This is a genomic window from Streptomyces sp. NPDC093149 (assembly GCF_044754145.1).
Lineage (GTDB): Bacteria > Actinomycetota > Actinomycetes > Streptomycetales > Streptomycetaceae > Streptomyces.
In genome coordinates this window covers 57,206-112,049 of sequence record NZ_JBIVON010000010.1, presented here as the reverse complement: position 1 = coordinate 112,049, position 54,844 = coordinate 57,206, and the positions used below count along the sequence as shown (strand labels likewise).

The window sequence follows — 54,844 nt, the reverse complement described above, 5'->3', positions numbered from 1 at the left end:
GCCCGGCTCCGTCAGGGCCAGCAGTTGCTCGGGCGTGACACCCGAAGGGATCGGCACCGGGGCCGGGGTACGCAGCGGGGGCTGCCAGCCCTTCTCGGAATCCCAGCTGCGCACCACACGGGCAGGAGCACCGGCCACCACCGCCCGGTCGGGCACCTCCCCCCGCACCACCGCCCCCGCCGCGACCACCACATTGCGCCCGAGCGCGGCCCCCGGGAGGATCACCGCTCCGGTGCCGATCCAGCAGCCCGGCCCGATGGAGACGGGCTCCATGCGGGGCCACTGCTTGCCGACGGGCTCGTGCGGATCGTCGTAACTGTGGTTCGTGGACGTGATGTAGACATACGGTCCGCAGTAGGTGTCCGAGCCTATGGTCACCCGGGTGTCGGCGACGACATGGCTGCCCCGGCCGAGCACCACCCCGTCCCCCAGGGTCAGGATCGGCTCCGGGCCGAGGTCCAGATCGGGCATGAGTCCGGCGGTCAGCGTGACCTGTTCACCGATCACGCAGTGCGCGCCGAGCTCGATCCACGGCTCCCCGAAGACGGTGCCCTGCGGGAAGGCCAGCCGGGTACCCGCGCCGATCCGGCCGAACCGCAGCGGACCGGGGTGTTCCGCGGTGACCGCGCCCGACTCCTGCACCCAGCGCCAGCCGCGGTGGACGGCCCTGGACAGGGCGCGCCGCCGCCAGGCGGCAAGGGAAGAGAACGTGTTCCTGTTCTTCGGCACTCGCACACGGTAGTCGGCGGCACCCGGCACGATCACCGTGGCCTCCTGTGATGTTCACCCCACTCGGCGGCGGTCCCCCGGCCGTCGCATACCGTTTTCCTGACGCGATCGGACGACCGCGACCGCACCACACCTGAGCACGGAGGAACGGGCGATGTCAGAGCAGGCGTTGATCACGGCCATGGGCGGCAAGGAGCCGGTCGTCGATGCGGAGGCCTTCACCGCACCGACGTCGGTCGTGATCGGTGAGGTCACGATGGCCGCGGGCTCCAGCGTCTGGTACCACGCAGTACTGCGCGCCGACTGCGGTCCCATCTCCATCGGTGCCGACAGCAACATCCAGGACAACTGCAGTGTCCACGTGGACCCCGGGTTCCCCGTCACGGTCGGCGAGCGCGTCTCCGTCGGGCACAACGCCGTGCTCCACGGCTGCACCATCGAGGACGACGTCCTGGTCGGCATGGGGTCCACCGTCCTCAACGGTGCCCGCATCGGGGCCGGTTCACTGATCGCGGCGCAGGCGCTGGTCCCGCAGGGGATGCAGGTGCCGCCGGGGTCGCTCGTCGCGGGAGTCCCCGCCAAGGTCAAGCGACAGCTGACCGAGGAGGAACTCGAAGGCATCAGGTTCAACGCGGTCGGCTACATGGAACTCGCCAAGGCGCACCGGCAGGCACACGAGAGCTGAACGGAGCGGGCTCGGCGAACGGTTCCGCCGAGCCGCCTCGTCACCGGCCGGGACAGCCGCCTCCGGCCGGGCGCCGCCGGTCAGTCCGCGGCCGGTACGGCCCCCGCGTCGGGCACGGTCGCGGTCGACGACTGCGCCGCCGCCTTCTTGGCCCGGTTCTTCAGGATCAGCATCGAGGTCACACCGATCAGCACCGCGACCGCCAGGCCGAGATAGGAGAACCGCTTGAGCCAGGCCTCGGCGACGACACCCACCGAGTAGACGACGGCCGTGGTGCCGCCGGCCCAGACGATGCCGCCGAGCACGTTGGCGATCAGGAACCTCCAGTACGGCATGTGCAGCACGCCGGCCAGCGGCCCCGCGAAGATCCGCAGCAGCGCGACGAAGCGGCCGAAGAACACCGCCCACATGCCCCACTTCTGGAACGACCGCTCCGCCATGGCGATCTGGTTCACACCGAAGTGCTTGGGGAACTTCCCGCCGAGCCGGGCCAGGAGCGGTCGTCCGCCCTTGCGGCCGATGGCGTATCCGATCGAGTCTCCGATGACCGCGCCGGCCGAGGCGCAGGCCCCGAGGACCCATGGATTGATCCCGTCGTGACCGGCCGACAGAAGTGCGGCGCTGACCAGGACGATCTCACCCGGCAGCGGAATGCCGAGGCTCTCGAGTCCGATGACGACGCCCACCAGGACGTACACGCTGACCGCGGGAACGGTCTCCAGCCACTCCTGGATGTGCAACGCCGGTTCCTCCCGTGATGATGTCTCGTGGCTCGCCGGTCAACTCCTCGGCGCACGGCGGGAATGCTACCTGTCCCGCCCTCGGCCCGGACAGCACGAAAGGCCGCCGCGCTCGCCCGGCGGCGGTGCGCGGTCGGCCCTTCGGGGGAGCCGCCCGGGATCAGGTGTTGGGGCGCAGCGTCCAGACGACCGTCATCTCACCGGTCACCGCGCCGTCCGCGCGCCGGATCTCGATGAGCACGGGGAACTCGGGCCGCCGGCCCTCGTCCAGTTCGGCGACGACGTCGGCCACCGGGCGGCCGAGGGTGGCCGTCGCCGTGACGGCGCCCTTGGCGAGCTTCTTGTAGGCGATCTCCGCCTTCACCGCCAGCGGCACGGCGCGTGACAGCTGGTCGCCGAAGGCGGCGATGACGATCGCGCCGCTCGCCGACTCCGCGAGCGTGAACATCGCGCCGGCGTGCGGCCCGGCGAGGTGGTTGTGGTAGTCGGCCTGGTCCGGCAGGCGGACCACCGCGCGCTCGGCGGTCGTCTCCAGGAATTCGAGGTTGAGGGTCCGGGCCATCGGAACCGTCGCGGCGAGCATCTCGCCGACGGTCATCTGTTCAGCACTCATGACCAGATGTTACTCATCAGTAAATACGTTTGGCCATCCCCGGGATCCCCACACCCCCTCACCCGGCCGCCGCCTTCACCATCCGCTCACGGGGGCGGACGTAGCCGAGCGGTCGGCGCCCCTCTATCGTTACTCGCCATGTGGCCAGGACAGCAGCCGCCCGGGGGCGAGCAAAACCCGCAGGACCAGAACCAGAACCCGTATCAGCAGCCGGGGTACCAGCAGCCGAATCCCTACCAGCAACCGGGATATCAGCAGCAGGGGCACCCCGGACAGCAAGCGGGGTATCCGCAAGCGGGTCAGCAGCCGGGATACCCGCAGCAGGGCCAGCAGCCCGGCTACCCGCAGCCGAACCCGTACCAGCAGCCGACCATGCCGCAGTACGCGGTCCCCGGCCCTCCCGGTGGTCCGCAGCCGGGCGGTGGAAAGAAGAAGACCACCGCCATCGCGATCGTCGCGGCCACCGCTGTCGTCGTGGCTGCCGCGGTCACCGGTGTCGTCGTCATGAACAAGGACGACAACAAGGGCAAGGACGTCGCGGACGACAAGAACTCCTCGGCGCCCGCCAAGCCGTCCGAATCCGAGTCCGAGACGAATCCGCGCGGCACGGACGGGGACGCCAAGCCCCTGATCGCCGGCTGGAAGGTCGTCACCAACCCCAAGTGGGGAACACAGTTCGACGTACCCGGGGACTGGGAGGTCCGCTCTCCCGGCACGTTCTCGTACTTCGAGGACGACAAGAAGGGTGACGGCTCGCCCCTCATCGGTTTCTCCGCACCGTCGTACTACCAGCGCAAGTGGTGCGTGGACGATTCCGACAAGAACGGCACCAAGGAGGACGTGAGCCTGGCCAGCGCCGGCACCAGGGGCGCCCAGGGCGCCACCGACGCGGCCAAGAACGCCCACAGCGAGGCCGGCACCTGGGCGTGGGCCGCCTACGCGCAGCACATGCCTCAGAGCACCATCAAGTTCACCGAGGCCAAGCAGTACACCACCAAGTCGGGTCTCACCGGCCAGGTCGTCACGGCCACGGCCCCGAATGTCACGAAGCGGAAGAAGTGTGACACCGACGGCAAGACGATCGCCTTCACCTTCAAGAACAAGAAGGGCGAGTTCGCTTCCTGGATCCTCTACGGGGCCCACAACGTCAAGGACGAACTCCCGGACACGACGATCCAGCAGATCCTGAGCACCGTACGGCTGGTGGACGTCGCCCCGTCCTCCTGATCCTCACCACCACCACCGGGAAAGCAGTTGGCACGGCGGGGGCGCGGCGGCGATAGTCCCTTGGTGACTGCAGCCTCCGCCCCCGCTCCCCCTGTGCGCCATTCCGGCCGCAACTACCGTCTCCTGACCACCGCCGCGATCATCACGGGCCTGGGCACCCATGGCGCGCTGATCGCGGCGGCGTTCGCCGTTCTGGAGTCGGGCGGCGACGGCGGCGACGTCGGTCTGGTCGCCGCCGCCAGGGCCGCACCGCTGGTGCTCTTCCTGTTGATCGGCGGGGCGGTCGCGGACCGCCTGCCCCGCCACCGTGTGATGGTCGCGGCGAACGCCCTCAACTGCGTCTCGCAGGCCGCCTTCGCCTGGCTCGTGCTGGCCGGCGATCCGAAGCTGTGGCAGATGATGCTGCTCACCGCGCTGTGCGGGACCGGGCAGGCGTTCTTCAACCCGGCGGCCGAGGGCATGTTGATGTCCAGCGTCAGCCGTGAGCAGGCGAGCCGCGCCTTCGCCCTGTTCCGGATGGCCATGCAGGGCGCGACGATCGGCGGAGCGGCGCTCGGCGGCGCCATGATCGCCGCGATGGATCCTGGCTGGGTGCTGGCCATCGATGCCGCGTCCTTCGCATTGGCGGGTGCGCTCCGGGCCTTCCTCGACGTCAGCCACGTTCCTCCGCGCGCGCCGGGCGGCGGGCTGCTCGCCGATCTGCGCGACGGCTGGCAGGAGTTCATCGGCCGCCCCTGGCTGTGGAGCATCGTGGCCCAGTTCTCGGTGGTGGTCGCGGCTGTGGGGGCCGCCGAGTCGGTGTACGGACCGCTGGTCGCCCGGGACGAGCTCGGTGGCGCCCGTCCCTGGGGCTTCGCGCTCGCCGCGTTCGGGGTCGGCACGCTGGGCGGCGCGTTCTTGATGACGCGCTGGAAGCCCCGACGGCTGCTGCTGGCCGGAACCCTCTGCGTCTTCCCGCTGGCCCTGCCGTCGGCCGGGCTCGCGGTCCCGCTGCCGGTGGCCGGGCTCTGCGTGGTGATGTTCGTCAGCGGCGTCGCCATCGAGGTGTTCGGGGTCGCGTGGATGACGACCATGCACCAGGAGATCCCGGAGGAGAAACTGTCGCGCGTCTCGGCGTACGACTGGTTCGGCTCGGTTGCCATGATGCCGGTCGCCACCGCGCTCGCCGGTCCGGTCGAGGCCCTGGTCGGGCGCAGCCAGGCCCTGTGGGGCTGCGCGGCCTTGATCGTGCTGGTCACCGGCGCCGTGCTGTTCGTGCCCGAGGTACGCAATCTGACCCGTGCCACCACCGAGGTGGTGGCGGCCAAGGCCCCGCGGCCGACCTCAGCCGATGCCGAAGGCTCCGTCGGGCGGCTCGGGTGAGGCGACCGCCTCGCCGTCCCCGACCGGCCGGGCGGCTCCGGTGAGCCGGTCCAGCGCGGGGCCGTGCTCGACCCTGGCGGGGAAGGCGTCGGCGGCGCAGCGGCGGGTCAGCGCCGCGGTGTCGATGGGGCTTCGGGAGGCGACGAGGACGACGTTGCCGAAGCGCCGGCCGCGCAGCACCGCCGGCTCGGCGATCAGCGCGAGCTCTTCGAAGACGGCCGCGAAGGTGGCCAGTTGGGAGCGGAGGAAGCCGAACGGCGCGCCGTCCGCGAGATTGGCGGCGTACGTCCCGCCGTCGCGCAGCGCCCGGCGGGCGGCCCCGGCGTACTCGACGGTGGTGAGGTGGGCGGGTACCCGGGAGCCTCCGAAGACATCCGCGACCAGGACGTCGAGGGATCCGGGCGGCGTCCGTTCCAGCCGGCTGCGGGCGTCCTCGCCGTGCACGGCGATCCCGCTGCCGTCGGGGAGCGGCAGTTGCTCGGCGACCAGGGCGAGGAGCCCGAGGTCGGCCTCGGCAACGTCCTGGCGGGATCCCTGCCTGGTCGCGGCCACGTAGCGGGGCAGGGTGAGCGCACCGCCGCCGAGGTGGAGGACGTCCAGCGGCGCACCCGGTGCCGCGGCGCAGTCCACGACGTGCGCGAGGCGTCGCACGTACTCGAATTCGAGATGGTGCGGCGCGTCGAGGTCGACGTACGACTGGGGTGCGCCGTCGACGGTGAGCAGCCAGGCCCTGTCCCGGTCGACGTCCGGGAGGAGCCTGGCGGTGCCCTGGTCCACGTCCCTGATGACGGGTATCGACTCGTTCACTCCCCCATTGTGCGGTGAACGTTCAGCCGCTCATGACCATGGTGACGGCTTCGGTGTGCGCGGCCGACTGCGCGAGCCCGGCGCGGGCCGCCGCGGCCCGGCACGCAGGGTCGAGGGGGTTGCGCCCGAAGGCCTTCTTCGCCGCCGCGTCCGGGGTGATGACCTCCACGCGGGCCCCCTTCGCGGCGAGCTCGGCCGCCTGCGAGCGCGGCGAGACGATGACCTTGTTGCCACTGGCCGCCGGAGCGATGACGACGACGCGTCCGTAGCCCTCGGCGAGATGGGCGTTGGCCGTGGAGTGGACTCCTCCGTCGATCCAGGAACGTCCGTCGACGGTGGCGACGGGCCAGACGGCCGGGACGGCGGAACTCGCGGTGACGGCGTCCACGAGCGGGACTCCGCTCTCCTTGTCGAACGTGTGGAGTTCGCCGGTGGCCGCGTCGACGGCGGTGACGCGCAGGGCCCGCTCGGGCCAGTCGGACGACGGAAGGCGATCGGCGATGGCCGCGCGCCGTTGCTCCGCCGTGATGCCGAGGCGGGCGCCTCGCGCGATCCGGGCCAGCTTCCGGCCGTACGCCTCGGGAGTACGCGAGGACAGCACGGCTCCCGTGTAGCGCAGGAGGGTCGCCACGCCGAGCCTGCCGCCGGTCATGCCCTGCGGATCGGTGAGCTGGAGTTCGTAGAGTTCGGGAAGACCGACCAGCCCGGAGGCCAGCTGCGCGCCGACCACCGCGCCCGCCGAGCTGCCGATGATCACGTCGACGCCGCCGAGGTCCACGCCCGCCTTCGCGAGCCCGTACAGAATTCCGGTCTCCCAGGCGCCGCCGGTGACACCGCCGGCACCGAGCACCAGTGCAGTTTCTGTCATACCGTCAGTCTTACGCACGGCATCGGGCCCGCCTCCCGCGGGGTACGGGAGGCGGGCCCCTGGTGCGGGACGTCTCAGAGCAGTCCGGTGACGGTGCCCGCGCCGACGGTGCGGCCGCCCTCGCGGATCGCGAATCCGAGTCCGGTCTCCAGCGGGACGTCACGGCCCAGCTCGACGGTCAGGTCGACCGTGTCACCGGGTCGCGCCACCGCCACCGCGCCGAGGTCGACGTCTCCGACGACGTCCGCGGTGCGGATGTAGAACTGCGGGCGGTAGCCGGTCGTGACCGGGGTGGTCCGACCGCCCTCCCTCGCCGACAGGACGTACACCTGCGCGGTGAAGCGCCGGCTCGGCGTCACGCTGCCGGGGGCCGCCACCACATGGCCGCGGCGGACCCGGTCGCGCTCCACACCGCGCAGCAGCAGGGCCACGTTGTCGCCGGCCTCGGCGGACTCCATCGGCTTCCCGAAGGTCTCCAGACCGGTGACGACCGTCTCGATGTCCGGGCCCAGCACCGACACCCGGTCGCCGACCCGCACGGTGCCGCGCTCGACCGCCCCGGTGACGACGGTGCCCCGGCCGGTGATGGTCAGGACGTTCTCCACCGACAGCAGGAACGGCGCGTCCGTGTAGCGGACCGGCATCGGCACATACGTGTCGACGGCGTCCAGCAGCGCCTCGACGGCCGAGGTCCAGCGCGGGTCGCCCTCCAGGGCCTTGAGGCCCGACACCCGGACGACGGGGGCGGAGTCACCGCCGTAGCCGTGCGCGGAGAGCAGCTCGCGGACCTCCAGCTCGACGAGGTCGGTCAGCACCGTGTCCTCGCCGTCGTCGACGGCGTCGGCCTTGTTGAGGGCGACGACGATGTGGTCGACGCCCACTTGGCGGGCGAGCAGTACGTGCTCGGCGGTCTGCGGCATGATGCCGTCGAGCGCGGAGACGACCAGGATCGCCCCGTCGAGCTGGGCGGCTCCGGTGACCATGTTCTTGATGTAGTCGGCGTGCCCCGGCATGTCGACATGCGCGTAGTGACGGGTGTCGGTCTCGTACTCGACGTGCGCGATGTTGATGGTGATGCCGCGCTGCGTCTCCTCCGGCGCCCGGTCGATCCGGTCGAACGGGACGTACGTCCCGGTTCCCCGGTCGCTGAGGACCTTGGTGATGGCCGCGGTCAGGGTGGTCTTGCCATGGTCGACGTGGCCCATGGTGCCGATGTTGAGGTGGGGCTTGGTGCGCACGTATGCCGTCTTGGGCATGGCTCATTCCTTGGAATTCGAAGCTGAGTGAGAAGACCCCAGGGCCCCGCCGACCCTCCCCTTGCGGGGTCCGCCGGACTGTCGGGGGAGGGTCAGCTTCGGGCGCCGCCGATGGACGCTGCGGCAGCGGCGAACGCTGCTGCGACGACTGCCGCTGCGGTGACGGGGCTCACGGCAGCCTTCGGCGCGTCCGCGACTGCGGACGACGCTGCGAGGAAGGCGTACCGGAACATGGCTCCGATGATGGCCGAGGAACGTGGTGACGTCGAATGGTTTTCCCATGCGGACGGCGCGGGCGGACAAGGGAGTTCGGCCTCCACCCCGGCGCCCCGGCCGCGTCGCCCCCGGGACGTCGGCGTCGGCGCGGGTGGCCGCCCGGTACGTACCGTTCGCGTTACGGCGATCACACACGGGCGTCGGTTAGTCTCCCCGCATGCTCGACCCCGTCCCCGCCGCCCGGCCCGCCACCGGCCTCGCCGTGCGCTGTACGAGGGCTCTGCTCTCGCCCTGGTCCCGGTTCTCACTGCTCGTGGTAGTGCTGCTGGGCGCCGCGGCGACGACGCTGCTCCTCGACCCCCAACGGCTGCTCGCCACCGGCTGGCCCACCCGGCTGAGCGGGGGCGCCACCGCGATCGTGCTGTTCGCCGTCGCGTACGGCGTGTGCACCGTGGCCTTCGTGCCGCGGCCGCTGCTCAACCTCGCCGCCGGTGCGCTGTTCGGTTCGCAGGCGGGCCTGGCCGCCTCGCTGGCGGGCACGGTGCTCGGCGCGGGCATCTCGTTCGCGCTGGGCCGGGTACTGGGGCAGGACGCACTCCGTACGCTGCTGCGCGGGCGCTGGCTCAAGGCGGCGGACGGCCAGTTGAGCCGGCACGGATTCCGCTCGATGCTGGCCCTGCGGCTGTTTCCCGGTGTGCCCTTCGCGGCGGCCAACTACTGCGCGGCGGTCTCACGCATGAGGTATCCGCCTTTCCTGATGGCCACGGGGCTCGGTTCGGTCCCGAACACCGCCGCGTATGTCGTCGCGGGCAGCGAGGCCTCGTCACCGACGTCGCCCGCATTCCTGGCCGCGACCGGGTTCATCGTGCTGACGGGGGTCGGCGCGGCCGTCGTCGCCTGGCGCAAGCGCCACCGCCTCGCCGCCGAGTGATCCGGTACGCGCGGGGGCGTGCAGCCGCGCGGGGGTACGCGTAATGCTGTTCATCTGAGGGCGATACCCTGCCCGCGACCGACCGAAATATCCGGGCGAGGCACGGCCCTGCCCTCATTCGACACCTCATCCGCACGCTGCCGACGGCTCTCACGGCCGTCGGCCGATGCACGATCACCTCCGGGATGGCCAAAGCCCCATGAGCTGGTTCGAATCGTTCGTCCTGGGCCTCGTTCAGGGACTGACCGAGTTCCTGCCGATCTCCTCCAGCGCGCATCTGCGACTCACCGCGGCGTTCGCCGGCTGGCACGACCCGGGTGCGGCCTTCACCGCCATCACCCAGATCGGCACGGAGGCGGCCGTCCTCATCTACTTCCGCAAGGACATCGTCCGGATCGTCTCGGCCTGGTTCCGTTCGCTGGTCAACCGGTCGATGCGGAGCGACCACGACGCACAGATGGGCTGGCTGGTCATCGTCGGCTCGATCCCCATCGGAGTGCTCGGCGTGACGCTCAAGGACCAGATCGAGGGCCCCTTCCGGGATCTCCGGCTCATCGCCACCACGCTGGTCGTGATGGGCATCGTCCTGGGCATCGCGGACCGCCTCGCCGCCCGCGACGAGGCGGGCGGCAGGCACCGGGCCAGCAAGGAGCGCAAGACGCTCAGGGAGCTCGGGGTGAAGGACGGTCTCATCTTCGGTTTCTGCCAGGCGATGGCGCTGATTCCGGGTGTCTCCCGCTCCGGCGCCACCATCAGCGGTGGTCTGCTGATGGGCTACACCCGCGAGGCGGCGGCCCGCTACTCCTTCCTGCTGGCCATCCCGGCGGTGCTGGCCTCGGGGGTCTTCGAGCTGAAGGACGCGGGCGAGGGACATGTGTCCTGGGGGCCGACCATCTTCGCCACACTGATCGCGTTCGGTGTCGGCTACGCCGTCATCGCTTGGTTCATGAAGTTCATCACGACCAAGAGCTTCATGCCGTTCGTCATCTACCGGATCATTCTGGGCATTCTGCTCTTCATCCTGGTCGGCGCCGGGGTTCTGAGCCCGCACGCGGGCGAGTCCGCGGGCTGACCAGGTACCCACTTCCATTCCTATCTAGCGTTTAACCGGAAGGTGACGGGGCGGCCGACGCCGATCTGCAGGTCGCGCGGCGGCTGGTGGTAACCAGCCCGTACGCTAAAAGCGAATCCATACGGCCTAGCCCTCAGCCACGCTGGGGGCTTGACCGTTTCTGCACGGCGGATGCGGGCCTTTCAGATGTTCCCGTTCGTGTCGTGGCCGCAGTGGGCAGCTGCGCTGGGGGCGGGCCCAGGTCCGGCGCGGCCGGGTGATGAAGAGGCACCAGCCGGCGGCTGGTGGTAGCCAGCCCGTGCGCCAGAACCCATCCATACGGCCAAGCCCTCACCCACGCTGGACCGTTCACCCCGATACGGCCATTACGGACAGTGAAGCCCCGTGGTGCCGGTCGAGTTTCTGACGGATGCGCAAGCCGCCGCTTGCTTGGCGTTCGACGGGGCGCCGTCCCGTACGGAGTTGGAGCGGTTCTTCTTCCTGATGGATACCGCGGTGGACCAGCTGCGGGCGGACGGGTTCGACGTCCGCGACGAGGACGTCGCCCAACTGTCGCCGTTCGTGCGGCAGCGCATCAACATGCTCGCTACTCCTTCCAGCTCCCCGACCTGCCTGGCGGCCTGAGGCCCCTGCGCGGCAAGCACGCCACCGACGAATGACCCGGGCCCACAGAGCGGGCCGGGCGTCGTCACCCCTGCGACATCAGTTCCGCTACAGAATCACATTCAGTAACTAATCCAATACTCCCTGCGTTCAGTCGTGAAATGCACGACGCCTGGAACCGAGGAGAGAACCCCATGCGACGCGTGTTCACCAAGGCGGCCGGCCTGGCCGCCGTCGGCCTGCTGGCCTTCGCCACGGCACAGGCCGCTCAGGCCGACACCCTCAGCAACCAGCCCGGCCACGCCGCCGCGAGCGCCGCGTACTTCGTGATGACCGACATCACGCGGGAGGAGTTCGTCGTCAAGCTGACCAAGCCCGGGAACATCGAGCACGCCCGGGAACTCGTCAGCGGGGAGACCACCGACCGTCCCCACCTGCTTACGCGGATTCTCAAGCGGCAGGCCCCCTACAACCCACGCTGGAGCTACCACAACAACCCCGACAGCACGGAATTCTTCGACCAGGCCTTCGAAGTCTGTGACGCGACCATCCCGTACGTCGAAGACAACCTCGACGAAGCCGGCGGCGCCTTCCTGCCCGGCCTGGTCTGGTGCGACTGGACCTCGCGTCTCATCAGGGAAATCCCCGCCCCGTAGGTGACCAACCAGGCCGGCCGGCGCCGTATCTTCACGACGCCCCGACCCACGCAGGGCTGCTCGGGCCGACCGTTCGCGGTCGGCCCGAGCGCGGGAAGCCCGAGCACCACAAGCAGGGCCAAGCCCTGCCTGGAGCCTGCCGAGCGCTGAGTCCGTGTCCGTGGTCCGGCGCGTGACCCGTTAGCGGCTGGTGGTAGCCAGCCCGTGCGCCAAAGCACATCTATACGGCCAAGCCCTCACTCACGCTGGACCGTTCGCCCCGATACGGCCGCTGGGTGGGGCACCCCGCCTCTGGTCTCAGCCGAGCGGGGTGCTGCCCCGCGGTGCGGATCTCTGCAGGTCAGCCGACGTCGGGCTGTACCGTGGGCTCAGGCGATGGGAAGTCGCTGGCCTTGATCTTGACCATCTCGGTGTTGGGGTGGCCGGGGTACCGATGCCAGACGATGCCCTCGTATGGTCGGGCGTGCAGCCACTCACGGAGGCCGTCGTAGTCGCGGGGGGCAGTGGCGAAATCCTGCTGGATGGTCGGGATTGACCAGCCGTGGGGCATCAGGACGTGGTCGGCGTAGCCGTCCGGGTTCCTGTTGATCTTCGGGCCTAGGAGTTCGTAGGTTCCGGCCTTCCCGATGGCCGTGTTCTTGACGGCTTCGGCGTGGATCTTCGCGAAGGCGGACTGTGCGACAGGTTCCCAGCCGACTGTTTTTCCCGTTTGCTCGTCGGTGCTGATCGTCACGTAGTTGGGTGGCGGGGTCTTGCCGGGTTTGACCTCTCGGCGTGCCCACCACTGCCCGGCCGGGTCGAGCATGACGCATGTCCCGTCGTACTTCCGTGTGGCTTCGCCCTCGCCGTTGATCACCCATTCGCACCCCTGGGAGACCTCCGGCAGTACGACTGCGGGACGGGCGCTGAAGTCTCGGACGAATAGTGTCGGGATCTTCTCCATGTGCCGACCGTACTGGTCTTGGTCCGGCGGGGGTCGAGGTATTTCGGCGTCCGGGGTCTCCGCGCAGGTGCTGTTCTATTCGATCGCGTTCGCCAGCCGGTCACGGTTTCGGCCGGTGAGTTGGTTCTGGAGGTCGACAGCGCGCGACCGGACCAGGCCGGTGCGGTAGCTGTCCGGTAGCCACGCGAGGACGTCGGCTGCCGCGCGCGGGTGAGAGTACAGGCAACAGCCCCTTACCTTGTCGTTTTAATGTCCGGCGTCGAACACGGCTCGAAATTGATCAGTGTTTTCGCAGTTCGGCGGACGCTTAGGCGGCCTTCATCCGATTCTGTGCTCCGTCACGGAGTGGATCAGCACGAAGGCCGGCCAACGTTGAGACGGAGTAGCACTGATTCGGACTGGCGACTAATTCGAGCTCTACTCACCTGCCCTCCCCTCGGGCAGAGTAGGGTCACTGACCGAATCGCCACAAAGAGTGGAAACGGCCACTCAGATTGAGGGGAACGATGCTTCTGTTATCCAGAAGATCGAAAATTGCGCTGCCCGCAGCCACGGCCGCTTTGGTACTCGCGGCCCCATCATCTGTAGCCACTGCAGGGCCGACGGCCACGTCAGGCACGGCAGCCGCTCTGTCCTGCATGACCTGGTCTCCGAACCCCGACTGGTACAACAACCCATCCGAGGGCAGCGTCATAAAAGCGACTGCCCCCTTGCGGCCAGGCCCCTATGCAGACTGCGGTACCAGGGAAACCCTCCGGAATGGCTACGGGCTGGTCGTCTACTGCTACTACTCAAACACACTCAACAACAAGTGGTTCTACGTCACCTCCTACCCGAACTGGACCCGTGGGTGGATCTACGAGGGCAACGTGTCGGTCTACGACCCAGTAGTCGCCTGCTAATGCTCCAGCCGTAGATCGTGATCTCGGTGGTGAGGGACGCCGAGGCGGCAGGTGGCCAGCGTCGATCATCTTGCCCGAGATCGCCCACGCCGTCGCGGGCGTCGGCTCCTTCTCCGTCTACCCGAGTTCACCGAGACGGAGGGCATCCCTTATCTCGCTGGGCTTCGCGGTCGTGGCCGGGGTCCGCTCCTGCGCTTGTTCAGCGAGTCGGAGGGCGTCGTCAATCTCGCTGAGCTTCACGGAGGACAGGACGGCCGCCCGCTCTATCAGGTCGTCCCGGGACACAGTGGTCAGCCACGTGCACGGGGTGAAGCCTGGACGCGGGAACGCGAGCCGCAGCACGCCTTCGAACGGCAGTCCTTCACCGGCGCCGACCGTCACTTCGATGCCCAGACCGCTGATGTCGACGCCCGCCGGAGCGACGACGTGAAGAAGGGCACCGACACCGTCGGTGTCCAGCGCCAGTACACCGGCACCGCGGGCAGGATCGAGAACGCGCAGGTCGCCGTCTATCTCGTCTACGCCGGCCGCCGCGGACACGCCGCGGTAGACCGGGAACTGTACGTTCCGCGTTCCTGGACCTCGGACCCCGACCGCTGCCGGGCCGCCGGACTCGGTGACACGACCGAATTCGCGACCAAACCGCAGCTTGCCGCCCGCATGGTCACCCGATTCCTGGACGCCGGCCACCGGGCCGCCTGGCTCGCGGGAGACGAGGTCTACGGCGGCAATTCGACTTCATCGCCCGTGATCAGACGTGCTGGTACGGGCTCACTGCCCGCCCCCTGGTCACGCATTCTCTCTGTCCCAGGCCGGGCGCGCTGGCGACCGCGTAGCCCCCACGAGCCCCGTCCAGTCACCTGTGTGACGGCTGGCAAGCCCGGCGGTCTCCCCCGCACCAACCCAGAAGAGCAAGGGAGTACCACGCACGTGAACGAGGTACTGACGGCGGTGGTGCCGTCTACGCCATGCCAAGGTGCTGCCCGCCACCAAGTCGGAGCCGTGGCGGGCAGCATTCGGTGTTGGCTACGACCGAGCCGCGCCCGTGATCCTCGGGGCGGCTGGGTAGTCAGCAGGTAGCTGCGCTGGAAATGCGCACCGCATCGAGCTGGCCGCCCGTGACACCGAAGGACTGCTGCGGAGGGATACACGTTGTCCCGCCACCAACCCAGCGAATGTATGCGACATCATCGTGGCGGGTGTTCACCACGGTGAGCGGTGCCGTCGGCTTGGAAGGCAGCGCCTGCCAGGTCGATGTCACATCCTGGAACTGGCCGATGATGCTGCCGTTCTTGATGAAGCAGACGTAGGGGTACGCACACGTCGCCGTGGTCCCCTGTTCGGTAGCGCTGGCCAGCGTGGCCGTGCTCATGAGTGCCGCCCCGGTCATGGCGAGCGTGGCTATCCCTGCTCTGAGCTTCTTGGTCGACCGCATGATTCCTCCCCTGTCGGATTGCAACCACACACGTATATGTCATATACGCGACAAGCCGTCAGTGGGAATCAAGTCATCTCCGGCAAAGCGGTCCGGCGGTGGCCAGAAAAGTGATGACCGGCTGGCCCGGCGTCGCCCCGGTCCCCTGTCACACGGGGCGGGGCGGCGCCGGGCTGGTGGACTTCTCGCGGAACCGGATGACGGGGGTGTCGCTCCTGCCGGACCGTTCGCCGAGCCACGTGACCTCCCAAGCGACGTGCGCGCACCTGGGGGTGAGGGCGGCGAGCACGGCGCGCTGCCCCTGCAAACACATCTCGGCCAGGCGCATGCTCCTGTCGCAGGTGTCGCACTGCTCGGCGTGCTCCTGCGCGGCCTGGGTGCTGGCGGCCACCGCGTCCAGGAGCGACATCGGCTGGTGGACCGGTTCCGGTTCCTCGGCGTGGATCCATGCGGCGAGCACGTCGGCGTACACGCGGTGCGCTTCCTTCGCGCGCTGCGCGGCACGCTTGGACTGCTCGTCGAGGGCCTGGGCATGGCGCCGCAGCCCGCCCAGGTGCGGGGCGAACTCGGCGGCCTTCCGGGCCAGCGGCTCAGCACCTCAGCCAACCGAACCGGGGTCCGCTTGATGGCGTGGCCAGGGTCGAGGCAGAGCTTCAGGAAGCCTCGGAGCGCTTCGGGGGTGTCGTACTGCTGCAAGGGGGTCTCCAGTGCGATTCGGTGAGTCGGGGATTAGAAAGCGGGTCAGGTGCCGAACTGGTTGAGGCGGGCGGCTTCGGTGTGCTCGGCGTAGAGGCAGTAAGCGCAGCGAGCAGCCGGATCGCGGTCACGGAACTCGCGACCACAACCGCACACGCGCAGCGGGGCAAACGGGTCGGGCATCATCAGCGGCGCCTGTACGGCCCTGCTGCGCCCTTCACGGGGCCTGCGACGGCCCGTGTTCCCCCGATGGGCGGAGCAGCGCTTCACCCCGGGGCGAAGCAGCGGCTGCCCGCACTCCTCGCACCGGCCGAACGGTTGGCCGTCCTGGTTCTCGTTTTGGCTCGGGGATTGATCGTTCCGTGCCGACGAGTCCCCAACTACCTGAGGTTGAGTGCCTACATCAGCCCCGTCATGGGAAACCCCATGGGAACTACCTGGGTTGTTCGGGCCTCTGTGGCCCGAACCGTTTCCTCGTCCGTAGCCCCAAGTTCTGGCCTCTGTGGCCCGAACTGGCATCATCGGAGTTCGTGCCACTGTGGCCCGAACTTTCCGCCGGTTCCTCGTTCTGGCTGCGTCGGGGAGCGGTGTCCTTCAGGTAGTCCTCGGCTGCCTTCCCGTCCGGCCACGGCACATCGCCGGTGATGGCGTACCTGGTGGGCTTTCCCCGACGCCGCTCACCGTCGACCAGCACCACGCCCGCGCGTATGCCCGCGTCCAGGTACCGGCGCGCGTCATGCTCGCGGCACCCCGCCGCCTTGGCCAGATCCTGAATCCTGATGGGCTTGCCGTCCCTCAAGCGAAGCTCACCCGAAGGCGCGGCCATGGCGCGCAGGGCGTAGAGCATGGTCAGGAAGCCGCCCTTGAGGCCACGGAGCATCTGCCACGTCCACTTCCAGGCGAGCGCGTTGCCGAAGGAGTTCGGCACGGCGCCGTCCTTGCGACTGTCCTGCTCGTCATTGCTCACTGGGGTGTCTCTCTGCTCGTGCTGGTCAGGTGGTGTCGGGCGGGAGCGGCGGCGATGGCGGGATGGGCTGGGGAATCACAGCGAGGCGAGGAGGAGCAGGGCGGGGGCCGAACAAGAGGTGACCGCGGCGGCATCACAGGTCACCTCGGAGCCACGACAGAAGGTCGTCGTCCGGGCCATGGGTGAGCGCCTGGTCGAAGTCGACAGCGCCGCCGCGTTCCTCGGTGGCCGTCGCGGCCCCGTGGCAGGAGCCGCACAGGTTCCGTACGAGCCTGTCCCCCGACTTGTGCCGGAACAAGTGCCGACGGGTGCGGCACAGTTGGCAGTCGCCGAGCGGCGGCTGGGCGGCCGGTGTCATCGGCCACCCCTGAGGGCCCGCAGGGCGGATGCCATGTCGGCACGCCCCCACCGGTTGGCCAGGGTCTGCCGCTGCCCCGGGGTGAGGCGGACGGCGCGGCTGTAGACCGACAGCACCCGGGCGAACTCGCACGTCCACGTCGGGAAGGGGTCCTCGGCGGACTCCTGGATCTCCCCGGCCGGTTCGACGACGTACAGGTCCCCGAGCCACACCTTCGACGCGTAGAAGCAGGCGTATTCGCGGTCGGTGGTGATGTAGACGCGGTCCGGGCGGCCGGTCGGCGGGTCGATGACCCGGCCGTGCTCGTCGGCGTACGTCTGGCCGTTCGCCCGTGCCGTGCAGATCGGGCAGTTGTCGACGACGGCCGGCGGGTGGGGCTCGACCAGGTCGCCGGGCGCGAGGCCAGGAACTCCACCGTGCCAGTAGCGGGTCACAGGCCGGCTGCCTTCCGGGGCCGTCCCTGCTGGTCGCGGAGTTCGCCGACGCGCAACCGTATGAACCCGTACGCGTAGCCCGTCAGCGCCATGATGGCCCGCAGGCTCAGGCCGCGCCGGTGCAGGCCAGCCAGGTAGTCGGCGACCGGATCGCCTTCCAGGTCCAACGGGCGGCCTCCGCTGGGGCGGAGCTTCACCCCGGTCTGGAGAAGTTGGCGGCGCACGCGCGAGTACGGCTGGCCGATGTGCTCGGCCACAGCGCGGATGCTCTGACGCTCCTCATAGAGGGCGGCGATGTCCACGGACGAGAACCTTTCTGCAGGGGGGTTCGGGGGCTTTCAGATCCACAGGACGAGAGCGACGGACAGGCCAAGAACGGGCGCCCAGGGGCCGATGACTGGGACGAACGTGATACCGGCCCAGACGATGACGCCGCTGGACAGGCCGACCATGAACGGAACTTCACGGGACCGCCTTTCGAATGCGTGGAGGTGCCGCGGGGCCGGGGTGCCGTGCGCGGCCCGGAGGTTTCTCAGGGGGCTGGTCAGTCGTCCGCGCGGCGTAGGGGGAGTTGGGCCCGATCGGCGTACACCTGTACGGCGTGCGCCTGCTGTTGGGCCCGGCGCGTCTCCGCGCAGACCTTGTGGGACGGGCGTCCTTCCTCGTCGCGGAGGTTCGTCGGCCCCTTGCAGTACCGGCACGGCCGCCATCTGGGCCCCCAACGCCGTTTCGAGTCGGACCAGTCGAGGACTCCGCTCGGCGGCAGATCAGGCAGCGTCCAGCGCTTCGACCTCCGCTTCACCGGCCGTGCCTGCTTCGGCAACTTCGGCTGCTGCGGGAGCATCTGCGTTCTCCTTCCGAAGGCGGGCGGCACGCTTCCGGGCGCGCCGCTGCTCCCGCCGTCTGAGGGTCTTCCGCTCGTTCTTGTCCAGGCCGCCGAACACCCCGTGGCGCTCCGGCAGGCCCAGCGCCCAGTCAAGGCACGGTTCGATCACCGGGCAGCGCCAACAGACCTCCTAGGCTGCTCCGACCTGGCAGGAGGTGTGTGGCCGCTCGGCCATGTCGAGCTGGATAAACTCCACTTCGATGGGTGGAGCGTTCAGCTCGGGCTTCTCGACCAAGTACCGGATGCTGGACAAGGACCCGTACTGGGTGGACTTCCCCGAGTTCGCGCACTGCGACGCATCCAAAGCGACCGTGACCTGCACGATTCCGAAGCCGTAAGTTGCTGATCTCCGGGTGGGGCACAGCTCCAGGTTTTCGCTGGGCCCCGCCCGGCCCCATGTTGCGTACGGAAGGAGAGCAAAAATGTCCGATGGTCTTGCTTGGATCGCGGATGCCTGGCGGAGCGCGACGCTGAACGCCGGTGACCTGTACATCACCTGCGCCCGCGGCCTGACCCCTGAGCAGCTGGCCGAACGCATGGCTGACCACGAACCTGTCGAGATCGGGCCTGCCCTCACCATGCACGAAGCGTCCCGCATGGTCGACCTCACGCAGATCTACTGCGTCGGCCGCGTCGGGCGAAGCGATGACTGGTCGTTCATCGTGGAATGCGGAGGCAGCGATGGCTGGGCCCTGGACCCGGCAGTCTCCCGCGGCGCCGAAGTCCTGATCCTCGACCCCTGGCCGGACGATCCGCCCTCCTTCTTCACGTATCTCGCCGACGGGGCGGTACAACTGCACTTCGAATTGGGGTTCGGCTACGACCCCGCCGGCGCCCAGCCCGACCTACTGCGCCCGGCGCTGGAAGCCGCCGGACTCATCCCACCGGAAGACTCCCTCGACGACCTACTCGGCGACGATGAGGAACTGTCGCCCCGCGAACAGCAACGCCGGGTACTGACAGTCGCCGGTGAACATTTCGGGCTGGCCCTCCCCAGGCAGCTCATCGAGAGCGGACAGCTTCCCACCGTAGTCACCCGCATCTCACCTCCCTCGTCCTGGTAACCGCCCAGGAAGACCTCCTCCACCAACGCAGCTCAAACACCCCACTGAGGAGCCGATCTGCGTCGATACGGTCGATCGGGAACAGAATGCCGTCAAGCAACGCGTACGCCTTCATCGCACGTGCCGCCAGCCTCCCAGCGCTGCGGCCGGTTTGCCACAACGCCCTGAGACGCGGGACTCCGGGAGTTCCGTGATCTCGGAAGCCGTGCCTGTCGCGTTCCGGGATCCTCGAGCCGGCAGATCGTCAATCGCCGGATGCGATGCGGTGACGGAGGCATCCGGGGCCTGCGGGCACTTTCGCCGGGACATCGGTCTCGGCTGCCCCGGGCCGGTGGTCCCGCCTCTCTGGACCCGGGCCGGTGGTCCCGCCTCCCTGGGGCGGGAGGCGGGACGTACACCTGGCACCTGCCACCGGCCGATCGAAGCCCGAGGCAGAGATGGTCCTAGGACGGGGGCATGAGCACCTCGTCGACGAGGTAGACGGTCGCGTTGGCCGTCTTGATGTCCCCGCAGACGATCTTGGCGGTGTCGTTGACCTTGAACGACGTGCCCGACCCGGAGGTCTTGAGCTTGGAGCCCTCCAGCGTCTTGAAGCTGCCGTTGGGAAGCTCGCTGGGGGTGATGGTCTTGTCCACGACGTGGTAGGTCAGGATCTTCTTGAGTTTCGGCTTGTCCTTGAGCAGGCTCGCAAGCTGCTTCTTGGAAACCTTGTCGAAGGCCGCGTTCGTGGGAGCGAAGACCGTGATGTGCTTCGCATCGTTGAGCTTGGTGGTGAGCCCGGCGTCCTTCAACGCGAGTGCCAGCTTGGTCAGTTTCGGGTTGTTGGCCGCCGCCGTGGCCACGCGTTCCTTGGACATGCCGGTGGCACTGCCCTTGCCGCTGTGCGGCAGCTTGGAGCATCCCGGGCCGAACGGGCTCGGTGTGCTGGATGCTGCGTTGCTGGCGAACGCCTGCGGGGCGAACGCGCCGAGCGAGAGCGGGAGGGCCACCACAGCGGTGATCGCTGCGGCGCTCGTGCGGATGCGATGTGACCTCATACCGATTCCTCTTCCCTCTAGGCGAAGGTCCGTGAGGTGTCGATGGCGCCCCTCGAAGGACGGGGACTGTGGCCGTCCCGGCCGGGGTGTCGTCCGCACCGCTCCGGCATGCCTCGTGGATTGCCGAAACAAGCCTAGACACCATTCGGTGTGGAGCGCACCCCGAGAACGATCGACCGGTCGCACCACGCGCCCGCCACCCCCTGAGCCGGTTCGTTCACGGCGGGCACGAGCTGTCGAGCGGACGTACTCCGGAGGAATGAGTGCCCCGCCGGTCGATCACGGTCCGTCTCGCTCCGGAGTGCGGAGGCGCGCCGTCGACGCGGAGGGTCGCCGTCAACGGGGAGGCCGCCGGACCGCACCCGACGATCCCGCAACCTGCCCGACTGGTCGGACTCGTGAGGCGCGCCGGACTCCACGACACGGACCGCCTCGCTCACTGCCCGGCTCAGGATCGTCGTGATGTCGGATTCTCGCCAGAAGATGGGTGGCAGTCGATGTTCGACTGCGCCCATGACCATGACGCAGCCGGACCGTGCCCACCTTTTCCGTTCCCTTCACACCCCGTCCGCACCCCTCGCGCTCGCCAACGCCTGGGATGTCGCGAGCGCGCGTGTCATCGAGGCCGCGGGCGCCCCCGCGATCGCCACGACCAGTGCCGGTGTCGCCTGGTCGCTGGGTTCTCCGGACGGCGACCTCCTCGACCGCGACCGAGCGCTGAAGGTGATCGGCCGGATTGTCGCCGCCGTCGCGGTTCCGGTCACCGCCGACATCGAGGGCGGGTACGGGAAGGACGCAGCCGACGTTGTCGAGACCGTCTCCGGAGTGCTCGCGGCGGGCGTCGTCGGCGTCAACATCGAGGACGGCACCCGTCCTCCGGTCGAGCTCGCGACACGGCTGGCCGCGGCGCGGGAGACCGCCGACCGGGCAGGCGCGGACCTGTTCCTCAACGCCCGTATCGACACCTTCCTGTTCGGGCTCGGCGACCCGGACACCCGACTGGAGGTAACCCTGACCCGGGCCCACATGTACGTCGATGCGGGCGCCGACGGCATCTTCGTCCCCGGTGTCACCGACGCCGCCACCATCTCGGCGTTGGCCAGGGACATCTCCGTGCCTCTGAACGTCATGGCGGGCGCCGGCGCCCCGACCGTTGGCGACCTCGGCGCGCTCGGTGTGGCCCGCGTCAGTCTGGGGTCGGGCGTGGCGCAGGTCGCCTACGCTGCCGCCCGTCGCGCCGCGCAAGAGCTCTTCGCCACCGGCGACTACGCCTCCCTCGCCGACAGCATGGCCTTCCCGGAACTCGACGCGCTCTTCTCCGAGCCCCGCTGACCGGCCCCCGGCCGGTCCGTCACCCCTGGAGGAGCGGCCGTGAACCCGGACAACACCTGGTTCGACCGCGTGCCGGTCCCTCGCCCCTGGAGGAGCGGCCAACTTCCCACCGCGGAAAGACCCGTCGACGCGCCCGGCCACAACCGCCGTGCCGGTGCGGACTCTGACCGGTCTCCGGCCGCCGGGTCCGGCCGGCGCGTCGACGCCCATCGGGACGGATCGCCCGTTCGGGGGCTCAACGCTTCGCACGGCGGTGGGCCAGGACCCCGCCCATGATCAGCCCGACCAGCAGGGTGACCGTCAGGACCGCCCAGAGCGGCAGGGTGAGCGTGGTGACCCACAACCGGATGCCGACGGATTCGGTGTTCACGGCGATGAACCAGATCGCGAGCCCCGCCAGCACCACGAGCCCGATGGTGCGTATCCGTACGTCGCGGCCCTTGACGGAGAGGGTCGGCGGGGCGTGCGGCCGAGAGGTTTTCTGTGCCATGGTCCCAGTATCGAGCGGTCCGGATGATTAGTCCTGACAAGTCGAATCCATCCGGCATCGTCGGTGGACGGACAGTACTGTCACGGACAGTAGGTGCGGTTTTCGGCAGGCGGCCCTGGCGACGAAGGATTCGGGGCCCATCGCCCCCTCGCCGGCCGGGTGATGTCACCGGAAGGAGCGGTTGCCATGGAGCGGACCACCTGTTGTGTGGTGGGCGGTGGCCCCGCCGGTATGGTCCTCGCGCTGTTGCTGGCACGGGCGGGAGTGGCCGTCACGGTCCTGGAGAAGCACGGCGACTTCCTGCGTGACTTCCGCGGCGACACCGTGCACCCCTCCACCCTGGCGCTGCTGGAGGACCTGGGACTGGCCGAGCGGTTCGGCCGGCTGCCGCAGCGGCGTGTGCAGACGGTACAGCTGCCGCTCGGCCCGGACCGTTCGCTGGTCACCGTCGGAAACATCGGCGCGCTGCGGGGCACATACAACTACATTGCGATGGTGCCCCAGTGGGACCTGCTCGACCTCCTCGTGGACGAGGCCGGGCGGGAGCCGTCGTTCTCCCTGCGGATGAACACCGAGGCGACCGCCTTCCTGGTGGAGCGTGGCGAGGTTCCTCCCGGCCGGGCGGAGCCGAGAGCTCGGGGGCGGGTCACGGGGGTCCGGTACCGCACCGCCGACGGCCGTACGGGCGAGCTGCGCGCCACCCTCACCGTGGCCTGCGACGGGCGGGACTCGCTGGCCAGGTCGTTGCCCGAGCTGGGGCTGCGGGAGTTCACCTGCCCGATGGACGCATGGTGGTTCCGGCTGCCGCGGCGGGAGAACGATCCGCACGGGCTCGTGGGAGGGGTGGGCGACCGGTTCGTCAGCGCCATGATCGACCGTGGGGACTACTGGCAGTGCGCCGCGCTGATCCCCAAGGGAACCGACGGGCGGCGCCGCGCCGCCGGTCTCGGCCGGTTCATGGACGAGTTCACGGCCGCCGTCCCGTGGCTCGCGGACCGGGTGCACACACTGGGGTCGTGGGACGACGTGAAGCTGCTCGACGTACGGCTCGACCGCCTCCGGCGCTGGCACCGCCCGGGGCTGCTGTGCATCGGCGACGCGGCACACGCGATGTCACCGGTCTTCGGCATCGGTATCAACCTGGCCGTCGAGGACGCCGTGGCCGCCGCCCGCCATCTCGTCGAACCGTTGCGCGGGGGTTCGGTCGGCCTGCGGACCGTACGCCGCATCCAGCGCCGCCGTCTGCCGACCACCGTCGCGACGCAGGCCTTGCAGGGTTTCGCCCACCGGAACGTCATCGCGCCGGTCCTCTCGGGCCGTCCGGCGTTCGGCGACGCGAAGCGCGCCCGGCGGCTGAGCGAGCTCGTCACGCGCTCGCGGTGGCTGAACCGCGTGCCGGCGTACTTCCTCGCCTACGGCGCGCTGCGTGAAAGGCCACCGGCCGCGTCGGTGCGCTGAGCCGAGGCCCCGTCCGGCTGCCGCCCGGGGCCCGTCCGTGTGCCGCCCGAGGTACGGACGGCACACGGACGGGCGCGTGGGCACGGACCCGCCGGATGCGCGTACGGGTCCGCCCGGAGAGGCGGTGCCGGTGCCGGGCATCACGCCGGCCCGGCGGGGACGACGCTGCGGGTGACCGCGGACCCGTCGGCTACGCGCTGCCGTCGGCGGTGCGGCTTGCCAGATACTCGGTGAGGCCCGCCCCGGTGAGCGGGTAGTAATCGGACAGCCGCCCGCCCTCGTCGAGGCGCCGACGCGCGAACGCCTCGCGGTCCTGGTGCAGCAGCGAGTCCTCGGCCAAGGGGACGGCCTTCTCCTGCGGCACGACGACGGCCCCGTCCTCATCGGCGACGATGAGGTCCCCCGGCGTCACCAACGCGCCTCCGACACCCACCGGCACGTTGAAGGCCGACGGGAAGAGCTCCGTCTGCGAGGCGTAGTGCGGGGTCACTCCGGTGCACCAGACGGGCACACCGAGCGCGCGGATCCGTGCCGCGTCCCGCACCCGCCCGTCCACCACGATGCCGGCGCCGCCGCGCAGTTTGAAATAGCGCACCAGCATGTCGCCGAGACAGCCCGTGAAGTGGCTCGCGAACGCCGATACCACCAGTACGTCACCGGGCCGCACGGACTCCAGGACGCCCCACAACGCCGTCTTGCGCTCGGCGTCCTCCTGGTCGGCGCCGGAGAAGACGTCCTCGCGCTGCGGAAGGAACTGCAGGGTCACGGCGCCGCCGGTGATCTTGACGTCCGGCTCGCGGTGCAACGGCACGGGGCCGTCGATGAAGGTCCGTGTGATGCCCATCTGATGCAGCTTCGCGCAGGCCGTCGCCGCGCTCACGTCCGCGAGGGCCTCCACCATGCGCGTGGTCGGGCGCTTGAAGGAAGCGGTGTGGACCGGCGCCAGCATCGATTCGTAGGTCTGCGCCTCCCCCGTCGACGGCGTTCCTTGATCCCCATTCGGGTTCATTCACATGCCTCTCCGCGCGCTCCGTCGCACGCACCACCAGTGACATCATCGCCTATCGATGGTAGATAACAGCCGATCGATAAGGACTGTCAACCGCGACAGGAGAGTTCAGTGCCCACAGCATCCATCGGGTGGTTCGAGGCCGCGCGCTTCGGATTGTTCGTCCACTTCGGCCTCTACAGCCTCGCGGCCAGGCACGAGTGGGTGCGCAGCCGGGAGGCCATGTCGCAGGAGGATTACGACCGTTACCTGGAACGGTTCGACCCGGACCTGTTCGACGCGCGGAAGCTGGCGCGGGCGGCCCGGGAGGCCGGCATGCGCTATGCCGTGCTGACCGCCAAGCACCACGACGGCTTCTGCCTCTTCGACTCGTCGCTGACCGACTACACCTCGATGCGCGCGACGGGCCGGGACCTGGTGGCCGAGTTCGCCGAGGCGATGCGTGCCGAGGGCCTGCACGTCGGCCTCTACTACTCCCTGCTCGACTGGCACCACCCGGACTTCACCGTCGACCGCTATCACCCGCTGCGCGGGACGCAGGCCGAGCAGGAGCCGCGGGACATGGAGCGCTACCGCGCGTACCTGCGCGGCCAGGTGCGCGAACTGCTCACCGGCTACGGGCCGATCGACCTGCTCTTCTTCGACTTCACGTATCCCGACAAGGGACCGGCCGAGTGGGGAGCGCAGGAGCTGATGGCCACGGTCCGCGAGCTGCAGCCGGACATTCTCGTCAACGACCGGCTCGGGATCCCGGGTGACTACGTGACACCCGAGCAGTACCAGCCCGACCGGCCGTTGGAGCGGGACGGTGCCCCGGTGATGTGGGAGGCCTGCCACACACTCAACGGCTCGTGGGGCTACGACCGGGACAACCACGAGTACAAGGACCCCGCGATGCTGGTCAGGATGCTGGTGCAGTCCGTCGCGTGCGGGGGCAACATGCTGCTCAACGTCGGGCCCACCGGCCGCGGTGCGCTGGATCCGCGGGCCCGGGACACACTGGCGGCCATCGCCGACTGGACGGCCCTGCACGAGCGGGCCGTGCGCGATGCCGGACCGAGCACCTTCGAGGCACCCGCGAACGCCCTTTACACCCAGGCCGGGCGTCGGCTGTATCTGCATCTGCTCGCGTGGCCGCTGAAGCAGATCCATCTGCCCGGTCTCGCCGGTCGGGTGCGCTACGCCCAACTGTTGCACGACGGTTCGGAGATCCGGTTCCAGCAGTTGGACGGCACGCAACACGAGCACAACAATCTGGCCCCGCCCAGCCAGGCGGCGGGCACGCTCACGCTGACCCTGCCGATCGCCCGGCCCGATGTGCTGCTGCCGGTGGTCGAGCTCGAACTCCTCGGGGATGAGTGATCCCATGACCGGGCCCTTGCACGGGCGGCCGGCTCCACTGCCGGACGCGCACGGCAGCACAGGACTGGAGATGCCGCCGGCCGATACCGCTCGGCGGATCGGCGTTCCCGATGTCACCTGTCGTTCCACCTGGGACGCGGTGCCCTCGGGGGTGCGTGAGGGAGTACGGTCCGCCGCCGCGGAGGAACCGGCCTGCCCCGCCCCGCGTCCGCTCGCCACGGCCTGGGCACGGGACTTCCGCGACGGCAGCCGGAGCGCGCACGAGGGCCTGGGCACCGCGGGAACGGGTGAGCCTGCTGGTGCCGGCGGCCGTGCACACCGGCGAGGTGGCGGCCTCGTCCGCGGCGCCCGGGGACTGTCCCCATCCGGACGCCGCGCGGCGGGGCGAGGGGCTGCGGATGCTCCGGGATCCGCACGTGGCCGTCGCCTCGGTCGAACACCGGGCCCTGGACGATCCACAGCCGGGACGGAGTCGGGGGGACCGGCTCGGCCGGCTGACGCCGACGGCCGGACAGCCCGCCGCCGAGGGCCGGGTCGCCGCGCGGTGGCAACGAAACAGTGAAGAGAGGGTTGCCGCAGCACTCTTGAAACATTCGGGGTGACCCACATAGCATCAGTAATCGATAGACGATAGCGATGGGGGTGATGACCTGTGCGACTCCTTCGTGGATGGCGGGCTGTCGCCGCGTCACCGCACGCGCCACCGCGAGGGCGGCGGCCCGCACCGATGCACCCCCCTGCCGCGTGTCGCTCTCGAGGAACCACGGCGCGACCGGCGCTTCGCCGCCGATCGCACTCCCGTCCGTCCGGCGCCGCGCGCCCCATGGTCCGCGGCGGCCGACATCTGCACCGAAAACGGGCAGGGCCGAATTCCTGACCCGGAAAAAGCCGCCGAAAACCCATAGGAATTTCTCGCTGCGTCGCCCGATCGGGCGATTGCAGACAATCGGCGGAAGCAGACGGCCCCGTCCCGGAACGAGGCGGGGCACACATGCCTGGCATCACCAGAAATCCAGGCACGGAAATCATCTTCGACATCGGTGATGTCGGAAATGAGTGGACGTCACATCGGGAATCAATATTTCCGGCGAACCAGCACTTGACCTGCGGTTTCGTCAAACGGTGCGATATGCCGAATTCCACGCACCCCTGGCGGGGTCTCCGATTTCTTTTACTTGTTGACCTCGCCGAAACGCCTGTGCTTCGATCTCGACAATCGATTATTCATGACTGAGCAATGGAGCGTGTCCCGAATGAGAAAAATGTGGCGCCGCGCCTGTGCACTCGCAGTGGCTCCGCTGGTGATGGCGTCGGCCGCCGCCTGCGGTGGCAACGACTCCGAAGATGCCGCGGGAAGGACGACCCTCCGCGTCATCGTCAACATCACGCCCAACCTCACCGAGAAGTACTGGTCCGGACTCTTCGCCCGGTACGAAAAGAGCCACCCCGATGTGAAGGTGAAGCTGGAGCTGACGGGCACGATCTCGGCGAACGCGAAGCTGACCCAGGACCTGGCCGCGGGCGACCCGCCCGACATCGCACAGCAGATCACGCCGACCGCGGAGAACGCCTCCCTGTTCGCCGATCTGTCGGACCAGCCGTGGGCCAAGGACACCCCGCTGGTCGACCAGTACGCCCTCGACGGCAAGCGGTACCTGGTCGGCGTGGGCGAGCAGATCCAGTCGCTCGTCTTCTACAACAAGGCCGCCTTCACCAAGGCCGGGGTCGACGCGACGAAGATCCGGACCATGGACCAGTTCACCACCGCGATGGGCAAGCTGAAGTCCGCGGGCTACAAGCCGCTGCAGACGGCCGGCCAGTGGGTGACGGGCTCGCAGTTCTCGATGATGGCCGACGCCGGTGTCCTCACCGAGAACCCGAAGTGGACGGTCGAGCGCAATGAGGGCAAGGTCTCCTTCGCCGACAGCGGCTACGTGCCCTACCTGGAGCACTACAAGAGCTGGATCGACTCCGGCTACCTGGACAAGAGCGCCCTGGGCCTGACCTACGCGGACGGCCAGACCGCGTTCCTCAACGGCAAGTCCGCGATGTACATCATGGGCTCGTTCTTCGTGCCCGCCGCGGACGCCGCGAAGAAGAGCGACGACATCGGCGTGTTCACCATGCCGACCGACGGCGCGTACCCCTCGGGCCAGTTCGGCAACATCTCCAACCCGTACGTCGTGGTCAACAAGTCGCGGCACAAGGCCGAGGCGATCGAGTTCGTCAAGTGGCTGGTCACCGACCGGGAGGCCATCAAGAGCCAGCTCGCCGCCGACGGCAATCTGCGGGGCGGCTTCAGCTATCCGATGTCCAGCCTCGGCACCGAGGTGCAGAAGGTCCTGGACAAGACGCCGTCGGTGATCGTCAAGTCCGGGCCCGGCCAGCCGATCGCCGGGTTCAGCGACGAGCTCAACAAGCAGATCCAGTCCCTGTACACGGGCGCGTCCGCGAAGGACGCCGCGGGCGGATTGGACAAGTGGTGGAACTCGCAGAGCTGACACGGCGGGGGCGGTCCGGCGCCGCCCCCGCCCGGGCGGGGCGTGATGCGGACCGCCGGCGTGCCCGGTTCCGTGCGGCAGCCGTCTCCCTGGGCCTGATGGGACCCGCCGTGGTGCTCTACACGGTGATGACCGTCGTGCCCGTGGTCGTCGCGGTGTATCTCAGCCTGACGAACTGGGACGGATTCTCCACGGCCGAGTTCATCGGGCTCGACAACTACCGGCACCTGTTCGACGACCCCAGCTCGACCGATTCCTGGTACGTGACCGCCCTCATCGCCGCCGTGGGCACGCTGCTCATGGTCGGCCTGGGACTGGCGTACGCACTGGTCCTCAAGGGACGGTCGCGGTCCAACTCGTTCTTCCGTGCGGTGGCCTATTTCCCGCACGTGATCAGCGCCCTGATCCTCGGGTACCTGTGGGCGGCGATCCTCGGCACCAACGGTGCCATCAACAACACGCTCGCCAGGTTCGGTATCGAGCCGGTCGGGTTCCTCTTCGACGAGCGGTTCGCCCTCATCACACTGATCGGCGTGATCGTCTGGGCCGGGTTCGGGTTCAACGTCGTGCTGTTCGTGGCCGCCCTGCAGACGGTGCCGGCCGAACTGCTGGAGGCCGCGGCGATCGACGGCGCCACCCGGCGCCAGACGAACCTGCGGGTGGTGATCCCGATGATCGCGCCGGTGGTGACCGTGGCGACCGTGCTGAACCTGGTCGGCCTGATCCGTGCCTACGACATCGTGGTGAGCCTCACCGGCGGTGGGCCCGCCGGCTCGACGCAGACGTTCTCGTACCTCATTCTCGCCCGGTCCTTCGAGGGCACCAAGGTCGGTTACGCAACCGCTCAGGCGGTGTTCCTGATGATCGTGTCCGCCGCGTTGGCACTCATCGTGACGGCGCTGCGCAACCGACAAGATCAAGCTGCGACAGGTTAGGAGCCGGTGGTGGTGGTACTAGAGGCGGAGATCCGCGACAAGCGCACGCAGCCGCCGGATCCCGAGGACGCTCCCCGGAGCACGGAACAGCGGGAGTCGCGCTCGGTCGTACGCTGGGTGATGCTGGCGCTGCTGTTCGTGATCATGATCGTGCCGGTCTACCTGCTCCTGGTGAACGCGTTCAAGTCGCAGGACGACATCCTCGACAACCCGTTCTCGCTGCCGCTGGGCGGCCTGACGCTGGAGCATCTGTCCGCCGCCGTCAACAGCCCCCAGTACAACGTCATCGGCGGCTACGGGTTCACGCTGTTCCTCGTCGTGGTCGTGGACGTGCTGTGCATCGCGCTCGCAGGACCGGCGGCCTACGCGATCGCGCGCAGCCTCAAACGGCGCACCCAGCTGGTGCTGCTGTACTTCCTGGCCGGCACCTTCATCCCCGGCGCGGCCGTGATCATCCCGGTGATCTATGTGCTCCGTGAGATCGGGCTCGCGAACACCGTGACCGGTCTGATCGCGCACGACGTGGCGTCGACCCTGCCGGTGAGCATCTTCCTGTTCGTCGGCTTCATCCGCACCATCCCGGTGGACATCGACCACGCGGCGACGATCGACGGCGCGGGCAGGTACCGGACCTTCTGGACGATCATCTTCCCGCTGATGCGCCCGGCGGTCGTCACGGTGCTGATTCTCAACTCCATCGGGATCTGGAACGACTTCATCAGCCCGCAGATCCTGCTCAGCCCGTCCTCCGGGCACTACACGGTGACGACGGCGATCTACGCCGGGATCAGCCAGTACTCGACGGACCTGACGAAGGTGTTCCCCAACCTTCTGCTCGCGATCGCTCCCGTGATCATCTTCTTCATCTACATGCAGCGCCACATCATCAGCGGCCTCACGGTCGGTGCGGTGAAGGGGTGATCCGGGCGAACCGGTTCCATCCACCCAGCAAAGGAGAGAGGACAATGGAGTGCTGATGAAACGGTTGTCACGGCCCCACCGGGGGTTGTGGTCCGCGGCCGCCGCCGTGCTGGCGTCCATGTGCGTGGTGGCGTCCGCCGTCCCGGCCGGCGCCCATCCGGCCGGGGCCAGGAACGGCCGCACCTATTACGTCGCACCGTGGGGACGGGACACGGCCAATGGCCGCACGCTCCTGACGCCGTTCCGGAACATCCAGGAGTGCGCCGACACGGCGGCTCCAGGAGACACCTGCCTGATCGCGTCCGGCACGTACGAGGAGACGGTCGTGCCGGCCCGTTCGGGCACGGCGGAGAAGCCGATCACCTACCGCGCCGCCCCGGGTGCGAAGGTGACGCTGAGCGGCGCCACGCAGGTCCGGGGTTGGTCGCCGGTCACCGGTGACGACGTCGCCGAGATCGGCAAGAGCGACCCCTACGCGCTGAACTCGGCGTTCAGCGGGGCCGTGGAGGCGGGCCGGGTCTACAGCACGGACGTCGACCTGGGATCCGACGTGACCACCGTGCAGATCTTCACCGACAAGAAGATGGGCATCGAGGCCCAGTGGCCCTATCCCGGCCTCGACCTGCTCGACCCGGAGCTCCAGTACGCCGGTGCGGGCAGCGCGGACGCCACGATCGCCGACGCGGATCTGACCCGTCCGGCGGGGTACTGGAACGGCGCGCGTGCGCTGACGAGCTACTGGTACGTGTCCGCCACGACCACCGTGAAGAGCTCCGGCGTCGGATCGGTGGAACTGGACGCGGCGCCGCCGTGCGTCCACAAGGTCGTGCCGAAGGACACCCGCTACTCGCTCTCCGGCAAGATCGGGGAGCTCTCGAACCCCGGTGAGTGGTTCTACGACCCGGACGCGAAGCGGCTGTACGTGTACAGCACGGACGACCCCGCTCTGCACCGGATCGAGGCGAGGACCAGGCCGCTGGCGCTCGACCTGACGAACATCAGCCACACCACGGTCGAGGGCATCGATCTGTTCGCCTCGACGATCAGGACCGGCCCGTCCAGCACCGGAGTGACGCTGGACGGCATCACGGGCAGGTACCTGTCGCACTACACCGACATCACGCGCGGCACCACCGACTGCGGCAGCTCCGTGACCCGCGGTGTCGGCGACACCGGCATCGTCATCGACGGAACGCACAACAAGATCGTCAACAGCGATCTGTCGCTGAGCGCCGGCAACGGGATCGCGCTGCGCGGGCAGAACAACACCGCCACGGACAACGTGATCCACGATGTCGACTACCTGGGTACGTACGCTGCCGGCATCGCCGTGCAGGGCAACAGCCAGACGGTCATGCACAACACCATCCACCGGGTCGGCCGCAGCGGGATCAACCTGCAGTGGGGCACCACCGAGGGCCTCGCACCGGGGCCGGACCGGATCGCCCACAACGACATCTCCCAGTACGCCCGGCTGAGCCTCGACACCGCCGGGATCTACACCTGCTGCAGCGCCGACATGATGGGGTCCTCGATCGACCACAACCTGTTGCACGACGGCACGCCCACCCCGGGCGTCACCCCGTTCGCGGTGGCCGGTGTCTACGCGGACAACGGGCAGAGCAACCTCGTGATCGCGAACAACGTGGGCTGGAACAACCTTGAGGGGACGGTGATGCTGAACGGACTCGGCACCGGGTCGCACAACAACGGTGTGTACAACAACACCGGTGGCATGACGTTGTTCTACGTCAAGGAACCGGGGCAGTCCACCGGTACCAGGATCTACAACAACATAGGCGCCATCCGGGGCCTGGCCGGTGCCACCGACGGCGGACTGGTGCTGTCGAACAACCTGCCCGCGGAGACGGATCCGCTGTTCGTCGACGCGGCGCAGCGCGACTACCGGCTGTCCGAGGGTTCCCCCGCGCGCAACCAGGCGATACCGCTGCCGGGCATCAACGACGGGTCGACCGACGCGACCCCGAGCCTCGGCGCCTACCAGTACGGTGCGCCGAAGTGGACGGCGGGCGCCCGCCGGTAGCAACTGAGCGGCAGGAAGTGGGCCCGAGCCGGATGTCCGGCTCGGGCCCACGTGCTCGGCCGTTCCTCCCCCGGGCCACCGGCCTTCGCCCGCCGGGCATCGGCCCTCGGGCCCACCGGGCAGGCGGCGAACGGGCCGGGACACCGAACGCGTCGGGGCGCGTGTGCCCACGCACACGCGCCCCGTCCGAACCGCACGAGAGGTCCTACTGTTTCTTCCTGGCTGCGGGAGCCTTCCGCGGCTTCCGCGCCGCGCGTGCGTCGGGCACCGGTCCGCGCCCGGCCGCATGGTCGGCGAACGCGGCGGCCGCCACATCGGCGTCGCCGGCGCGCAGCAGGCTCACGAGACGGCCGTGCTCGTCGGCCATCGCGTGCCGGTCACCTTCGAAGAGCGGGTCGGAGATGGCACGCAGCGCGCGCAGACTCGGCTCGATGACCTCCCACATCCGGGCCAGGAACGGGTTGCCGGCGATCTGGGCGACCAGGGTGTGGAACTCTATGTCGACGTCACGGAACCGGCTGATGTCGTTGGCGGCGACGGCTTCGTGCATCTGCTCCACGAGCGCGTCGAGCTCACTCAGGTGTTCCGCGGTGATGCGCTCGGTGGCGAGTTGAGCCGCCAACCGCTCCAGCGGCTCCCGCACCTGGCGGGCATAATCCGCGTCCTGCGAGGAGATCTCGATCACGAAGTGGCCACGGCGCGGGACGTGCATCAGCAGGCCCTCACGGGCCAGTTGCTTGACCGCCTCACGCACCGGGGCCTGGCTCACCCCGAGGCGCCGCGCGATTTCCGATTCGACCACCCGGTCGTTCGGTGCGAGGTCGCCCTCCACAATGGCCTTGCGGAGCAACTCGTACACCTGGTCGGAGATCAGGGTTTTGCGGAAGCGGTCCTTGTTGGTGGCCAGCGTGGAGACGAATCCAGCCGACGCATTCGATGCCATGAATTCCCAATCCTGCGATGGGGGGAGAGCCAGTTGTGCCATGATACGCGCTCATCGTCTATCGATGGCGAGATCCCGAAACGCGGTCCGACAAATTGCGGAAACTCTCATTCCACGGTTTCCAGCTGCTTCGCCAGCCATTCCAGTTTGACGACCTCGTGCGCGGGTCCGCCACCCTCGTGGTCGTTGAACGGATACACACTGATCTGCTTGTCCGCCTGGTCGACCTGGCGCTCCGAGCCGTAGTGGTTGAACGCGGCGTACACGGTCGAGGGCGGGCAGATGTGATCCATCAGCCCGACCGAGAACAAGGTCGGCGCGTTCGCCCTGCGGGCCAGCGTGACGCCGTCGAAGTAGGACATCGTGCGGGCCACCGTGGCCGCGTGCTCCCGGTGCAGCTTCACGAACCGCGAGACCTCGACGTAGGGCTGGTGGTCGGTGATCGTGGTGGCGCGCGGGAAATGGCAGAGGAACGGCACATCCGGCATGACGGCGACGAGGTCCGGGACGAGACCCGCCGCGGCCAGCGCGATCCCGCCGCCCTGGCTGGTGCCGGTGACCACGACGCGCGCCGGGTCGACGGCCGGATGTGTGCGGATCGCATCGACGGCCCGCACCGCGTCGGTGAACAGGCGGCGGTAGTAGTAGCGGTGCGGATCGAGCACGCCACGTGTGAGGAAACCGGCTGCCGCGATGTCACCGGCGGCGGGGTCCGGGTCGGGGGTCTCGGCACCCTGGCCGCGGGTGTCCATGATGAAGTGCGCGTACCCCGCGCACGCCCACAGCCGCTTCTCGTGCGGGGCGCCGCGGCCGCTTCCGTAGCCCAGGTACTCCACGACGGCCGGCAGCGGCCCGGTGCGGGTCACGGGCAGTTGCAGCCAGCCGCGGACCGGATGCCCGCCGTAGCCCGCGAAGGTCACGTCGAAGGTGTCGATCGTGGCCAGCCCGTTGTGCACCGGCTCGAACGTCGCGCCGAGCTCGAACTCCCCCTGCTGCGCGATGGTCTGTCGCCAGAACTCGTCGAAGTCGGCCGGCTCGGCCAGGGTGGGGCGATATCTCTCCAGCTCGTCCTGGGGCAGGTCGAAGAAAGCCATCTCGGGTCTCCGCGGAGGTCGGGGCCGGCTCGGCCGGAAGAAGGCGACCGCTTATCGCCTATCGATGATCCTATGAATCGAAGCAGGGCACTCTCAGCGCTGTCAACCACACAGTCCGTACACGCGTTCGGCGGTGGTGTGCAACACGCGTTCCAGCTGACCGGCGGGAAGATGGGCCAGTCCGAGCCGCGCCACCGCCAGCGAGTCGCCCCGGGAGCCTCGCGGCAGGCAGATCGGCCAGTCGGAGCCGATGAGGCAGCGATCCGGGCCGAAGGCGTCCACCACGTGCCGCACCAGATGTGCCACCCGGTCGGCCGGAACCCCGTGCTGCTGGGTGAGCAGGCCGGAGATCTTCACGACCACATGGGGCGTCGCGGCCGTGCGCTCGACGTCCCGGTACCAGTCCCCCGGATCCGCCCTGAGGTTCGGAGGATTGCCGAGATGGTCGACGACCACGGTCAGCCCGGGATGCCGGGCGGCCACGTCGGCCGCGGCCCGCAGGGCGCCGGTGCCGAGGTTGAGTTCGAGCACCACACCCGCCTCGGCCAGCACCGGGACGAGCGCGCGGGCCGACGCCGGCGTGTCGACCCAGGCCGGTCCGCCCAGACGCATCCCGTTGGGCCGCGTGTCGCCCAGACCGTCCAGGAGTCCCCGGAAGCGATCCGGGCCGGCTTCCCCGTGGACGTGCAGGTTCGCCACGTATCCGGCGACGAGATCGGGCCGGCGCAGAAGCAGGTCGCGCAGGGCGAGCGTCTCACCGGTGTCACCGCGGGACGCCTCGACCAGGACGGTTCCGGTCAGACCGAGGCCGGCACCCGCGTCCTCCAGATCCCCGGACGAGAACGACCGATGGTGCACGGAATCCGGACGGATCCAGGGGAACCCCTCCCCCGGATTCCACAGATGAGCATGACAGTCGATCACGGACGGCTTCCTTTCCGGAGGTGTTGCCGAGTATTGACACGCCGGCCCCCGCCAGTGAGTCTAGCCATCGGTAATCGATGGGCGATTGTGAGGGGCCGGGTGTTCTTGATGCTCATAACCGGGCGAATCGGCGGCACGTCCGCGGCAGGAGCGGCGCACCGATGACGACCACCACCGACGCCGCGCACGTGCCGCATGTGCGTGCGACCCGCCGCGTCACCGACGTTCCCCGGTGGGCGGCACTCGAAAGGGAACTGTTCGCCGTCCAGGACAAGGCGTGGCGCGTCTTCGCCGACCGCTACACCGAACGCGACGGCCGCCTCGTCTTCCGCGGCGCACTGGGAGAGGGACTCGACGGCCGCGACGGCGTGGACGACTTCTACGAGCCGTTCTTCAACTGGCCGACGCTCTACCTGCTGGGGGGCAGCGCGGATCTGCTGACCGCGGCACGGCGGCACTGGCGCGGGGTCTCCGAGCAGCTCACGGAGATGGGCATGCTGGAGAGCGGCCTTGAGCGCGGCTACGACTGGTTCCACCAGGGCGAGGGGCTGCTCCTCTTCTACGGTCTGTGCCTCGCCGACCCCGGCGACGCCCAACTGCGCGAAATGGCGGGCCGCTTCGCCGACTTCTACCTGCCGGGCGGTTCCAACTACGACGCCGAGCACCGGGTGATCCGTGCCCCGCACAACGGCTCCGCCGGCCCGCGCCGGGGCTTCAGCGACCACGACACGTACTTTCCGTGGAGTCTCGCCCTGCGCCCCTACGGGCTGCCGCTCGACGGGTTCGACGACGTCACGTCCTTCGACGAGCTGGCCGCCTCCCCCGAGCGCGCCCGCGCCTACGGCCGGGCGATGTGGGACCGGATGGGCCGCGGCGACACCCTCGTGAACCTGGCCGCGACGGGGCTCGCCACCAACGCGTACCTGCTCGGCGGGGACCGGCGCTACGCGGACTGGGTGGCCGAGTACGTCGGCGCGTGGCGGGAGCGGCTCGCCGGGCACGACGTCGTACCCGACAACGCCGGGCTGCACGGTGAGGTGGGCGAGTATCTGGACGGCCGGTGGTACGGCGGCCACTACGGCTGGTCGTGGCCGCACGGGCTCTCCCCGGTCGGGAGCGCCACCCTCGTCGGAGCGTCCAACGCGACGCTGCTGACCGGCGACCGGTCCTTCCTCGACCTGGCCCGCAACCCACTGGACGCGGTGCTGCGCCGGGCCGAGCACCGGAGCGCCGACGAGATGGGGACCCTGGGCGAGCGCTGGGAGCCGCATCTGCGGGCGATGGCCGACGAGCGCACGCTCATGGTGCCCCAGCGGCACAACGACTCCGGCTGGTTCGACTTCACGATCATGCCCGGCCAACTTCCCTTGTCGCTCTGGCACTTCAGCCGCGAGGCGGTGGATCAGGAACGCATCGAGCAGCTGCGGGCCGGATCCAACTGGGACTGGACAGCGGTGCACACCCAGCGCATCAAGGACGAGGCCGGACACGAGGAGCCGTGGTACGAGTTCCTCCAGGGCCGCAATCCGGACTTCCCCGAGCGGATGCTGCGCAGCGCCATGGCCTCCTGCGCCGAACGGATGGAGGCCATCGAGAACGACCCGGTGGATCCGGCCGTGGGCCCCGATGCCCTGGACATCCATCACTGGCAGCATCTCAATCCCGTGGTCACCGAGGCCCTGCTGCAACTGACCACCGGATCGCCGCAGGTGCTCTACAACGGCGGCCTGGCCCAACTGCACCTGCGCTACCACGACGCCCTCGACCCACGGCCCGGACTGCCCCCGGACGTCGCGGCGCTCGTGTCCGACATCCGCCCGGACCACACCGTGGTGGAGCTGGTCAACCTCGGCGGCACCGATCGTTCGGTGATCGTGCAGGCGGGTTCGTTCGCAGAACACCTCGTGCACACCGTCCGCGTCGACGACGGACCGGCGCAGGATGTCGGCGGACCGTACTGCCGGGTGGACCTGCCCGGAGCCACGCGGGTACGGCTGACGCTGACGATGGCGTTGCGCGACGGCCGGCCGACGTACCGGTCCCCGTGGGAGGCGGCCCGATGACCGGCGCGTCGTCGCACGGCGCGTCTTCCCGGCTGCCTTTCGACCTGCCCCGGCTCGGGATCGGCACGGCCCCGCTGGGCGGGTTGTTCCAGGAGGTGTCGGAACAGGACGCGGCCGCCACGCTGGAGGCCGCCGCCGCGGCCGGCATCACCTACTTCGACACCGCCCCGCGCTACGGGCACGGGCAGGCCGAGGACCGTCTCGGCCGGCTGCTGGCCCCGGCCGGGATCGCCGAGCCGGTGATCTCCACGAAGACGGGGTGGCTGCTGCGGCCCGAGCCGGACGGCTCGCCGGGCACCGTGGTGACCGACTGGACGGAGCGCGGGATCCGCGCTTCGCTGGAGTCGAGTCTGACGCGGCTGCGGCGCCCGTCGGTCGACATCCTGTACCTGCACGACCCTGACGACTACCCGGACGAGATCCGGCGTACCGCCTACCCGGCGGTACGCCGCCTCAGGGACGAGGGGCTGGTCCGGGCGATCGGGTTCGGGATGAACCACGGCGATCGCCTCGCCGCGTACGTGGCGGAGTTCGAGGTGGACGTCGTCCTCGTCGCCGGCCGGTTCTCCCTGCTCGACCACGAGGCGCTGACGACCCTGCTGCCGCTGTGCGCGAGGACCGGCACCGCCGTGGTCGTGGGCGGGGTCTTCAACACCGGTCTGCTCGCCGACCCTTCGGACGACGCCATGTTCAACTACCGGCCGGCGCCGGCGGAGGCGCTGGCTCGCGCGCAGCGGTGCCGCGAGATCTGCGCCGAGTTCGGGGTTCCGCTCGCCGCGGCCGCGATCCAGTTCCCGTACCTGCATCCCGCCGTCACGTCGGTCGTGGTCGGCTGCCGGTCGGCGGCCGAGGTCACGGCGAACGCCGCGGCATCCCGGTTCCCGATCCCGGACGGGCTGTGGCAACGGCTCGCCGAGGAGGGTTTCGTGCCTTCGCAGTTGACGGCCGTATAGGGCGTGCCCGGCCCCTCCCCGGCCCCTCCCCGGCCCGTCCGTCGGCCGGGGCGGGGCCGCCCGGGTGGGGGCGGTCGCCGGTCAGGGCGATCCCGTCCGGACGGGGAACCGGCAGCAGACCGCTCCGGCGCCCGAGCGCGCCCGTGGCGCCGGAGGGCTCGCTCTTCAGCTCACGCCGACCGCCGTGTCGTCGAGGACGAACGACGTCTGGAGCTTGCTTCCCTCGGTCCCGGTGAACTTGACCGTGACCGTCTGCCCCGCGTACCTGCCGAGGTCGAAGGTGCGCAAGGTGTATCCGGCGGCCGCGTTCAGGTTCGAGTAGGTGGCGAGGGTGGCGAGGACCGTTCCGGAGGTGTCGAGCACCTGGACCTTGAGGGTGTCGTAGGCGGTGGTGCCGGTCTCCGCGGTGTCGATGTGCAGGTAGAAACTCAGGGTCGCGGAGCAGCCGGACGGGATGGCCACGGACTGGGAGACCGTGTCGGTGGTGGCGGTGCCGTTTCCGTCGAGCCACGCGTAGTACGAGCCGGTGCGCGGGGACTCACCGGAAGCGTTGGTGATGACTCCGCCGGTGGCGCTCCAGGAGGTGGCACCGGACTCGAAGCCGTTGTTGCGCAGCAGTTGGGCGGCGGTGCAGGGGTCCGTACCACCACCGCCTCCCCCGCCGTCGCCGGTCGCGCCGGAGAGCCATGCGGTGGCATTGAGGGCGAGAGCCGCGTTGGTGGCGCTCGGGTCGTTCCAGCCGTCGTAGAGGGTGTTGCCCGCCTGGCCGGTGCCGTCGTCGATGGGTGAGCTGTCGCCCCAGAAGGCGACGCGGCCGCTGCCGAAGGTACTGGTCGCGAAGAAGGCGCCGGTGTTGCCGGAGTAGCCGGTGCGGTGGAGCAGCGCCTTGACGGTGGAGTTGTCGGCCGGCTTGAGCGTCGCGGTGGTGCCGCTGGCGATGAGGCTCTTGGTGACGGTGCCGAAGGAACCGTGCAGGACGGGATCGGTGCTGTCGCTGATGGCCGTCGGGTGATCGGATCCGATGTTCAGCGTGTCGACCGAGAAGCCGAACGGGTCGGTGGAGTCCACGCCGTTGTCGGACATCAGGTCGTTGAAGATCTCGACCGCGTCCTCGCCGTCGTTGTTGCGGTCCGCTCCGGTGTGGTCGGAGATCATGAACAGGCCGCCACCGTTCTTGACGAAGTTCATGATGGCCGTCTTCTCGGCCGTGGTGAACAGCGTGTTGGGTTCGGGGAGGACCAGGGTGTCGAAGTTCGACAGATCGGTCGCCGTCGAGCCGCCGTAGGCGAGACCGGATCCCGAGGGCAGCGTCTTGAGGCTGTAGTCGCCGGTCTGCTGGAGAGCGACTCCCCACGAGGACAGCGCGCCGGTCCAGTCCGTTTCGGCGGACGGAGTGGGGTCCTGGCCCAGCGGGTCGGGCTGGCTGGTGGAGATGATCCAGTCCGCGTTGCCCGCCGTCTCCGCATGGGCGTTGTCGAACAGGACACGGTACGGGGCGGCCGCCGCGGAGGCCGGCACGGAGGCGACGGCGGGCGGCGCTGCACCCGCCTCGGTGGCGGCTCCCGCGACCAGCAGTCCGAAGGCGGCGAGTGCGGCGGTGAGTCCGCCGGCTTTTCGGTGTCCGAGCATCCTGCATACCTCCGGGTGGGAGTGGGGAAGAGGCGGCGCGGGTGCCAACTCTGCGCGCGTAGAACGATGGCGAGCTTCCTACCGCACAGCGAGCTAATGAACTGTACATGACACATTCATCGTCGAACAGGACCCCGAACGGCCCGCATACCGTGACAGCGGGCAGAAGCCGCCGTCCTCCTGATTCGACGCGAAGGCGCGAAGGCGCGGACGGTCCGGGCGTAAGCTGCGCTCAGCATGGTCGCGACGGGGGGCGAAGCACATGAAGAGGTGGGGGTCGACCCTCGATTCGGTCGTGGTGTACGCGCAGGGCGCGGTCTGCCGACGCCTGGCCCGGGGCAGCGTCTCGCCCGACGGCCGGATACGGGTGACGGGACTGCCCCGCTCGATGGACCCGGGCTCACTGCGGGCCCGTGTCCTGGGCGCCCCCGGGGTGCGCGTCACCGAGGTCCGGACGGAGGTCGAGGCCGAGCCGCTCGGTACGGGCACGCCCGACGAGATGCGTTGCGAGGTCGAGCGGCTGGGCGACGAGTACGCGGCGGCGCAGGGACGCCGGGACCGGCAGCTGAACCTGATCGAGGAGGTCAGGGCTCTTCACCCGGTCCCACCTGCCCGCAGGCGCGAGGACCCGCACCGCCGCACCCCGGTCGACGCGTGGCTGGAGCTCGCCGACTTCGTCGACGAGCGGCTGGCGGGACTGCACAAGCGCCTCGTCGAGCTGGAGCAGGCACTGCGCGCCGTCGAGCACGAGCTCACCGTCGCCGCCGACAGGCTCGCCCGCGCCTCCACCGACGCACCGTCAGCACATGTGGAGACCACGGTCTGCGCGGCCCTGACCCTCGACGGCACCGGTGATGCCGAGGTGGAGCTGGAGCTGGAGTACGCGGTGCCGGGCGCCGTCTGGGTACCGACCTACCGTCTCACTCACCGCCAGGGCGACGGCAGCGGCCGTCTGGTACTGCGCGCCTCGGTCGCCCAGCGGACCGGCGAGGACTGGACGGGCGTGCGCATCGCCCTGGCCACCGCCGATCTTCGGCGCCGCACCGATCTGCCGAGGCTCCGCTCGATCCGGATCGGACGCAGTCAGCCCGCCCCCGCGCCTTCCGGCTGGCGCGAGCCCCCCTCCGGGCTCGTCGGTCTGTTCTCCGGGTACGACGCGGCAGGCCCTCGCCCGGCCACGACCGCCGCACCCGTGGCTGTCGTGGCGGTCTCCGCGCCCACGGGTGCCGCCGGCGGCTCGTCGTCCGGTCCCGTTCCGCCACCGCCGCCGGCACCGCAGGGCTACGGCGCCCCGCCGGCCGCAGTCCCGGTGCCCGGCAGCGCCGACGGCGCTTCCCCGGAAGCCATCGGTGGCGGGACGCCCGCGCTCCCGCAACCAGCCGGGTCGCGACCGGGCAACAGGCCGCGTTCGGGCGGCAGATCCTTCACGGGAACCCCCGCCCCGATCGCGCCCGCGGGGCCTGGCCTCGCTGCGCCGCCACCCCCTCCGGCACCGATGGCCGGTGCGCCGCAGCCGAGCGGCGCCGAGCTCGACTATGCCGCCCTTGTCCTGTGCGGCCCCGACGAGCAGGGCGGTCGCAGGGGCCGGCTGTTCCCCGGCTCTCCCTTCGATCCGGTGGCGGCCGAGTACCGCCGCCGTGCCGAAGCTGTGGCCGCGCTGCCGTTGCCCGAACAGGCCGTGCGGCCCCGCGAGTCGGCGGGTTCCTTCGACCACCGCTTCGATGCCGCCGCCCGCGCGGACATTCCGTCGGACGGCACCTGGCACACCGTCACGGTCGGCGAGATCCCGGTCGGCACGCGTACCGAGTACCTCTGCGTGCCGTCCGTGGAGCAGACCGTGTACGCGACGTCGGTGCTCTCCAACTCCACCGACCAGGCACTGCTGGCCGGCCCGGTGGAGATCACCGTCGACGACGACTTCCTGCTGACCGCCGCGCTGCCCACGCTCGCCCCCGGCGGTGTCGGCCGGGTCGGGCTCGGGCCGGCCGAAGGCATCCGGGTCACCCGCCGCACCAACCTGCACGAGTCGACGTCGGGCCTGCGCAACACCACCACCGTGCTCGACCACCGCGTCCACGTGGAGCTGGCCAACCGGCTCGCCGGGCCCGTCACCGTGGAAGTCCGCGAGCGGGTGCCGGTCGCCTCCGATCCGGACGTCCGGATCGAGGAACGGGCCGACTGGACGGCACCCGAGGAAGGCACGGGACCCGATCGACATGCGCCGGGCACCCGCGTCTGGCGACTGGACCTGCCCGCAGGCGCCACTGCCGCCCTCGACGGCGGCTACGAGATCCGCATCCCGGCCGGCAAGGCCCTGGTCGGCGGCAACCGCAGGAGCTGACACACACCATGCCCACGGCCCCGCAGCCGATCGCCCTCCCCGTCACCGCCGTCACATGCCTTGAGGATCGCGCCCACGTCGAGCGCGCCGTCGTGCTCGACCTGGAGGCCGGGGTCCAGCGGCTGCGTCTCGGACCGGTCAGTGCGCTGGCCGTCGACCGGACCCTCCATGCCGAGCTGACCGCCGATCACCTCGCGACCGTGCTCGACGTGCGGATCGTCCGCAGCTGGACGCCGCGCGGGCCCCAGCCGTCCGCCGACGACGACTCCGCCCTGCGCCACCGCGTGCACACCCTCGAAGAGGAGCGGCTCGCCCTGGCGCAGCGACGCGACCGGCTGCATGCCCGCCTCGACCTGCTCGGCCGCCTCGCCGCCGACGTGCTGCGGGAGATCGGCGAGGGCGCCGGCTCCGGGGAGAGCGAACGGCCCCGCTGGGCACGGGAACTGGACCGGGTGGACCACGAACGTGACCTGCACGGCGAGCGGCTCCGTACCGTGGAGGCCAGGCTGGCCGCCCTCGCGGTCGAACTCGGGGAAGCCCGCCGGGCCATGGATCTCTCCGAGGAGGAGCCCGCCGAGCTGGTCGGTCACATCGAGTTGACCGTGAAGGCCGCCGTCGCCGGGCCCGTCGAGCTGCGCCTGAGCCATCTCACCCCGTGTGCGCTGTGGCGCCCCGCGTACCGGGCCGTGCTCGACGGGGACTCCCTGACCCTGGAGACCGACGCGATGGTCTGGCAGCGCACCGGGGAGGACTGGTCGGACGTACGGCTGACACTGTCGACGGCCCGCTCGGCGTCGGCGACCGATCCGCCACGGCTCGGCGAGGACCGGCTGACGCTCAAGGACCGCTCCGCGGCGGAGCGCCGTACGGTCGACGTCGAACTGCGCGAGGAGGAGATCGGAACCCTCGGCCCGGCCGCCCCGGTGCTCGGCCTGCCGGGGGTGGACGACGGCGGCGAGGCGCGGGTGCTGAGATCCCCCGTGCCGGTCTCGGTGCCCGGTGACGGCCGCGCCCACCGAGTGCCGCTCTCCGCATTCACGACGGCCGCGCGCAGTGAGTACGCCTGCGCACCGGCCCTGTCCCCCTTGGTCACCCAGGTGGTGCGGTTCGACAACCTGTCCGGCCACGCGCTGCTCGCCGGGCCCGTGGACCTGGTCCGCGGCAGCGGGTTCAGCGGCCGCGGCACGCTGGACTTCACCGCCCCCGGCGCCCCCGCCGAGCTGGCCTTCGGCAGCTGCGACGACCACAGGGTGGTCCGGCAGGCCGAGGAGTCCCGCGACACTGCCGGTATCACCCACCGGACCGTGGTCACCCGTACGGTCCGGCTGCATCTGTCCCGGTTCTCCGCCCCCGGGGAGCACGGCGAGCGGATGGTCGCCCTCCGGGAGCGGATACCGGTCTCCGAGGTCTCGGCGGTGGAGATACGCCTGCGCGAGGATTCGTGCTCCCCGGCCCCCGACGCGGTCGACGCCGAGGGCATCGCCCGCTGGGATGTCACCCTCCCACCCGGCAGCCGCCGCACGGTCACCCTGGTCTACGAGCTGTCGGCGAGCGCCAGAGTCACGGGGCTCTGAGTTCGAACCGCACGTCGGTCATCTCTTCCGACACCTCCCACAGACGACGGGCCGTCCCGGCATCGGCCGCCGCTGAGGACAGCCGCACCCGCGTCGGCGCGCCGCGCAGCTCGGCCGGACCGTCCGGCCCGATGAAGTCCCCGCTCTCCGCGTTCGGATCGGTCGCCGCGTACAACTGCGGCAGCGCGCCCTGCGCCGGGGCCTGGGCCAGGAGCGGGCCGCCTATGCGGCCGAACACCACCCGCCACAGGGCGACGGCACCCGTCTGCAGGTTGGTGGCGGTGTAGCCGGGATGTGCGAGCACGCTGCGTACCGGGCTGCCGGCCTCGGTGAGCCGCCGGTGGAGTTCCCTGCCGAACACGGCGTTCGCGAACTTCGACTGGTTGTAGAAGGCCATGGGTTTGTACCGGCGCTCACCGGCGAGGTCGTCGAAGCGGATGCGCCCCTGCCGGTGATTGATCGAACTCACCGTGACCACGCGCGGGTCGCGCCCGGCAGCCAGCAGGTCGAGCAGCAACCCGGTGAGCGCGAAGTGGCCGAGGTGATTGCACGCGAACTGCAGCTCGTGGCCCTGCGCGCTGGTCGACCGGGGCGGTGCCATCACGCCGGCGTTGTTGACGAGCACGTCCAGCCTCGAACGGTCGGCGTGCAACCGCTCCGCGAAGGTCCGGACCGAGTCGAGGTCGGCGAGGTCGAGGTGGCGGACCTCGAGGTCCGCGTCCGGTTGCTCGGCCGTGATCTCCGCGACCGCCCGGCGCCCCCTCTCCTCGTCGCGTACCGCGAGGATCACGCGCCCGCCCCGGCGGACGAGCGCCCGGGTGGTCGCCAGACCGAGCCCGCCATTGGCTCCGGTGACGACGAACACCCGATCGGTCTGGTCCGGGATCTGCTCGGCAGTCCAGCTCTGCTGCTGTGTCATGCGGCACAGATTGCCTTTGGTGGCATCGAGTGTCAAGACGCTCCTTGGTGTCACGCAGGGCATGGCGTTACGATGATGCGGTGAGTTCCCGTCCTGAAGTGACCATGGCCCAGCGCAAACGTCAGCTCGTCTCGAACGAGTTGACCGAGGCGGCGCTGCAACTGCTGGCGCTGAAGGGCTTCGACGCGGTCACCATCGACGAGATCGTGACCGCCGCCGGCGTGTCCAAGCGGACGTTCTTCCGGTACTTCGCGTCCAAGGAGGACGTGGTCGTCCAGTTCCTGGCCGACATGGGCACCGGCATCCGGGCCGAGCTGGCGGCTCGCCCCGTCGAGGAGCGGCCCTCCGTGGCGCTGCGGCACGCCGTCTCGGTCCCCATCGCCGCCTGCGCCGACCACTCCGACAGGGCACTGCGCGTGGTTCAGCTGATTCTGCGCACCCCCGCCCTGCTCGCACGCTTCCTGGAGCGCCAGGCACAGTGGCGCTCCGACCTGACGGCGGAGCTGACTCACCGTCCGGGACCGGTCCCCGACACCGATCTGTACCCGCAACTGGCCGCCGGAATGGCGCTGGCCGCCTTCGACGCCGTGCTGCGGCGGTGGAGCGACAGCGACGGCACCGAGGACCCGATGGAACTGATCGACCGGGCCTTCGCCGTGATCGCCCCGGCACTGGACGCCGCCCACATCACGGAGAAGGCGGGTTGACCCCGGACCGGTGGGGCGCGTGGAACGAGTCGGCGTGACCTTCTGACGCTCGGTCGCAAGCGCGATCCGGAGCCACCGGGGGCCCACGTCTCGCGCCCGCGGCGCTGAAGGATCGTCGCGCCGCTGCACACGCCGGGACCCCCCGAGGGAAGGTCGAGGAGCGGCTGGTGCACCCCGGGCGGTGGAAGCGCCCCCACCCGTCAGTGGGCGACGACCGCCCGTACCGGCGCCCCGACGACAACCGCCCGGCCGTGGCCGCGCAGGCGGTCGCGGTACGCCGAGCGGAGTACCGGATGCCGAAGCCGGGCACCGACCGGCCGTACCTTACGTGGCATGCGGCCCCTGCACGGCGTGCGACGGCCGTGCACCAGTGGTGGCATCCGTCCGGATTCCCGACAGATGGGGCCGAAAGTCCCTGCCGCGCCACGTGCGCGCGTACCAGGGTGGGACATGTACCGCCGGAACCTGGAGGGAATCATGACCGCCACCGAGCTTCCCGTGATCGCAGCCGTCGACGGCTCGTCGCACAGCCGTGAGGCGCTCGACTGGGCCACCCGTGAAGCCGTCCGCCAAAGGCTCCCGCTGGTGATCGTGCATGCCCGCACGCCGACCCGCCGCGCCGTCCCGGAAACGCAGCAGCGCGAGGCGGAGGAGTTGCTCACCCGGTCCGTGCAAAGGGTGGCCGGGATCGCTCCCGATCTGCACCCGAGGACGCTCGCACCGCTGGACTTTCCCGCGGCGGCGCTGACCTCGCTCAGCAACGAGGCCTCGCTGGTCGTCGTCGGCTCGCGCGGTCTGGGAGGCTTCCGGTCACTGATGCTCGGCTCCAACAGCCTGGCGATCGCCTCGATGGCCAGGTGCCCCGTCGTCGTCATCCACAGCGGCCCGTCCGACGAGCACGAGGAGGAGTCGAAGGAGGCCTTCCCCGACATCGTCGCGGGCGTCGCCGCCGACGAGAGCAGTGAAGCGGTGCTGGAGTTCGCGTTCTCGACGGCCGCCTCCCGGCCCGGTGCGCGACTGCGGATCGTGCACGGCTGGACGATGTTCTCCTCGATGCTGTCGGGCGGGCCCGTCTTCGACCGGGACGCGGCGGCGGGTGCGGCCGAACGGAGCCTCGCCGAAGTCACCGCGGGCTGGCGGGAGAGGTACCCGCAGGTCGAGGTGGTCAGGGAACCCGTCGGCGGCTCCGCCTCACGCACCCTGGTCACCGCCTCGGCCACCGCGGCACTGACCGTGATCGGGCGGCGCAAGGGCGGTGAGTCCCTCGGGCTCGGGCTCTCCCCGGTCGCGCAGACCACGCTCACGCACGCGCTCGGCCCGGTGGCGGTGGTGCCCTGCTGACGGCATCGCCCGGCCCGCCGTGCGTGCACACCCCTTGGCCTCGCACGCCGACGGGCAGACACTGACCCGATGACGCAGCGCGTGGATCTCGCGACCGTGATGGACCGGCTGTCCGTCGATGCAGTGATCACCGGCTATGCGAGGGCGGTGGACGACGGCGCATGGGCGGACTACCGCGCCCTGTTCGCCGAGGACGGCCGTGCCGACTACCGCAGTGCGGGCGGTATCGAGGGGTCCGCGGCCGAGGTGGCCAGGTGGCTCTCGGAGACCATGCGGCTCTTCCCCGTACGCCAGCACCTGATCGTCAACCGTCTGGTCGCCCTCCCTGACCTGGACGGCTGTCCGGGCGACCGCGCCGAGGTGCGGGCCGACTACGTCAACCCGATGCGGCTGGAGAGCGCGGGAGGGGACGGGGGCGGCTCCGGGGCGCGGGCGGGCGCGCCGAACTTCGTCTCCGGCGGGCGGTACACCTTCGCTCTGGCGCGTACGGGGAGCGGCTGGCGGATCCGTACCGTCACCGTCCACGAGAGATGGCGCGACACGACGGACCCGCTCCTGCCGGGCTGATCCCGCCTGTCGGGGCTTCCGCTCCCCGGCCCGGGGGAAGAACTGCGGAACGGGGAGCCAGGGGGGAGACTGCTGATCAGGCGGGACGAGGAGGCGCGGCATGCGAATTCCGGCCGGTCGGCGCGAGCAGTGGGAGCGGATACTGCGGTCCGGCCGGTGGCGAGGCTGTCTCGCTCTGCTCGCCGGTGCGCTGCCCGCGCTCGCGTTCCCCGCGCCGTCCCTGTGGTGGCTCGCACCGGTCGCACTGGTGCCGTGGCTGCTGCTGATCCGCTCCGCCGATACGGGACGCAGGGCGGCGCTCGACGGCTGGCTCGGCGGGACGGGCTACCTGCTCGCCGTGCACCAATGGCTGTTGCCGAGCCTCCATGTCTTCCTCGTGATCCTGGCGGCGCTGCTCGGCCTGCTGTGGGCACCCTGGGGGCTGCTGGTCCTCCGGTTGCTGCGCGGGCCGGTGTCCGCCGCGAAAGCGGCGACTGCGGTCGTCGTGGTGCCGTGCGGCTGGCTGATGATCGAGCTGGTCCGTTCCTGGCAGGGCCTCGGCGGTCCCTGGGGGCTGCTCGGTGCCAGCCAGTGGGAGGTGGCTCCGGCACTGCGGGTGGCGTCCGTCGGCGGAGTGTGGCTGGTGAGCCTTCTGCTGGTGGCGGTGAACACCGCGGTCGCCCTGCTGTTCGTGACCGCCGCCGCCCGTACGGTCGCCGCCGTCGGCCTCGTGGTGTGCGCCTTGGCCGTGGGGACGATGGCGCAGTGGGCGCCGCGGCCCGAGCAGTCGGGCGTGGCCAGGATCGCCGTCGTGCAGCCAGGAGTGATCACGGGTCCGCGGAGCGTCGAGCGCCGGCTCGCGGTCGGTGAGCGGCTGACCGGCTCTCTGGTGGGACGCGATCTCGATCTGGTGGTGTGGGGCGAGAGCAGTGTCGGTGTGGACCTCTCCCGGCACCCGGACATCACTGCCCGGATCGCGGCACTCTCACGCCGGCTGGGCGCGGATGTGCTGGTCAACATGGACGCCCGGCACACCGGCGGATCGAGGCGGAACGGAATCTTCAAGTCCGCCGTGCTGGTGGGCCCGGACGGGCTGACCGGGGACCGGTACGACAAGATGCGGCTGGTGCCGTTCGGTGAGTACGTCCCGGCCCGGTCGGTGCTCGGGTGGGTCACATCCCTGGGCAAGGCCGCGGGCGAGGACCGGCTGCGGGGCACCCACCCGGTGACGATGCGGCTGCCCTCGGCGCTCGGCGGGAAGGGACTGCGCATCGGTCCGCTGATCTGCTTCGAGTCCGCGTTCCCCGACATGAGCCGGCGGCTGACCCTGGACGGCGCTCAGGTGCTGATCGCCCAGTCGTCGACGTCGACGTTCCAGCACAGCTGGGCTCCCGCGCAGCACGCCTCGCTCGGAGCGCTGCGTGCCGCCGAGAACGGCCGCCCGATGGTGCATGCCACGCTCACCGGCATCAGCGCGGTGTACGACCCGCAGGGGGCCCGGGTCGGTGAGCCGCTCGGTACGGACACGAGCGGCGCCGTCGTGTACGACGTACCGCTGGCGTCCGGTACGACGCTCTATGTGCGGCTGGGCGACTGGCCCGTGCAGGGGGCGGTGGCGGTGCTGGCCGTGTTCTGCGCCTTCGAGGGGGTGCGGTGGTTGCGCAGGCGTGACCGGGGCGGGCCGGCCGGGGAGAGGGCCGCGGCGGCTCCGGTGGAATCCTCGGGTCCGGTGGAGTCCTCACGCTCGGGGACCACGGGGCCGACCGCTTCGGCCCGGCCCGGACCGGGGACCGCCTCCCGCACTATCCCGGGCCGTGCACGGAGACGATGTGGCCCTGGGCGTCGACGGTGAGCGCGACGCGCTCGACCCTGTTCGTCACGGCCAGCACCAGCCACACGCCGCCCCAGAGAAAGCAGGTGAAGACCATGAGGACGGCGTGCAGCACGTGGTTCAGCGGTCGGCCACGGACCATGACGACCTGGGTCTCGGAACGGGACTCCACACGCCAGCCGCTCGCGATCCGCTGGTTGACCGCCCAGTCGAGGATCAGTGCGCGCTGCATCGCGTCGGGCGGCCGCCCGTCGGCCGAGTAGTAGCCGGGCGGCGGCTGGAGCGCTCCCCAGCCCTTTGGCTCGTCGTGGGGCCTCACGAGGTCACCTCCACGGGCCGGTGGTCCATCACCCCAGCCTGCATCGGGGTGGGGCCCGACGCATCCCGGGGGCCGGTGGCCCAGGCGCCTCGCATGTCTTCCGGGGAGGGTGAGGCAGGCGGTGGTCCCTCCGGACTCAGGCAACGTCCAGGTCGCGCAGGATGCGCTCGCAGAGCTCGTGGGTGCGCAGGGCGTCCTCGGCGCTGAGCACCTTTCCGGCCCGCACGGCTTCCAGGAAGGACAGCACGCTCTGCTCGATGCCGCGCTGCCGGGCCACGGACACCCAGTCGCCGCGCCGCCGTACGCTCGGCTGCCCCTTGTGGTCGATCACCTCGGCGAGGTTGACGACCTCTCGTTTGGAGTCCTGCCCCGAGACCTCCAGCCGCTCCTCGGTCGAGCCGCTGAGCCGGTTCATCATCCCGATGGCGGTGAATCCGTCGCCGGACAGCTGCAGCACGACATGGTGCATCAGCCCGTCGCGGATCCTGGCCTGCACAGCGGTGTGCTCGACCGGCCCCGGAACCAGGAAGCGCAGGGTGTCGACGACGTGGATGAAGTCGTCGAGCACCATGGTGCGGGGATCCTCGGGCAGGCCCACCCGGTTCTTCTGCATGAGGATCAGCTCACGCGGGTGTTCGGCACACTGCGCGTAGCCGGGCGCGACCCTGCGGTTGAAACCGACGGCCAGGCTCACCCCGCGCTCCTCGGCAAGACTCACCAGCCTTTCGGAATCGGCGAGTTCGTAGGCCAGCGGCTTGTCCACGTACGTGGCGACGCCCGCGTCCAGCAGCCGGGCCACGATCTCCGGGTGCACGGCCGTCGGCGCGTGGACGAAGGCGGCGTCCAGCCCCTGGGCGAGCAGCGATTCCAGATCGGTGTGGCACTGCCCGGACGGGATCCGGTGGGACTCGGCGACCTCGGTCAGGGTGGCGGGGGTACGGGTCTGCAGATGCAGTTCGACCCCGGGCCGAGTGGTCAGAACCGGCAGATACGCCTTCTTCGCGATGTCGCCGAGTCCGATGCAGCCGACCTTCACAGGGATCTCCCTCTCACTGTCCGGCGCGGGCCGTTGCGATGCCGCCGGACGAGGGTGCCCCGTGGAGCCCTTCGGACGGATGTCTACCGCGGTGACCTGTGCGCCTCCTTCGTCCGGGCAGCATACGTGTGCTGCGGCGGCTGCCAGTCCGCGATGCCGTCGAAGGTCCGCAGGACCAGCGTGGGTCCGAGCCTTGAAGTGACGGACATCAGCGCGTCGCGCAGTGCCACGGCCGGACCGCTCGTCAGGCACATGAGCCGGGCGGCCTGGGCGGCCTTGCGGACGACGGCGGATGTACGGGGCAGCCGGTCGGCGGTGTACGCCGCCAGCCCCGCGCCGAGGTCCCCCTCGGGCGTCACATGGTGGGCGAGCACGATCGCGTCCTCGACGGCCTGGTTGCCGCCCTGTCCCAGGCTGGGTGCCATGGCATGAGCGGAGTCGCCGAGGAGGACGACGCGCCCGCGGTGGAAGGACGGCAGGGGGTCGGTCAGTTGGTGCACATCGTTGCGGAGCACCGTGCCGGGCTCGGCCGCGGCGATGATCGAGGGGATCGGGTCGTGCCAACTGCCGAACCGCCGCATCAGCTCTGCCTTCTCGTCGTCGGCGGCACGGGCTCCGGCGGGGGCCACCGCGGCCCCGTAGGCGTAGATCCGGCCGTCCTTGAGGGGCTGGGTGCCCCAGAGGGCGCCACGCCCCCAGGTCTCGTGCGGGGCGAACGGCCGCTCGGGCGCGGGGACGACGATGCGCCAGGTGGTGAATCCGGCGTACGAGGGTCCGGGGTGCGCCGGGAAGAGAGCCCCGCGCACCCGGCAGTCCCTGCTGGAGGCGACGGTCCGGCGGCTGGCGGAGCGTGAGGCCCGGGCGCTCGCGCCCGGTGAACTTCCGGTTCCGGGCAGCGGATCGGCTGAGGCTTCACGCACCGGCGCTGGGCACGGCCCGGACGACGGTACGGCGCAGAGCACGGAACACGGCGCCGGCGGCGAGACGACGCACGGGCCGCGCACCGACGCGCAAGCACTGATCGACGGTCTCGCGCTGACCCTGCACCGCTACCTCACCCGCCATCCCGAACTGCTGGTCTGCCGTTACGAGCTCGCTCTTGAGGCGACCCGGCGCCCGGAGCTGCGGGAGTTCTTCGACGCGACGGGACGGCAGTTCCGCGAGCCGCTGTCGGCGCTGATGACCGCGGCCGGATCGGCCGAGCCCGAACGGCACACCCTGTCCCTGGTGGCCTGGTGCGAGGGGCTGATGTTCTCGTGTGCCGCGGGATCGTTCCACCGCTCGGTGCCGACCGAGGAGGAACTGCGCACCGGCTTCACCGAACTGCTGCGCGGAATGCTGGGTTCCGATTGGGCATTGCTCTGACCGGAGTCACTCGTGCGGGCCAATCAGCGCTTCCCGGCTCACTCCGAACCGGGTCCGCACAGCAGAGTTGCTCAGGTGCAACGAACCAGAATCACCGTGAAGCTCCTGGTCGGCGTCGCCGTCACGACGCTGTCCGGCTGTGTGTCCGTGGCCCCGCAGGCGGACGTTCCGGCCCGGCCCGGCAACAGCAGGCCCGGCCAGGACCTGGCGCCGCAGATCATGCCGCCACCCGCCCACGACAGACTGGAAGCCGTACCGGGCCCGCGGGCGTCCGTCTCCGCGTCCGCCCCGACCACCGGCACATCGCCGGACACCCACCGCGTCGCGCCCCACGCGCCGCGACAACGCAACCACCCGGAAGCGGCACGGCCCCGGCCACGTCACGCCCCGCCCGCCGTGACCGCGCCCGCCCCGGCCCTGCCGGCCCCCGTCTCCGGGACGGACGTCTGCGCACTGGGGCGGGGGTACGGGCACTGGCCCGCGGGCAGCCCGCAGTCCCGCATCTGTGAGAACACCTACGGTCACTGAGCCCGGCAGGAGAGAGCCGGGTGGGTGGCCCGTCCGCCAGGGACGGGCCACCCCTCACAGCTCCCGCAGCCTCAGCTCCAGCCGCGCGATCGCCGCGCGGACCCCTCCCCTGTATCCGTCGTCCGCCCCGTCGTCCGCGAGCACATCGGAGGCGGCTCGCGCCCGGTCCAGATGGATCCGGGCCGCCTCGGGACGCTGGAGCTTCACATAGTCCGCCGCGAGATTGAGATGGAGCGAGGGGTAGAACGCCCGCACCGCGAGCGCATCGGCATGTTGCGCCGCACGCTCGTCGGTCAGGCTGTCCGCTGCGGTCAACGCCCGCAGGTCCCAAGCCAGTTCATCGCCGGGGTCGTCCTGGGTGTCGGCCATGTAGTGCGCGAGGGTACAGCGGTGCAGGGCATCACCGTCCTCGCCGATCTCCGACCAGAGGCCGCCGAAGCGATTGCGGGCCTCCTCCCGGTCACCGCCGTGCAGCAGCATGATCGCCTGGCCGATCCTGGTCATGACGGCGTCCTGCGACGCCTCCCGCTGCTCCGTCACCGCGGCCTCCCTGTTCCTGTCCACCCGTTCCCGATCGACGCTAGCCGCAGCCGCGGTCAATCCCGCAGAGGCTCGGGCGGGCGCCCCGGGTCTGTCCTCCGGGCGCCCGCCGTCGGCGGGGAGACGACCCCGGCGTCAGCCCAGATCGGGGATGCGCCAGTCGATGGCCTGGTGCCCCTGCGCCGCCACCGCCTCGTTGATCTGCGTGAACGGACGGGAGCCGAAGAACTTCTTGGCGGAGAGCGGCGACGGGTGCGCGCCCTTCACCACCACATGCCGTTCCTCGTCGATCAGCGGGAGCTTCTTCTGGGCGTAGTTGCCCCAGAGCACGAAGACCGCCGGATCGGGCCGCGAGGCGACCGCGCGGATCACCGCGTCGGTGAACTTCTCCCAGCCCTTGCCCTTGTGCGAGTTGGCCTCGCCCGCGCGCACCGTCAGCACGGCGTTGAGCAGGAGCACGCCCTGCTCGGCCCACGGCATCAGATAACCGTTGTCAGGGACGGGCAGTCCGAGCTCCTCCTTCATCTCCTTGTAGATGTTCCGCAGGGAGGGCGGCGTCTTCACACCCGGCCGTACCGAGAAGCACAGACCGTGCCCCTGCCCCTCGCCGTGGTAAGGGTCCTGACCGAGGACGAGGACCTTCACCTTGTCGTAGGGCGTGGCCTCCAGGGCGGCGAACACCTGGTCGCGCGGCGGATAGACCGGCCCCTTGGCCCGCTCCTCCTCGACGAACTCGGTGAGCTCCTTGAAGTAGGGCTTCTGCAGCTCTTCGCCGAGGACGCCGCGCCAGGACTCGGGCAGCAGGTCGGTGTCGGTCACGTCAACAACCTCCGGTAAGTAATACGTTCTTCACCCGAGAACCTACCGGGGGCCACTGACAACGGACCCCGCGAGCCCTGCCGCCGGCCTACCAGCTGGCCTTGCGGTACAGCTCCCACATCTGCATCACCGTCTGCGGGTCCAGGGCGCGCTCCCCGCCGCCGATGTCCTCGCCGGAGGCGACATACAGCTTGCCCTGCCACAGCGGCAGCAGCCGTACGTCGTCGACCAGGATCTGCTGGGCCCGTTCGAACTGCTTGCTGACCGCTCCCCGGTCGCTCTCCTTGCGGGTCTGCGGCAGCAGTTGCTGGGTGATCTCGTTCTTCACGTACGGCATCCCGGTGACGCTGTCCTTGCCCACGAAGGGGGCGATGAAGTTGTCCGGATCCGGGAAGTCCGGGAACCAGCCGCGGCCGAAGACGGGGTACTGGCCCTTGGTGAAGCCTTCCTGGAACTCCTTCCAGGGCTTGCTCCGCAGCGTGATCCGGAACAGCCCGGAGGCTTCCAGCTGACGCTTGAGCTCGTCGAACTCGGTTGCCGTGGAGGAGCCGTATCGGTCGGTCGTGAACCAGAGCGTCATCTCGACGGGCCTGGTGATACCGGCCTTGGCGAGGATCTGCTTCGCCTTGCCCTTGTCCGGTTCGCCGTAGGCGTCGAAGAAGCTGGTGGTGTGACCGGCGATGCCCTTGGGGACCATGGAGTACAGCGGCTCGGCGGTGCCCTGGTAGACCTTGGCCACCAGCGCGTCACGGTCGACGAGCTGGGCGACGGCCCGCCGTACGGCCACGTTCCCGGCGGCCGGGTCCTCGGGGTTGAAGACCAGGAATCGGATG

56 protein-coding genes and 2 pseudogenes (2 of these 58 cut by a window edge) are annotated in these 54,844 nt (G+C 70.1%); 27 read left to right on the top strand and 31 right to left on the bottom strand.

Going from position 1 to position 54,844, the window contains the following annotated elements:
• Nucleotides 1-729, bottom strand: partial view of an acyltransferase gene (locus ACIQCZ_RS27840; protein WP_402285871.1) — the 5' portion only. The gene continues 27 nt to the left of window position 1, outside the view; the window shows 729 of its 756 coding nt (coding positions 1-729); it begins with the start codon at nucleotides 727-729; the stop codon falls past the left edge of the window.
• A 154-nt stretch (nucleotides 730-883) separates the two neighbouring features.
• On the opposite strand from ACIQCZ_RS27840, the gene ACIQCZ_RS27835 reads away from it, so the two are divergent.
• Nucleotides 884-1,414: a gamma carbonic anhydrase family protein gene (locus ACIQCZ_RS27835; protein ID WP_402285869.1), complete on the top strand. Its 531-nt coding sequence runs from the start codon at nucleotides 884-886 to the stop codon at nucleotides 1,412-1,414.
• 80 nt (nucleotides 1,415-1,494) lie between these two features.
• Here ACIQCZ_RS27835 and ACIQCZ_RS27830 read toward each other — a convergent pair whose 3' ends face one another.
• Together ACIQCZ_RS27830 and ACIQCZ_RS27825 are read right to left on the bottom strand one after the other, a co-directional pair.
• Nucleotides 1,495-2,154: a DedA family protein gene (locus ACIQCZ_RS27830; protein WP_402285867.1), complete on the bottom strand. Its 660-nt coding sequence runs from the start codon at nucleotides 2,152-2,154 to the stop codon at nucleotides 1,495-1,497.
• 160 nt (nucleotides 2,155-2,314) lie between these two features.
• Nucleotides 2,315-2,752: a DUF4442 domain-containing protein gene (locus ACIQCZ_RS27825; protein ID WP_402286247.1), complete on the bottom strand. Its 438-nt coding sequence runs from the start codon at nucleotides 2,750-2,752 to the stop codon at nucleotides 2,315-2,317.
• A gap of 153 nt (nucleotides 2,753-2,905) precedes the next feature.
• Here ACIQCZ_RS27825 and ACIQCZ_RS27820 point away from each other — a divergent pair, with 153 nt between their 5' ends.
• Together ACIQCZ_RS27820 and ACIQCZ_RS27815 are read left to right on the top strand one after the other, a co-directional pair.
• Nucleotides 2,906-3,994, top strand: coding sequence for a hypothetical protein (locus ACIQCZ_RS27820; protein WP_402285865.1), 1,089 nt, complete (start codon nucleotides 2,906-2,908; stop codon nucleotides 3,992-3,994).
• A 63-nt stretch (nucleotides 3,995-4,057) separates the two neighbouring features.
• Nucleotides 4,058-5,356, top strand: a complete 1,299-nt coding sequence (locus ACIQCZ_RS27815) for an MFS transporter (protein WP_402285862.1) — start codon at nucleotides 4,058-4,060, stop codon at nucleotides 5,354-5,356.
• Here ACIQCZ_RS27815 and ACIQCZ_RS27810 read toward each other — a convergent pair.
• From ACIQCZ_RS27810 to ACIQCZ_RS27795, 4 genes are all read right to left on the bottom strand, one after another.
• Nucleotides 5,318-6,163: a spermidine synthase gene (locus ACIQCZ_RS27810; protein WP_402285860.1), complete on the bottom strand. Its 846-nt coding sequence runs from the start codon at nucleotides 6,161-6,163 to the stop codon at nucleotides 5,318-5,320. The two genes, ACIQCZ_RS27815 and ACIQCZ_RS27810, sit on opposite strands and share 39 nt — an antisense overlap.
• Before the next feature lie 22 nt (nucleotides 6,164-6,185).
• Nucleotides 6,186-7,031, bottom strand: a complete 846-nt coding sequence (locus tag ACIQCZ_RS27805) for a patatin-like phospholipase family protein (RefSeq protein ID WP_402285858.1) — start codon at nucleotides 7,029-7,031, stop codon at nucleotides 6,186-6,188.
• 74 nt (nucleotides 7,032-7,105) lie between these two features.
• Nucleotides 7,106-8,287, bottom strand: coding sequence for an elongation factor Tu (tuf, locus tag ACIQCZ_RS27800; RefSeq protein WP_402285856.1), 1,182 nt, complete (start codon nucleotides 8,285-8,287; stop codon nucleotides 7,106-7,108).
• Nucleotides 8,288-8,379: 92 nt separating this feature from the next.
• Entirely contained in the window at nucleotides 8,380-8,520 is a 141-nt protein-coding gene (locus tag ACIQCZ_RS27795; protein ID WP_376217769.1) for a hypothetical protein, read from the bottom strand.
• A 200-nt stretch (nucleotides 8,521-8,720) separates the two neighbouring features.
• On the opposite strand from ACIQCZ_RS27795, the gene ACIQCZ_RS27790 reads away from it, so the two are divergent.
• The 4 genes from ACIQCZ_RS27790 (at nucleotide 8,721) to ACIQCZ_RS27775 (ending at nucleotide 11,765) form a co-directional block, all read left to right on the top strand.
• Entirely contained in the window at nucleotides 8,721-9,434 is a 714-nt protein-coding gene (locus ACIQCZ_RS27790) for a TVP38/TMEM64 family protein (RefSeq protein WP_376292738.1), read from the top strand.
• Nucleotides 9,435-9,633: 199 nt separating this feature from the next.
• Nucleotides 9,634-10,506, top strand: a complete 873-nt coding sequence (locus tag ACIQCZ_RS27785) for an undecaprenyl-diphosphate phosphatase (RefSeq protein WP_402285851.1) — start codon at nucleotides 9,634-9,636, stop codon at nucleotides 10,504-10,506.
• Nucleotides 10,507-10,890: 384 nt separating this feature from the next.
• Nucleotides 10,891-11,130 (top strand): hypothetical protein, encoded by a 240-nt coding sequence (locus ACIQCZ_RS27780; RefSeq protein WP_402286269.1) that lies wholly within the window; start codon nucleotides 10,891-10,893, stop codon nucleotides 11,128-11,130.
• A gap of 173 nt (nucleotides 11,131-11,303) precedes the next feature.
• Nucleotides 11,304-11,765 carry a calmodulin-binding protein gene (locus tag ACIQCZ_RS27775; RefSeq protein ID WP_402285848.1) on the top strand — a complete coding sequence of 154 codons (462 nt, stop codon included), beginning with the start codon at nucleotides 11,304-11,306 and terminating at the stop codon, nucleotides 11,763-11,765.
• A gap of 340 nt (nucleotides 11,766-12,105) precedes the next feature.
• On the opposite strand, the gene ACIQCZ_RS27770 is transcribed toward ACIQCZ_RS27775, so the two are convergent.
• Together ACIQCZ_RS27770 and ACIQCZ_RS27765 are read right to left on the bottom strand one after the other, a co-directional pair.
• Entirely contained in the window at nucleotides 12,106-12,708 is a 603-nt protein-coding gene (locus ACIQCZ_RS27770; protein WP_402285846.1) for a hypothetical protein, read from the bottom strand.
• 1,019 nt (nucleotides 12,709-13,727) lie between these two features.
• The gene (locus ACIQCZ_RS27765) at nucleotides 13,728-14,075 is read right to left on the bottom strand and encodes a hypothetical protein (RefSeq protein ID WP_402286245.1); all 348 of its coding nucleotides are present in this window, start codon (nucleotides 14,073-14,075) and stop codon (nucleotides 13,728-13,730) included.
• Between ACIQCZ_RS27765 and ACIQCZ_RS27760 the strand changes: the two are divergent.
• A pseudogene (locus ACIQCZ_RS27760) lies at nucleotides 14,037-14,336 on the top strand (transposase); the annotation flags it as partial. The gene ACIQCZ_RS27765 and the pseudogene ACIQCZ_RS27760 overlap by 39 nt on opposite strands.
• A 343-nt stretch (nucleotides 14,337-14,679) precedes the next feature.
• On the opposite strand, the gene ACIQCZ_RS27755 reads toward ACIQCZ_RS27760, so the two are convergent.
• The 8 genes and pseudogenes from ACIQCZ_RS27755 to ACIQCZ_RS27720 form a co-directional block, all read right to left on the bottom strand.
• Nucleotides 14,680-15,045 carry a hypothetical protein gene (locus ACIQCZ_RS27755; protein WP_402285843.1) on the bottom strand — a complete coding sequence of 122 codons (366 nt, stop codon included), beginning with the start codon at nucleotides 15,043-15,045 and terminating at the stop codon, nucleotides 14,680-14,682.
• Between the two features lie 148 nt (nucleotides 15,046-15,193).
• Nucleotides 15,194-15,517 (bottom strand): hypothetical protein, encoded by a 324-nt coding sequence (locus tag ACIQCZ_RS27750; RefSeq protein ID WP_402285841.1) that lies wholly within the window; start codon nucleotides 15,515-15,517, stop codon nucleotides 15,194-15,196.
• Between the two features lie 657 nt (nucleotides 15,518-16,174).
• Complete coding sequence (locus tag ACIQCZ_RS27745) at nucleotides 16,175-16,708, bottom strand: hypothetical protein (RefSeq protein ID WP_402285839.1); 534 nt, start codon at nucleotides 16,706-16,708, stop codon at nucleotides 16,175-16,177.
• Nucleotides 16,709-16,841: 133 nt separating this feature from the next.
• Entirely contained in the window at nucleotides 16,842-17,066 is a 225-nt protein-coding gene (locus tag ACIQCZ_RS27740; protein ID WP_402285837.1) for a hypothetical protein, read from the bottom strand.
• Complete coding sequence (locus ACIQCZ_RS27735) at nucleotides 17,063-17,500, bottom strand: hypothetical protein (RefSeq protein WP_402285836.1); 438 nt, start codon at nucleotides 17,498-17,500, stop codon at nucleotides 17,063-17,065. Before ACIQCZ_RS27735 ends, ACIQCZ_RS27740 begins: the two co-directional genes overlap by 4 nt.
• Nucleotides 17,497-17,802 carry a helix-turn-helix domain-containing protein gene (locus tag ACIQCZ_RS27730; protein ID WP_402285833.1) on the bottom strand — a complete coding sequence of 102 codons (306 nt, stop codon included), beginning with the start codon at nucleotides 17,800-17,802 and terminating at the stop codon, nucleotides 17,497-17,499. The genes ACIQCZ_RS27735 and ACIQCZ_RS27730 overlap by 4 nt, the downstream gene beginning before the upstream one ends.
• 242 nt (nucleotides 17,803-18,044) lie before the next feature.
• On the bottom strand, nucleotides 18,045-18,344 hold the full coding sequence (locus tag ACIQCZ_RS27725; protein ID WP_402285830.1) for a hypothetical protein: 300 nt from the start codon (nucleotides 18,342-18,344) through the stop codon (nucleotides 18,045-18,047).
• Nucleotides 18,268-18,504, bottom strand: a pseudogene (locus ACIQCZ_RS27720) (WhiB family transcriptional regulator); the annotation flags it as partial. The pseudogene ACIQCZ_RS27720 and the gene ACIQCZ_RS27725, both read right to left, overlap by 77 nt.
• An 82-nt stretch (nucleotides 18,505-18,586) precedes the next feature.
• On the opposite strand from ACIQCZ_RS27720, the gene ACIQCZ_RS27715 reads away from it, so the two are divergent.
• Nucleotides 18,587-18,724: a hypothetical protein gene (locus ACIQCZ_RS27715; protein WP_402285828.1), complete on the top strand. Its 138-nt coding sequence runs from the start codon at nucleotides 18,587-18,589 to the stop codon at nucleotides 18,722-18,724.
• 84 nt (nucleotides 18,725-18,808) lie between these two features.
• Entirely contained in the window at nucleotides 18,809-19,450 is a 642-nt protein-coding gene (locus ACIQCZ_RS27710) for a DUF6461 domain-containing protein (protein ID WP_402285826.1), read from the top strand.
• A 443-nt stretch (nucleotides 19,451-19,893) separates the two neighbouring features.
• Here ACIQCZ_RS27710 and ACIQCZ_RS27705 read toward each other — a convergent pair whose 3' ends face one another.
• On the bottom strand, nucleotides 19,894-20,487 hold the full coding sequence (locus tag ACIQCZ_RS27705; protein ID WP_402285824.1) for a fasciclin domain-containing protein: 594 nt from the start codon (nucleotides 20,485-20,487) through the stop codon (nucleotides 19,894-19,896).
• Between the two features lie 513 nt (nucleotides 20,488-21,000).
• Between ACIQCZ_RS27705 and ACIQCZ_RS27700 the strand changes: the two genes are divergently transcribed.
• Entirely contained in the window at nucleotides 21,001-21,819 is an 819-nt protein-coding gene (locus ACIQCZ_RS27700; protein ID WP_402285821.1) for an isocitrate lyase/phosphoenolpyruvate mutase family protein, read from the top strand.
• Between the two features lie 235 nt (nucleotides 21,820-22,054).
• Here the strand turns inward: ACIQCZ_RS27700 and ACIQCZ_RS27695 are convergent, their stop codons facing one another.
• Nucleotides 22,055-22,309 (bottom strand): LapA family protein, encoded by a 255-nt coding sequence (locus ACIQCZ_RS27695; RefSeq protein ID WP_402285819.1) that lies wholly within the window; start codon nucleotides 22,307-22,309, stop codon nucleotides 22,055-22,057.
• A 186-nt stretch (nucleotides 22,310-22,495) separates the two neighbouring features.
• On the opposite strand from ACIQCZ_RS27695, the gene ACIQCZ_RS27690 reads away from it, so the two are divergent.
• Nucleotides 22,496-23,767 carry an FAD-dependent oxidoreductase gene (locus ACIQCZ_RS27690; RefSeq protein WP_402285818.1) on the top strand — a complete coding sequence of 424 codons (1,272 nt, stop codon included), beginning with the start codon at nucleotides 22,496-22,498 and terminating at the stop codon, nucleotides 23,765-23,767.
• Nucleotides 23,768-23,957: 190 nt separating this feature from the next.
• Here ACIQCZ_RS27690 and ACIQCZ_RS27685 read toward each other — a convergent pair whose 3' ends face one another.
• Nucleotides 23,958-24,776: a ribonuclease activity regulator RraA gene (locus tag ACIQCZ_RS27685; RefSeq protein WP_402285816.1), complete on the bottom strand. Its 819-nt coding sequence runs from the start codon at nucleotides 24,774-24,776 to the stop codon at nucleotides 23,958-23,960.
• A gap of 75 nt (nucleotides 24,777-24,851) precedes the next feature.
• Between ACIQCZ_RS27685 and ACIQCZ_RS27680 the strand changes: the two genes are divergently transcribed.
• From ACIQCZ_RS27680 to ACIQCZ_RS27660, 5 genes are all read left to right on the top strand, one after another.
• Nucleotides 24,852-26,138 carry an alpha-L-fucosidase gene (locus tag ACIQCZ_RS27680; RefSeq protein ID WP_402286243.1) on the top strand — a complete coding sequence of 429 codons (1,287 nt, stop codon included), beginning with the start codon at nucleotides 24,852-24,854 and terminating at the stop codon, nucleotides 26,136-26,138.
• Between the two features lie 1,253 nt (nucleotides 26,139-27,391).
• Nucleotides 27,392-28,639, top strand: a complete 1,248-nt coding sequence (locus ACIQCZ_RS27675) for an ABC transporter substrate-binding protein (protein WP_402285814.1) — start codon at nucleotides 27,392-27,394, stop codon at nucleotides 28,637-28,639.
• Entirely contained in the window at nucleotides 28,618-29,574 is a 957-nt protein-coding gene (locus ACIQCZ_RS27670; RefSeq protein WP_402285811.1) for a carbohydrate ABC transporter permease, read from the top strand. The genes ACIQCZ_RS27675 and ACIQCZ_RS27670 overlap by 22 nt, the downstream gene beginning before the upstream one ends.
• Before the next feature lie 9 nt (nucleotides 29,575-29,583).
• Entirely contained in the window at nucleotides 29,584-30,495 is a 912-nt protein-coding gene (locus tag ACIQCZ_RS27665) for a carbohydrate ABC transporter permease (protein ID WP_402285809.1), read from the top strand.
• A gap of 55 nt (nucleotides 30,496-30,550) precedes the next feature.
• Complete coding sequence (locus ACIQCZ_RS27660) at nucleotides 30,551-32,539, top strand: right-handed parallel beta-helix repeat-containing protein (RefSeq protein ID WP_402285807.1); 1,989 nt, start codon at nucleotides 30,551-30,553, stop codon at nucleotides 32,537-32,539.
• Nucleotides 32,540-32,744: 205 nt separating this feature from the next.
• Here ACIQCZ_RS27660 and ACIQCZ_RS27655 read toward each other — a convergent pair whose 3' ends face one another.
• From ACIQCZ_RS27655 to ACIQCZ_RS27645, 3 genes are all read right to left on the bottom strand, one after another.
• Nucleotides 32,745-33,482: a GntR family transcriptional regulator gene (locus tag ACIQCZ_RS27655; protein WP_402285806.1), complete on the bottom strand. Its 738-nt coding sequence runs from the start codon at nucleotides 33,480-33,482 to the stop codon at nucleotides 32,745-32,747.
• 107 nt (nucleotides 33,483-33,589) lie between these two features.
• Nucleotides 33,590-34,576: an acetylxylan esterase gene (locus ACIQCZ_RS27650; protein WP_402285804.1), complete on the bottom strand. Its 987-nt coding sequence runs from the start codon at nucleotides 34,574-34,576 to the stop codon at nucleotides 33,590-33,592.
• A 102-nt stretch (nucleotides 34,577-34,678) separates the two neighbouring features.
• Complete coding sequence (locus ACIQCZ_RS27645) at nucleotides 34,679-35,500, bottom strand: amidohydrolase family protein (RefSeq protein ID WP_402285802.1); 822 nt, start codon at nucleotides 35,498-35,500, stop codon at nucleotides 34,679-34,681.
• A 161-nt stretch (nucleotides 35,501-35,661) separates the two neighbouring features.
• Between ACIQCZ_RS27645 and ACIQCZ_RS27640 the strand changes: the two genes are divergently transcribed.
• Both ACIQCZ_RS27640 and ACIQCZ_RS27635 read left to right on the top strand, forming a co-directional pair.
• Nucleotides 35,662-37,563: a hypothetical protein gene (locus ACIQCZ_RS27640; RefSeq protein WP_402285800.1), complete on the top strand. Its 1,902-nt coding sequence runs from the start codon at nucleotides 35,662-35,664 to the stop codon at nucleotides 37,561-37,563.
• Nucleotides 37,560-38,516: an aldo/keto reductase gene (locus ACIQCZ_RS27635; protein WP_402285798.1), complete on the top strand. Its 957-nt coding sequence runs from the start codon at nucleotides 37,560-37,562 to the stop codon at nucleotides 38,514-38,516. Before ACIQCZ_RS27640 ends, ACIQCZ_RS27635 begins: the two co-directional genes overlap by 4 nt.
• Nucleotides 38,517-38,681: 165 nt before the next feature.
• Here ACIQCZ_RS27635 and ACIQCZ_RS27630 read toward each other — a convergent pair whose 3' ends face one another.
• Nucleotides 38,682-40,145 (bottom strand): hydrolase, encoded by a 1,464-nt coding sequence (locus ACIQCZ_RS27630; RefSeq protein WP_402285796.1) that lies wholly within the window; start codon nucleotides 40,143-40,145, stop codon nucleotides 38,682-38,684.
• A gap of 262 nt (nucleotides 40,146-40,407) precedes the next feature.
• Here ACIQCZ_RS27630 and ACIQCZ_RS27625 point away from each other — a divergent pair, with 262 nt between their 5' ends.
• Together ACIQCZ_RS27625 and ACIQCZ_RS27620 are read left to right on the top strand one after the other, a co-directional pair.
• Entirely contained in the window at nucleotides 40,408-42,486 is a 2,079-nt protein-coding gene (locus ACIQCZ_RS27625) for a DUF4139 domain-containing protein (protein WP_402285794.1), read from the top strand.
• 8 nt (nucleotides 42,487-42,494) lie between these two features.
• Nucleotides 42,495-44,060, top strand: coding sequence for a mucoidy inhibitor MuiA family protein (locus ACIQCZ_RS27620; protein ID WP_402285792.1), 1,566 nt, complete (start codon nucleotides 42,495-42,497; stop codon nucleotides 44,058-44,060).
• On the opposite strand, the gene ACIQCZ_RS27615 is transcribed toward ACIQCZ_RS27620, so the two are convergent.
• A complete protein-coding gene (locus ACIQCZ_RS27615; protein WP_402285789.1) occupies nucleotides 44,047-44,979 on the bottom strand; it encodes an oxidoreductase in 933 nt (310 codons plus the stop codon). The two genes, ACIQCZ_RS27620 and ACIQCZ_RS27615, sit on opposite strands and share 14 nt — an antisense overlap.
• A gap of 104 nt (nucleotides 44,980-45,083) precedes the next feature.
• Between ACIQCZ_RS27615 and ACIQCZ_RS27610 the strand changes: the two genes are divergently transcribed.
• The 4 genes from ACIQCZ_RS27610 (at nucleotide 45,084) to lnt (ending at nucleotide 49,425) form a co-directional block, all read left to right on the top strand.
• Nucleotides 45,084-45,686 carry a TetR family transcriptional regulator gene (locus ACIQCZ_RS27610; protein WP_402286242.1) on the top strand — a complete coding sequence of 201 codons (603 nt, stop codon included), beginning with the start codon at nucleotides 45,084-45,086 and terminating at the stop codon, nucleotides 45,684-45,686.
• A gap of 477 nt (nucleotides 45,687-46,163) precedes the next feature.
• On the top strand, nucleotides 46,164-47,027 hold the full coding sequence (locus ACIQCZ_RS27605; protein WP_402285787.1) for a universal stress protein: 864 nt from the start codon (nucleotides 46,164-46,166) through the stop codon (nucleotides 47,025-47,027).
• 69 nt (nucleotides 47,028-47,096) lie between these two features.
• Nucleotides 47,097-47,594, top strand: a complete 498-nt coding sequence (locus tag ACIQCZ_RS27600) for a nuclear transport factor 2 family protein (RefSeq protein WP_402285784.1) — start codon at nucleotides 47,097-47,099, stop codon at nucleotides 47,592-47,594.
• Between the two features lie 100 nt (nucleotides 47,595-47,694).
• A complete protein-coding gene (gene lnt, locus ACIQCZ_RS27595; protein ID WP_402285782.1) occupies nucleotides 47,695-49,425 on the top strand; it encodes an apolipoprotein N-acyltransferase in 1,731 nt (576 codons plus the stop codon).
• Here the strand turns inward: lnt and ACIQCZ_RS27590 are convergent.
• The 3 genes from ACIQCZ_RS27590 to ACIQCZ_RS27580 all read right to left on the bottom strand — a co-directional run bounded on the left by ACIQCZ_RS27590 (nucleotide 49,376) and on the right by ACIQCZ_RS27580 (nucleotide 51,565).
• Entirely contained in the window at nucleotides 49,376-49,723 is a 348-nt protein-coding gene (locus ACIQCZ_RS27590) for a hypothetical protein (RefSeq protein WP_391745038.1), read from the bottom strand. The two genes, lnt and ACIQCZ_RS27590, sit on opposite strands and share 50 nt — an antisense overlap.
• 136 nt (nucleotides 49,724-49,859) lie before the next feature.
• Nucleotides 49,860-50,759: a Gfo/Idh/MocA family protein gene (locus ACIQCZ_RS27585; protein ID WP_402285778.1), complete on the bottom strand. Its 900-nt coding sequence runs from the start codon at nucleotides 50,757-50,759 to the stop codon at nucleotides 49,860-49,862.
• An 83-nt stretch (nucleotides 50,760-50,842) separates the two neighbouring features.
• A complete protein-coding gene (locus ACIQCZ_RS27580; protein ID WP_402285776.1) occupies nucleotides 50,843-51,565 on the bottom strand; it encodes an FAD-dependent monooxygenase in 723 nt (240 codons plus the stop codon).
• Between ACIQCZ_RS27580 and ACIQCZ_RS27575 the strand changes: the two genes are divergently transcribed.
• The gene (locus ACIQCZ_RS27575; protein ID WP_402285773.1) at nucleotides 51,501-52,124 is read left to right on the top strand and encodes a TetR/AcrR family transcriptional regulator; all 624 of its coding nucleotides are present in this window, start codon (nucleotides 51,501-51,503) and stop codon (nucleotides 52,122-52,124) included. The two genes, ACIQCZ_RS27580 and ACIQCZ_RS27575, sit on opposite strands and share 65 nt — an antisense overlap.
• A gap of 75 nt (nucleotides 52,125-52,199) precedes the next feature.
• Nucleotides 52,200-52,652, top strand: a complete 453-nt coding sequence (locus ACIQCZ_RS27570; RefSeq protein WP_402285772.1) for a hypothetical protein — start codon at nucleotides 52,200-52,202, stop codon at nucleotides 52,650-52,652.
• 54 nt (nucleotides 52,653-52,706) lie between these two features.
• On the opposite strand, the gene ACIQCZ_RS27565 is transcribed toward ACIQCZ_RS27570, so the two are convergent.
• From ACIQCZ_RS27565 to ACIQCZ_RS27555, 3 genes are all read right to left on the bottom strand, one after another.
• The gene (locus tag ACIQCZ_RS27565) at nucleotides 52,707-53,192 is read right to left on the bottom strand and encodes a hypothetical protein (protein ID WP_402285769.1); all 486 of its coding nucleotides are present in this window, start codon (nucleotides 53,190-53,192) and stop codon (nucleotides 52,707-52,709) included.
• A gap of 135 nt (nucleotides 53,193-53,327) precedes the next feature.
• Nucleotides 53,328-54,011, bottom strand: a complete 684-nt coding sequence (locus ACIQCZ_RS27560) for a uracil-DNA glycosylase (protein WP_351072868.1) — start codon at nucleotides 54,009-54,011, stop codon at nucleotides 53,328-53,330.
• An 88-nt stretch (nucleotides 54,012-54,099) separates the two neighbouring features.
• Nucleotides 54,100-54,844, bottom strand: partial view of an ABC transporter substrate-binding protein gene (locus ACIQCZ_RS27555; protein WP_402285766.1) — the end only. It continues 836 nt past the right edge of the window; 745 of the gene's 1,581 nt are visible here — the last part of the coding sequence; its start codon lies beyond the right edge, outside the window; its stop codon occupies nucleotides 54,100-54,102.

Coding starts and splice junctions, on each gene's coding strand:
- ACIQCZ_RS27835 (WP_402285869.1), top strand. CDS start 884: ATGTCAGAGCAGGCGTTGATCACGGCCATGGGCGGCAAGGAGCCGGTC.
- ACIQCZ_RS27825 (WP_402286247.1), bottom strand. CDS start 2,752: ATGACCGTCGGCGAGATGCTCGCCGCGACGGTTCCGATGGCCCGGACC.
- ACIQCZ_RS27820 (WP_402285865.1), top strand. CDS start 2,906: ATGTGGCCAGGACAGCAGCCGCCCGGGGGCGAGCAAAACCCGCAGGAC.
- ACIQCZ_RS27805 (WP_402285858.1), bottom strand. CDS start 7,031: ATGACAGAAACTGCACTGGTGCTCGGTGCCGGCGGTGTCACCGGCGGC.
- tuf (WP_402285856.1), bottom strand. CDS start 8,287: ATGCCCAAGACGGCATACGTGCGCACCAAGCCCCACCTCAACATCGGC.
- ACIQCZ_RS27795 (WP_376217769.1), bottom strand. CDS start 8,520: ATGTTCCGGTACGCCTTCCTCGCAGCGTCGTCCGCAGTCGCGGACGCG.
- ACIQCZ_RS27790 (WP_376292738.1), top strand. CDS start 8,721: ATGCTCGACCCCGTCCCCGCCGCCCGGCCCGCCACCGGCCTCGCCGTG.
- ACIQCZ_RS27785 (WP_402285851.1), top strand. CDS start 9,634: ATGAGCTGGTTCGAATCGTTCGTCCTGGGCCTCGTTCAGGGACTGACC.
- ACIQCZ_RS27775 (WP_402285848.1), top strand. CDS start 11,304: ATGCGACGCGTGTTCACCAAGGCGGCCGGCCTGGCCGCCGTCGGCCTG.
- ACIQCZ_RS27770 (WP_402285846.1), bottom strand. CDS start 12,708: ATGGAGAAGATCCCGACACTATTCGTCCGAGACTTCAGCGCCCGTCCC.
- ACIQCZ_RS27755 (WP_402285843.1), bottom strand. CDS start 15,045: ATGCGGTCGACCAAGAAGCTCAGAGCAGGGATAGCCACGCTCGCCATG.
- ACIQCZ_RS27740 (WP_402285837.1), bottom strand. CDS start 17,066: ATGACACCGGCCGCCCAGCCGCCGCTCGGCGACTGCCAACTGTGCCGC.
- ACIQCZ_RS27725 (WP_402285830.1), bottom strand. CDS start 18,344: ATGCTCCCGCAGCAGCCGAAGTTGCCGAAGCAGGCACGGCCGGTGAAG.
- ACIQCZ_RS27715 (WP_402285828.1), top strand. CDS start 18,587: ATGGGTGGAGCGTTCAGCTCGGGCTTCTCGACCAAGTACCGGATGCTG.
- ACIQCZ_RS27710 (WP_402285826.1), top strand. CDS start 18,809: ATGTCCGATGGTCTTGCTTGGATCGCGGATGCCTGGCGGAGCGCGACG.
- ACIQCZ_RS27705 (WP_402285824.1), bottom strand. CDS start 20,487: ATGAGGTCACATCGCATCCGCACGAGCGCCGCAGCGATCACCGCTGTG.
- ACIQCZ_RS27700 (WP_402285821.1), top strand. CDS start 21,001: ATGACCATGACGCAGCCGGACCGTGCCCACCTTTTCCGTTCCCTTCAC.
- ACIQCZ_RS27695 (WP_402285819.1), bottom strand. CDS start 22,309: ATGGCACAGAAAACCTCTCGGCCGCACGCCCCGCCGACCCTCTCCGTC.
- ACIQCZ_RS27690 (WP_402285818.1), top strand. CDS start 22,496: ATGGAGCGGACCACCTGTTGTGTGGTGGGCGGTGGCCCCGCCGGTATG.
- ACIQCZ_RS27685 (WP_402285816.1), bottom strand. CDS start 24,776: ATGAACCCGAATGGGGATCAAGGAACGCCGTCGACGGGGGAGGCGCAG.
- ACIQCZ_RS27675 (WP_402285814.1), top strand. CDS start 27,392: ATGAGAAAAATGTGGCGCCGCGCCTGTGCACTCGCAGTGGCTCCGCTG.
- ACIQCZ_RS27660 (WP_402285807.1), top strand. CDS start 30,551: ATGAAACGGTTGTCACGGCCCCACCGGGGGTTGTGGTCCGCGGCCGCC.
- ACIQCZ_RS27655 (WP_402285806.1), bottom strand. CDS start 33,482: ATGGCATCGAATGCGTCGGCTGGATTCGTCTCCACGCTGGCCACCAAC.
- ACIQCZ_RS27650 (WP_402285804.1), bottom strand. CDS start 34,576: ATGGCTTTCTTCGACCTGCCCCAGGACGAGCTGGAGAGATATCGCCCC.
- ACIQCZ_RS27640 (WP_402285800.1), top strand. CDS start 35,662: ATGACGACCACCACCGACGCCGCGCACGTGCCGCATGTGCGTGCGACC.
- ACIQCZ_RS27635 (WP_402285798.1), top strand. CDS start 37,560: ATGACCGGCGCGTCGTCGCACGGCGCGTCTTCCCGGCTGCCTTTCGAC.
- ACIQCZ_RS27630 (WP_402285796.1), bottom strand. CDS start 40,145: ATGCTCGGACACCGAAAAGCCGGCGGACTCACCGCCGCACTCGCCGCC.
- ACIQCZ_RS27625 (WP_402285794.1), top strand. CDS start 40,408: ATGAAGAGGTGGGGGTCGACCCTCGATTCGGTCGTGGTGTACGCGCAG.
- ACIQCZ_RS27620 (WP_402285792.1), top strand. CDS start 42,495: ATGCCCACGGCCCCGCAGCCGATCGCCCTCCCCGTCACCGCCGTCACA.
- ACIQCZ_RS27615 (WP_402285789.1), bottom strand. CDS start 44,979: ATGACACAGCAGCAGAGCTGGACTGCCGAGCAGATCCCGGACCAGACC.
- ACIQCZ_RS27610 (WP_402286242.1), top strand. CDS start 45,084: ATGGCCCAGCGCAAACGTCAGCTCGTCTCGAACGAGTTGACCGAGGCG.
- ACIQCZ_RS27605 (WP_402285787.1), top strand. CDS start 46,164: ATGACCGCCACCGAGCTTCCCGTGATCGCAGCCGTCGACGGCTCGTCG.
- ACIQCZ_RS27600 (WP_402285784.1), top strand. CDS start 47,097: ATGACGCAGCGCGTGGATCTCGCGACCGTGATGGACCGGCTGTCCGTC.
- lnt (WP_402285782.1), top strand. CDS start 47,695: ATGCGAATTCCGGCCGGTCGGCGCGAGCAGTGGGAGCGGATACTGCGG.
- ACIQCZ_RS27575 (WP_402285773.1), top strand. CDS start 51,501: ATGCGCCAGGTGGTGAATCCGGCGTACGAGGGTCCGGGGTGCGCCGGG.